The sequence below is a fragment of the Nocardia sp. CA-136227 genome (assembly GCF_050955695.1).
Classification (GTDB): Bacteria; Actinomycetota; Actinomycetes; order Mycobacteriales; family Mycobacteriaceae; genus Nocardia.
Genome location: NZ_CP192081.1, coordinates 4,157,912 through 4,215,428 on the forward strand (window position 1 = coordinate 4,157,912; position 57,517 = coordinate 4,215,428).

Sequence of the window (57,517 nt, forward strand, 5' to 3'; positions counted from 1 at the left end):
CACCAGACCCACGGCCGATCCGGCCAGCAGCAGCAGAATCGTGGGGAAGACGCCGATGAGGTGGCCGACCCCGATCAGGGTGGCGATCTCGGCGGCGAACCAGGCGAGGAACAACAGGGCGGGCATCAGGCGATCCTTTCGATCGGTCTACCCGTGACAACGCGCGAGGTCCCGATTTTTCTCCCGGGTGCGGTCCCGGTCACAGCGGTCAGGCGCCGCCGGGCCGGACCAGGCCGGTCTCGTAGGCCAGGACGACGGCCTGGACCCGGTCGCGGAGGCCGAGTTTGGTGAGGACGCGGCCGACGTGGGTTTTGACGGTGGCCTCGGAGAGGTAGAGGGCGCCCGCGATCTCGGCGTTGGAGCGGCCCGCGGCGATGTGTTCGAGGACCTCGCGTTCGCGGGCGGTGAGGACGTCGAGGACGCCGGGGTCGCGCCCGGCGGCCGGGTCCTCGGCGATGAGGCGGTCGAGCAGGCGTTTGGTGACCTTCGGGGAGACGACGGCGTCGCCGGCGGCGACGCTGCGGATGGCGGAGATGAGGTCTTCGGGCGGGGTGTCCTTGAGCAGGAAGCCGCTGGCTCCCGCGCGCAGCGCGCCGAGGGCGTGTTCGTCGAGGTCGAAGGTGGTCATGACGAGAACACGGCTGCCGCAGCCGGATTCGATGATGCGGGCGGTGGCGGTGACGCCGTCGGTGACGGGCATGCGGACATCCATGAGCACCACGTCGGGCACGAGTTCGGTGGCGCGGGCGATGGCGGTGGCGCCGTTGTCGGCCTCCCCCACCACGTCGATGTCGGGGTGCGCGCCGAGCACCATTCGCAATCCGGCGCGCATGAGTTCCTGGTCATCGACGACGAGCACGGTGATCGGCACGCCCCCAACCTATCCGGCGCCGGGATGCGTGCGGATAGCCGGGCGTCGGCCCCTGGCGGTCGGTGCGGGTGGGCGGCTCAGTCCTGGATGTCGTCGCGATCGAGGGGGATGGTGGCGCGGACGGTCCAGCCGCCGTGTGGATTCCGGCCCGTGGTGAGGGTGCCGCCCAGCACGGCGATGCGTTCGCGCATGCCGACCAGGCCCAGGCCGCTGCCGGGGATGCGGCTGGCGAGCACGGGCGGGGCGGTGGTGGATCCGGTGGCGCAGCCGCTGTCGGGGGGCGCGGTGAGTGGGGTGCCGCCGGTGTCGGTGATCTCGAGCAGCACGTCGGTGTCGCGGCGGGTGACGCGGACTTCGGCGCGCGGGTCGGGTCCGGCGTGGCGCAGGGTGTTGGTGAGTGATTCCTGCACGATGCGGTGGATGCCGAGGCTGACCTCGGGGGTGACGGTGTCGAGTTCGCCGCGCAGTTCGAGGGAGACGTCGAGTCCGGCGCTGCGCATCATGTCGGCGACCTTGGCGATGCCCGCGGTGCCGTGTTGCGGAAGTTGTTCGGGCGCATGCTCGGTGCGCAGCAGCTCGACGGTGCGGCGCAGTTCGCGCAGGGCTTCGCGGCCGGTGCCGGCGATGGTGGTGAGCGCTTGCTCGGCGGTGTCGGGGTCGTGGCGCAGGGCGTAGCGGGCGCCGTCTGCCTGCACGATGATGACGCTGACCGCGTGCGCGACCACGTCGTGCAGTTCGCGGGCGATGCGGGTGCGTTCGACGGCGACGGCGTCGTGGGCGCGGCGTTCGCGGTCGTAGTCGGCGACGGCCAGGCGGGCGGCGACCTCCGCGTCGTAGGCGTGGCGGGCGCCGACGAATTCGGCCAGGGTCCAGCACAACGCGTAGTAGAGGGCGTTGAACAGGATGTCGGTGCCCTGGGGTTTGCCGATGGCGGCCGCGGCGACGACCCCGTCGATGAGCAGGATCACCAGGTAGACGAGTCCTTGGCGGCGGCCGACGTACGCGACGAGGGTGTAGAGCATGATGCCCAGGCCCAGCAGCGCCGGGTGCACGGCGTGGTCGCTGACGCTCCAGTGCACCAGCGACGCGGTCATGGACAGCACGACCATGGCGGCCGCGGCGGCGCGGGTGTGGGTGCGGCGGAACACGATCGGCAGCGGCAGCAGCACGCTGAGCACGAGATAGGTGGGTTTGTACTGGCTGTTGCTCAGGGCGAGCACATCGATGACGAACAACAGCAGCGCGACCGCCGAATCGGTGATCAGCGGTTTTCCGCGCAGCCAGAGACTGAATCGGCGCACCCGTCCACCCTACGGGCCGGTTCGCTGTCGACTCGCTGACAGACCCGACGGTTTGAACCGAGGTGGCGGCGTCTGGTTGGGTCGCGGAGTGAGCATTGCGGACTGGGCGATCCTGTTGACCGCGGCGACAGCGGCCGGCTGGGTCGACGCCGTGGTCGGCGGCGGCGGGCTGATCGTGCTGCCGACGCTGTTCGTGGTGCTGCCCGGGCTGGCCCCGCAGACGGCGCTGGGCACCAACAAGATCGCGGCGTTCTCGGGCACCAGTGCGGCGGTGTTCACCTTCGCCCGCAAGGTGCCGATGCGCTGGAAGGTGCTGATCCCGGGTGCGCTCATCGCCGCCGTGGCGGCCGCGTGCGGTTCGGCCGCGGTGGCCCTCATCGACCGCGAGTACTTCATCCCGATCGTCATGGTGGTGCTGATCGGGGTGGCGGTGTTCGTGACACTGCGCCCCTCGATCGGGGTGACCATGGCCACCCATCCCCCGACCCGCCGCAAGACCATCCTGGTGGTGGCGCTGGCCGCGGGCCTGATCGGCCTCTACGACGGCATTCTCGGGCCGGGCACGGGCACGTTCCTGATCATCACCTTCGCCACCCTGCTCGGCACCGAGTTCGTGCGGGCCGCGGCCATGGCGAAGGTCGTCAACTGCGGATCCAACCTGGGTTCGCTGCTGTTCCTGGCGAGCACGGGTCACGTGCTGTGGGCGCTGGGCCTGTCCATGGCGGTGGCGAACGTGGCCGGTTCGGTCGCCGGGTCCCGCATGGCCCTGGCCAAGGGCGCCGGTTTCGTCCGGGTCGTTCTGCTGGTGGTGGTCACCGCCATGGTGATCCGCCTGGGCTGGCAGCAGTTCGGCTGACCGGATTCAGACGCGAGCGAGCCGGTGCACCGAGCTCAGGGGGCGAAAGGCTTCGGGCTCCGGGCGTAGTGGAACGTCGGCGATCACCGGTAGGTGGTCGGCGGGCAGCTCCGGGGCGGGCTGGGACAGCCACGGCGCCAGCACCTTCGAGGTGGTCTCCTGGATCTTGCGTTGCAGCGCTTCGCCGTCCTCGAGGCCGGGCCGCTGGAACAGCACGGTCAACGCCCCCGACACCGCGCCGACGACCGCGCCGACCAGGGCGGCCGCGCCGACGTCGTCGAGTTCCTCGGGGAACGCGGCGCGCAGCTGACGCGCGATCTCCTGCTGGGACGCGAGCTGGGCGTAAGCGGCCCGGCCCGACACGGCGGGCACGGTGCGCGACACCTGGGCGCGGAGGACGGCGATGCGGGCGGCGAGGTCGTCGCCGAGGTGGTCGCCGGGATTGTCACCGGCGGCGCGCAGCGCGCGCAGCAGCACCTCGACGGGGCGTTCACCGGGGCGGCGGGTGGCGATGGCACGCACGGCGGCCTGCACACGTTCGTCCGGCTCGGGGAACAAGAGTTCCTCTTTGCTGGCGAAGTAGTTGAAGAACGTCCGGGTGCCGACTTCGGCGGCGGCCGCGATGTCGGCGACGGTGGCCGCCTCGTATCCTCGGCTCTCGAACTGTTCTACGGCGGCTTCGAGCAGGGCTCGGCGGGTGCGTTCCCGTTTGCGATCGCGGAGTGCGGATGGCGGCACGCGGGCAGACAGTACGGCATCCGATCGGCAATCCGCGGAATGTCAGGCCGTTGAGCGTGCCGTTTCCCGGTGTGCTCCTTCGCACTTCACGCATCGTTGCAGCGTATGCAGATTTGCGCGTCATGAATTTCGTTCGGGCTGCGTGGTTTCTTGAACCCCCGGCGTGTCGCCCTCTAGCGTGGTGCGGGTGAGCATCGCTACCAAGGTCATCGACGGCCAGTTCCGCGCGCTGCCGCTGTCCGCGCTCGCCGACGCCGCGTTGAGCGCGGCCCGCGCGGCCGGGGCGGAGTACGCGGACCTGCGGGTGCATCGACTCGTGCAGCAGTCCATCAGGTTGCGCGACGGCCGCGTCGAATCGGTGTCCGACAGTACCGATCTCGGGTTCGCGGTGCGCGTGATCGTCGACGGCACCTGGGGTTTCGCCTCGCACGCCGATCTCACCGCCGAGACCGCCGCCCAGGTGGCGCAGCGCGCGGTGACGGTGGCGCGGACCCTGCGCGCGCTCAATCGCGAACGCGTGGAACTGGCTCCGGAGCCGCGCTACGACGACGCCGAATACGTCTCCGCCTACGACGTCGACCCCTTCGAGGTGCCGACACCGGAGAAAGTGGCGCTGCTGCTGGACTATTCGGAGCGGCTCAGTTCCGCCGACGGCGTGGATCACGTGACGGCGGCGGTGCTGCAGGTCAAGGAGCAGACCTTCTACGCCGACACCCTCGGCTCGCGCATCACCCAGCAGCGGGTGCGGCTGCACCCGCAGTTCGAGGCCATCACCGTCGATCCGGCGGCGGGCGTGTTCGAGACCATGCGCACCCTGGCCGCCCCGGCCGGGCGCGGCTGGGAGTACGTGACCGGCGCGGACGGACGCTGGGACTGGGCGGGCGAACTCGCGCGGATGCCGGAGTGGCTGGCGGAGAAGGTGAAGGCCCCCACCGTCGAGGCGGGCCCCACCGATCTGGTCATCGACCCCAGCAATCTGTGGCTCACCATCCACGAGTCCATCGGCCACGCCACCGAGTACGACCGCGCCATCGGCTACGAATCGGCCTACGCGGGAACCTCGTTCGCCACCCCCGACCAGCTCGGCACGCTGCGCTACGGCACCCCGATCATGCACGTCACCGGTGACCGCACCCAGGAGCACGGCCTGGCCACGGTCGGCTGGGACGACGAGGGCGTGGCCGGGCAGCGCTGGGATCTGGTGCGCGACGGCGTGCTGGTCGGCTACCAGCTCGACCGGATGTTCGCGCCCAAGCTGGGCCTGGAACGCTCCAACGGCTGCTCCTACGCCGACTCCGCGCACCATGTGCCGATCCAGCGCATGGCCAATGTGTCGCTGCAGCCCGATCCCGAGCGCGACACCAGCACCGCCGAGCTCATCTCCCGGGTGGAGAACGGCCTCTACATCGTCGGCGACAAGTCGTGGTCGATCGATATGCAGCGCTACAACTTCCAGTTCACCGGTCAGCGCTTCTTCCGGATCCGCAACGGCGAGCTGGCCGGGCAGGTGCGCGATGTCGCCTACCAGGCCACCACCACCGACTTCTGGGGTTCGATGGAGGCCGTCGGCGGGCCCTCGACCTGGGTGCTGGGCGGGGCGTTCAACTGCGGCAAGGCGCAACCCGGTCAGGTGGCGGCGGTCTCGCACGGCTGCCCGTCGGTGCTGGTGCGCGGCATCACTGTTCTCAATACCCGCGCCGAAGCCGGGCAGTAGGAAAGGACCGACACGGTGAGTGTGCTCCCCGCCCCCGAGGTCGTCGAACGCGCGCTGCGGGCCTCACGCGCCGACGAGACCATGGTGATCGTCACCGACGCGCACGAGGCGTCGCTGCGCTGGGCCGGAAACTCCATGACCACCAACGGTTCCTCGGTGGCGCGCGAGTGGGCGGTGGTCTCGGTGTTCCGGGAGGGCCCGACCGTCGCGCGGGTCGGCAGCGTGAGTTCCACCAGCGTGGATCCCGCCGAGATCGAGGCCGTGGTGCGGGCCGCCGAACAGGCCGCCCGCGACGCCGAGTCGGCGCGCGACGCCATGCCGCTGCTGGATCCCGACGCCGTCGACGCCGACACCCTGGACCGGCTGCTGGACTGGGACGGTGACCCGGCGACCACCGACATCGGCGTGTTCACCACGCTGGCAAGCGATCTCGCCGCCGGTTTCGACGGCTCCGACCGCCTCTACGGTTTCGCCCACCACCAGATGCACTCCACCTGGCTGGGCACCTCCACGGGGTTGCGGCGGCGCTGGGTGCAGCCGACGGGTTCGGTGGAGATCAACGGCAAGCGCGGTGCGGGTGCGGAGCTGGCCAGCGCGTGGGTCGGCACCGGCACCACCGATTTCGCCGATGTCGACACCCCCGCTCTGCTGGCGGAGCTGTCGCGGCGACTGGACTGGTCCAAGCGCCGTGTCGAGCTGCCCGCGGGCCGCTACGAGACGCTGCTGCCGCCCTCGGCGGTCGCGGATCTGATGATCTACATGGCCTGGTCCATGGAGGGCCGCGGCGCGCACGAGGGCCACACCGCCTTCTCCCGCGCGGGCGGCACCCGAATCGGGGAGCGGCTCACCGGGATTCCGCTGACCCTGTCCTCGGATCCGAGCGCGGCGGGTCTGGAGTACCGGCCGTTCGTGGCGACGCCGTCGTCGTCGGAGTCGCTGTCGGTGTTCGACAACGGCCTGACCGCGCAGCGCACCGACTGGGTGCGCGAGGGCGTGATCGAGTCGCTGGTGTACCCGCGCGCCACCGCCGCCGAATTCGACGCCCCCGTCACGTTGCCCGGCGAGAACCTGCTCATGACCGGCGGCGGCGACGCCACCCTGACCGACATGATCGCGCGCACCGAGCGTGGTCTGCTGCTGACCTGCCTGTGGTACATCCGCGAGGTGGATCCGGCCACGCTGCTGCTCACCGGCCTCACCCGCGACGGCGTCTACCTGGTCGAGAACGGTGAGGTGACCGGGGCGGTCAACAACTTCCGCTTCAACGAGAGCCCCCTGGACCTGTTGCGGCGGGTGTCGGAGGCGGGCCGCACCGAGATCACGCTGCCGCGCGAGTGGAAGGACTGGTTCACCCGGACGGCCATGCCGCCGTTGCGGATTCCCGATTTCCACATGTCCTCGGTGAGCCAGGCGACCTGATCCGGTCGCACCGGTCCGTTTCCCGGAAGAATTCGTCGCGCGACAACGATGATTTCCGGGAGGCTGCGCCGACTTCCAGGCAGAGACGGCGAAGCACGCCGATTCGTTCCCCTGCTGAAGGAGTACGGCCATGAGCAAGGTAGTCACCGGCGCGAGCATGTCCCTCGACGGATTCATCGCGGGCCCCGGCGAAACCGGTTTCGAGCACCTGTTCGCCTGGTACCAGGCCGGCGATGTGCCGATCGCCAGTACCCACCCCGAGATCCCGTTCACGCTGACCGCCTCCGATGCCGAATACCTGCGGGCCTGGCTCGACGGGGTCGGGGTGTACGTGGTCGGCAAGCGGCTGTTCAGCCTCACCGACGGCTGGGGCGGGGTGCATCCGGCGGACAAGCCGATCGTGGTGGTCACCCACACCGTGCCCGAGCAGTGGATCGCCGAGCATCCCGACGCCCCGTTCACCTTCGTGACCGGCGGGGTGAAGGAGGCCATCGACGTGGCGCGCGGCATCGCCGGAGACCGGATGGTCGGTGTCAGCGGCGGCGATGTGGCCCGGCAGTGCCTCGACGAGGGCCTGCTCGACGAGGTCTGGGTCGATCTGGTGCCGGTGCTGCTGGGCAGCGGGGTGCCGCTGCTGGGTCAGCTGGCGAATGCGCCGGTGCTGCTGGAGGATCCGGAGATTCTGCCCGGTTCCCGCGTCACCCACCTGAAGTACCGCCTGCGCTGATCCGCGTTCCCGGTTTGCGCTGTCGGCGAACCGGTTGTCGCGGTGCCCCGTGCGCGCGCATCCTGGGGTTACGCACTGTAATCACGTAATCGGATGGTGGTCGTCGTGGACGACGAAGCTGCCCTCTCGCCTTGGGACGAGAATCCCGACCCTGTGCCGCCGCCGGGCTTCGGCGATCCGGACCCCGCGGCCATGGACGCCTACTCGCGCACCGTGATCGCGGTCGCCGCCTCGGTGACCCCGCACGTGGCCAGCGTGCAGACCCGGCGCGGCGGCGGATCGGCGGTGGTGTTCACCGCCGACGGATTCCTGCTCACCAACGCGCACGTGGTCGGCGAGGCGAGCCAGGGGACCGTGGTGTTCGCCGACGGCCTCGAATCGGCCTTCGACGTGGTGGGGGTGGATCCGCTCTCGGATCTGGCGGTGCTGCGCGCCCGCGGCGGCGCGCCCGACGCGGTGCGGCTCGGGGACGCCGACAGCCTGGTGGTCGGGCAGCTGGTGGTGGCGGTCGGTTCTCCGCTGGGGCTGGCCGGGTCGGTGACCGCGGGCGTGGTGAGCGCGCTGGGCCGGTCGGTCCCGGTCGGCAATCGGCGCACCGCACGGGTCATCGAGGACGTGATCCAGACCGACGCCGCCCTCAATCCCGGCAATTCCGGTGGCGCGCTGGCGGATTCGGCGGGCCGGGTGGTGGGGATCAATACCGCGGTCGCCGGGATCGGGCTGGGTCTGGCGATTCCGATCAATGTCACCACCCGCCGCATCATCAGCACGCTGCTCACCGAGGGCCGGGTCCGGCGCGCCTATCTGGGTGTGGTCGGGGTGCCCGCTCCCCTGCCGACCGCGGTCGCCGCCCGCACCGGGCAGGACGCGGGACTGCGGATCGTGGAGGTGGTGCGCGGCGGGCCCGCCGAACGGGCTGGTCTGCGGCGCGGGGATCTGGTGCTCAGCGTCGCGCGCGCCGAGATCCGCGACGCGCAGGGGATCCAGCGGCAGTTGTTCGCCGATGCCATCGGGCGCACGCTGCCGGTGACGGTGCTGCGCAATGGCGCGATGGTGGATGTGCTGGCGGTGCCGGTCGAGCTGACCGGCGACTGAACCGGCCGGTCACGGTCCCCGGCAAGCGGTTACGAGGCCGAGCGCTGCTCCGTGTCGCCGGGATGCCAGATCTCGGCCAGCTCGTCGAGGGGAATGTCGAGGGTGCGGCTCAAGGCCACCACGGTCCCGAACGCGGGGGTGGGCAGCCGCCCCGATTCGATCTTGCGCAGGGTCTCGGGCGAAATGCCGGCGCTCGCGGCCACGTCCACCGGGTCGCGGCCATCGCGGGCGGTGCGCAGGGCCGCGCCCAGGCGGCGTCCGGCTTCGAGCTGGGCGGGCGTGAGCGGCAGTCGGACCATACCGGTCACCCTACGTTTGGTATTTAAATACCGCAAGCCCTATGGTCGGTATTAAAATACCGATTGATGGAGGTAGTCATGGTGGAACTCAAGGGCCCCGCCGAGATCGACAGCATGCGCGTGACCGGGCAGTTCGTGGCCGGTGTGCTCGCCGAACTGCGGGAGCGGGCCCGGATCGGGGTCAACCTGCTGGAGCTGGAAGCCGTGGTCCGCGAACGCATCCGGGAGCGCGGTGCGGTCTCCTGCTACTGGGACTACTCCCCCAGTTTCGGGCGCGGCCCGTTCCGCAACACCGTCTGCCTGTCGGTGAACGACGCGGTGCTGCACGGACTTCCGTTCGACTACACGCTGCGCGACGGCGACGTGCTGAGCATGGATCTGGCGGTGAGCATCGACGGCTGGGTCGCCGACTCCGCGGTCACGGTCATCGTGGGCAGCCCCGATCCCGAGGACGAACGGCTGATCCGCGCTACCGAACAGGCCCTGGACGCGGCCATCGCGGTCGCCGAGCCGGGCAACAGCATCGGCGACCTGTCCGCGGCCATCGCCGCCGTGGCCCGCGACCACGGCTACCCGATCAACACCGAATACGGCGGGCACGGCCTGGGCCGCACCATGCACGAGGACCCGCACGTCCCCAATGCCGGGCGCGCCGGACGCGGTTTCCGGTTGCGCCCGGGCCTGACCCTCGCGATCGAGCCGTGGTTCGCGCGCGGCACCGACCGTATCGTCACCGACCCCGACGGCTGGACCCTGCGCTCGGCCGACGGTTCACGCACCGCGCACTCCGAGCACACCATCGCCATCACCGAGTCGGGCCCGCAGGTGCTGACCCGCGTCGGGTGACGGGTCAGGCGAGCGGTGGGCCGAAGGTCTGGCGGCCCATGAGGTAGGTGGCCTCGACCCGCAAGGCGCGCAACGACTCCGGCGGCACGGCGCGCGGATTGCCCGACAGCACCACCAGATCCGCGCACTTGCCCGGTTCCAGACTGCCGATCTCGGCGTCGAGGTGCAGCTGCCAGGCGGCGTCGAGGGTCTGCGCCTTGATCGCGGCGTCGACGCTCAGGCACTGTTCGGCAGCCAGGACGCGGCCGCTGCCGCGCGCGGTGCGGGTGACGGCGGTGGCGATATTGCCGATCGGGTCGGGCGGGGTGACGGTGCCGTCATTGTGGAACGAGATCCGCAGCCCCGCGTCCAGCGCCGATTTCGCCGACATCCAGTGCGCGCCGTGTTCGGGGCCGAACAGCTCGTCGATCAGCACGTCGCCCCAGTAGTAGACGTGCTCGATGAAGAAGCTCACCGTCACTCCGAGTTTGGCGGCGCGCGCGAACTGGTCGGGCCGCATCGCCCCGCAGTGCTCGAGCCGCGGCCTCAGGTCGCCGGTCTTCCCGGCGAGGGCCTTCTCGTAGGCGTCGAGCACCACGTCCACGGCCGCGTCGCCGTGCACGTGGCAGGCGGGCTGCCAGCCCTGCCCGACAAACGCGGCGGACAGGTCGGTGATCTGCTCGGGGGTGTAGTTCATGCCGCCGTGGTGGTGCGGTTCGAGACCCATGCGGGCGGTGGCCTCGTTGGTGAGATACGGGAACGTGGTGAAAATATTGCCCTGCCAGGGTGATCCGTCCGCCCACAGCTTCATGCCGATGACTCCGAACAGGGCGTCCCCGCCGACGGCCGGGCCCGGGACATTGGCGGCATCGGTGGCCAGTTCCGGGGTTCCCATGGTGTAGGAGCGAATCCGGATCGGGCAGGCCGGGTCCGCGGCCACCGCGGTGTACAGCTGCCCGGAGTCGGCGCTGCCGGTGTGCTCGCTGGCGGTGGCGTATCCGGCGGCCGCCAATTCCCTATAGGCCCAGCGCAATCGGTCGGGCATGCCGCCGCTGACCGACGCCTGCAACGGCTCGGTCAGGGTCAGGATCGCGGCCGCCTCCCGCACCTCGCCGGTCAGTTCGCCGTCGGGTCCGTGCACGTACTCCGCCCCCGGCGGGTTCCGGGTGTCACGAGTGATCCCGGCCTGTGTCAGCGCCGCGGTATTGCCGTAGGCGGCGTGCCCGCTGTTGGATACCACCACAACCGGATTCGCGGGCGCAGCGGCGTCGAGGCTCCGCACGGTCGGCAGCACCAGGCCGGTCTGCAACAGCACATCGATCCCGTACAACAGGATCGACTCCCCCGGCTGCGCGTTCCGCACCGCCTCGGCCAGCTTCGCGTTCACCCCGTCCCCGGTCGGCACGGTGAACGGCCGCACGTCGACCGCGGGCGGGGCGAGCGCTGCGGCGATCTGCGAGGGATGGCTGTGCGGTTCCACGAACGCCGGCAACAACGCCCGCCCCCGCAGATCCACGAGCTTCGTGGCGGGACCGCGGTGTGCCATCACCTCGGATTCGGTGCCCACCGCGCTGATCCGCCCGCCCGTCACGGCCAGCGCCTCGACCTCGGCCGCTCCGCCCGCGACGGTGACGATCGGCCCGCCGGAGAAGATGACATCCGCCGACGCACCCGATCCCGAGTCGCCGGTCCCGCACGCCGCAGCCGCCGCCGAGGCCGCCACGGCACTGCCCACCACGAAACTCCGCCTGCTCATCGCCATGCGTCCCTTCCCTGACCGTCCGCCCCACAAAGTGGGTCCGACCACCAAGTTACGGTCGCCGACCCCCGCGACGAGCCAAGCGCTGTGGCGTGTGTCGGCTCGAACAGAAGCCGCCGGGCGAAGGCCGCCAGCGACAACAGCTATCATTCAGCTATCTCAATGGGCGTGGATTCAACCGCCCGTCCTGCCGTCCCGAGCTCCCCGCTGATCGAGCGTCACACCCGGATCACACACTCGGACAGGAGATGTCATGAATCTCGCCGACCTACGCTCGGACGCCGATCGCGCCTTCGGCGTCGGCACGCCCAGGGTTCTGGCGCGCGAAGCCCTCGGCACGATCCGCGATATGGGTATCGCGGCCCGCCCGGCGCGCGGCGGCAGCCGGGTTCGCGCCCCGTTCTGGATGGCTCGCCGTTTCCTCGGCATGGCGGGCACACCACTCGCCGGCGACGAGCTGATCGGCCTGCGGTTCGCCACCCCGCGCGGCGACGCGCCGATCACGGTGCGCCGCAATCAGAGTGACCTGCTCATCCTCTGGCAGATCTTCCTGCACCGCTACTACGAGCTCGACCAGGTCTACGCCCTCGACTCGGAGATCGACGTCCTCGACACCGTCGTCGACCTCGGCGGCAACACCGGGCAGGCCGCCGCCTACTTCACCGCCCGCTACCGGCCGCGGCGGCTGCTCACGGTGGAGCCGATCACCGAGAGCCGCCAGGTACTGCACCGCAATCGGTCGCTGTCGGGCCTGGACTGGATCGTCGAGGATTGCGCGGTGGCCGGCGCGGCGGGTGAGCTGGAGTTCGCCGTCAGCGCGTTCTGGGACACCTGCACCGCCGTTCCCGAGGTGTACGAACTGCGCCGCTCCCGGCCGTGGCGACTGGAGAACAGCCTCGCCCGCCCGCCGCGCATCCTGCCCGCACGCACGGTCGATGAGCTGCTGGACCGTCACGGTCTCGACCACGTCGACCTGTTGAAGGTCGACGTCGAGGGCAGCGAGGCCGACATCTTCGCCGCCCCAAGGCCGTGGATGGATGCCGTCGACCGCATCGTGCTCGAGATCCACGATAAGTACATCGACGGCGACATCGTTCGAAGCACCATGAAACAAGCCGGGTTCCACCGCATCGCTCCCCGCCGGCCCGACCCGGCCGGGTTCAACCCCGTGGAGCTGTACTGGCGCGACGGACTTCCCGAATGATCGGCATCGCGCCCTCGCGATCGAGCCGGCAGCGCCGGCGCCGGGAGATCACACGGTTGTCCCCCGGCCGGTGAGCGGTCGAAACACGCTCTGGGCGATACTCGTTCGATGGGTATCGACGACCGAGCGGCAGGTGATGCGCGCGGCACCGCCGCGGTCGCGCATCAGGAGCTCACCCAGCGCCGCTTCCCCGAGGGCCAGCGCCGCATCTTCCTGGCCGCCATCGACGCCTTCGCCGAACGCGGGTTCCACGCCACCACCACCCGCGACATCGCCGCCCGCGCGGGTCTGAGCCCGGCCGGGCTGTACGTGCACTTCGGTTCCAAAGAGGAAGTCCTCTACCGCATCTCGCTGTCGTCGATGCGGCTGACCGAACAGGTCGCCACCACCGCGGCCGCCGGAGCGGGCACCGTGGCCGACCGGCTCGCCGCCGTGGTGCGCGACCTGACGGTCTGGCATGCCGAGCACGCCGCCTCGGTCCGGGTGGTCCTGCACCACCTCACCGACCTCACCCCCGAGCACCGCGCCGAGGTCACCGACCTCCAGCTCGCCATCCACCGCCTGGTCCGCGACCTGGTGGCCCGCGGGGTCGGCGAGAGCGTGTTCGATGTCGCCGACACCCACGCCGCGACCCTGGCGCTCATGTCGCTGTGCGTGGACACCTCCCGCTGGTACCACGGCGACTACCGCCGCACCCCCGACGAGATCGGCGCCGACTACGCGGCCGTGGCCCTGCGGATAGTCGGCGCCCGCCCCGCCTGATCACTCCCCGGCGGCGGTGATCGCGTCCAGGTCTCCCGCCACCGCCGCACGATCGGGGTCGGACAGTCCCAATCCCTCGATCTCAGCCAGTAATTCGGCCACCCGCTCGGCTTCGCCTGCGACAGTGGCGATTTCGGCGAGCATCGCCAGGGCCCGGGCTCGGTCGACCAGTGGTGCGGTGTCGGCGTGGCGGCGCAGGCCGGTTTCGAGGACGCGGACCGCGGTGGCGTCGTCGTTCTTCGAATCCCGGAAGATGCGTGCGTTGTCGAGCACCCGGGCCAGGCCGTCGAGCTGTGTCGAGCCGCCGTATTCGGGGTCGGGTTCGTCGCGCTGGATGTAGATGACGGTATTGCCGACCGGGTCCACGACCGTGAAACGGGTCTGCCCGGTGCGGAATCGGGTGATGCGCGGGGCGCCGCGCGCGGGCACCTTGCCGTAGCGGGCACGCAGCGCGGCCTTGAATTCCGCGTGCCACGGCTCGACCTCGTCCACGAGCACCAGACAGCCCACATGGGCTCCTTCCGCGGACAGATCCTTCGGTGTGGGCCCGAAATGCAGCTGGAAGCCATCGCGTTCGACGATTCCGTAGGTGTAGGGCCGGGTCATCTCGTAGGTGACGGTGTATCCCAGTGTCCGGTAGAAATCCAGCGTCTCGGGTAGCTCGCCACCCCAGAGCATGGGAACCGAAACTGCCGCCATCGTGCGCCTCCTCGTGCTGTTCGGGTCGTCGGAACCCAACGTACGGATCGGGGCGAGCACGCGCCTATGGCCCGGCGCCGCGCCCGGTCAGCCCGCCCCGGGCAGCCCGTCCACCACGAGATCGACCGCGCCGGACAGATATTCGGGTGTCAGCGGCTGTCCGCGCAGCAGCAGCCGGAACCAGATGGCCCCGGCCAGCAGATCCATGATGGCCGCGGGATCGCAGCCGGGGTCGAGTTCGCCGCGCGCCACCGCCCGCTCGAACACCGGCTGCTCGCGGCCGAGCCGTTCGGCGAAGAACGCGGATCCGACCGCCGCGAGCTGCGGCCGCCGGGGCGCGGCGGCCAGTACCGCTGTCGCCACGGGCGCGGTCGAGGGGTCGGTGAGCAGTCCGGCGATGGCCCGGGCCAGGTCCAGCAGATCGCCGCGCAGGCTGCCGGTGTCCGGCATCGGGAAGCTCAGCAGGTCGGAGTCGGTGAGCGCCGCGGCCAGCAGCGCGTCCTTGGCGGGCCACCACCGGTAGAGCGTGGTCTTGTTCACCCCGGATCGCGCGGCCACCGCCTCCATGGTGAGGCCGTCATATCCCTTGTCCGCCAGCAGTTCCAGGGTCGCGGCGAAGATCGCGGCCGCCTGCCGCGGCGCGCCCGCGCTTCGCCGTTCCGGTGTCGTCACCCCACCAAAATACAACACAACGTTGCGTTGCGAACCGAACCGTGGTGCGATTGCAACGCAACGTAGCGTTGCATTCGAGTTGGGAGGACGCCATGACGACGACACCGATCCTGCTGGTGCACGGCATTCGATTGAGTTCCGCCTGCTGGGGGCAGGTCAGCGAACACCTCGCCCCGCGGCACCCGGTGCTGGCCATCGACCTGCCCGGACACGGCAGCCGCCGCGGCGAACGATTCACCCTGCCGGGCGCGATCGACGCCGTGCGCGCGGGGATCGATCACCTCGGCGGCGAGGCGGTGGTCGTGGGCCATTCACTGGGCGGCCAGGTCTCGATCGCGGCCACCGCGGCGCACCCGGAGCGAGTGGCAGGACTGGTCGTCGCGGGCGCGAGCGTGACTCCCAACCGGGCCCTCGCGACCCCGTTCCTGCTCATGCACCGCGCCCTGACCACCCGCGCCGACGGCGGAAAGGCCTTCAGCGAGCGGGTCTTCGACCAGGTCCTGCCACCCCGGGTCGCCGCCGACATCGCGCGCGGCGGCATCGCGACCGAGGCCATTCCCGATGTGATGGCCGCCCTCATCGCCTTCGATCCCCTCGCCGCGCTGGCCGCGTATCCCGGTCCGGTGCGCCTGATCAACGGCGGCCACGACCACTTCCGGATCGGCGAACAGCGCTTCCTGCACACCGCCCCCGACGCCCGGCTGCTGGTTGTGCCGCGATCCGGGCACTATCTCCCGCTCACCCACGGTGCGGCCTTCGCCGACCTGGTCGCCGATTTCTCCGCGTCCCGCGACCTCGTGCGCCTGGGAGCGTCCGGCGGCCAGACCGGATAGGCTGCGGGCGTGGACAACCCGTTCGGGCCTGTGGGCACCGCGAGCTACGTCAACCTGACCACCTACAAGAAGGACGGCACCGCGGTGGCGACACCGCTGTGGGCCGCGCTCGACGGCGGCCGCCTCTACGTGTGGACGGTCACCGACAGCTGGAAGGTCAAGCGCATCCGGCGCAATCCCGACGTGACGCTGCAACCCTGCGATGTGCGCGGCAAGACGCACGGCGAGATCGTGAAGGGGCGCGCGACCGTGCTCGACGACGCGGGCAGCGACCGCGTGCGCGATCTCATCAAGCGCAAGTACGGGATCCTGGGCTGGCTGACCATCACCGGAAGCAAGCTGCGCCGCGGCAATGCGGGCACCATCGGCATCGAGATCCTTCCGGCATAAGCGCATTCACGCCACGTCGCCGAACCGACCGGTCCGGCGACGTGGTTTCGCGCTACTTGCTTCGGGATCAGGCGATCAGGGCTGGTCGTTCGCGATGATCGCGCCGATCAAACCGCCGACACCGCAACCGATCACGGCGCCGACCACGAAGAAGAAGACGCCGATCACGGCCCCGACCACACAGCCGATGAGCGCCCCGGCGACGACCGATCCGGCATTGGCCACGTTCTGCAACGCCACGACATCACCGTTGGGTGCGGCGACATCGGCCGGATTCGCCGGGCGCACCGTCAATTCGGTGGCGTCGGCGTTCACCTCGGGGACGACGGTGACAGTGCGGTCGGCGGCCTGGTAGACCAGCGGCAGCGCCGCGAGGGTCTCCCCCGAGGGCGCGATGATGTTCACCGCGCCGCCGGCGAGCTCGAAATGACCCGAGGCCAGCGTGGTGGTGACCGCGCTGCGGTCCTGGGCCAGGGAGACGGAGTAGTCGACACCCCGGTCCGCCCCGCTGATTCCCGTTGCCGCGACAGCGGGTTCGCCGTGGGCGGTCACCGTGGCAACACACAGCGCGGCGACGGACAGCAGAGCGGTAGCGGCGATCTTGGCGATTCTCATGATGGTTCCCTACGTCGAGGGACCGATTCACCGCATCACCGAGTGAACGTCCGTACCATCATGGGACGTCGTGATCTACGACTCGGACGCACGCACGCGGACCGCAGTGAATCGGGGATTCCCCACTTCGAATTATTCGGTCCGGCAGTATGACTCGCATATCACCGGAGGCCCCGCCGCTTCCCCGAGCCCGACGCCGGGTCCGGTTCTCATACTCCTCTTACGAACCGGCGGTGGGAACCCCCCTGTACCGGGGTTGTCCGCTGCTGTCCTGCGGGCCACCCCGGTCCGGGTACGCGAAATCGCCTACTCCAGTTCGCCTTCGGTCTCCAGGTAGACCTGCCGCAGCCGGTCCAGGGTGGCGGTGTCGGGCTGCTCCCACAGCTTCCGCTCCGCCGCCTCCAGCAAACGTTCCGCGATACCGTGCAGCGCCCACGGATTCGACTGCTCCATGAACTTGCGGTTGGTCTCGTCGAAAACGTAGGACTCGGCCAGCTTTTCGTACATCCAGTCGGCGACCACATTGGTGGTGGCGTCGTAGCCGAACAGGTAGTCGACGGTGGCGGCCATCTCGAACGCGCCCTTGTAGCCGTGCCGGCGCATGGCCTCGATCCAGCGCGGGTTCACCACGCGCGCCCGGAACACCCGGGTGGTCTCCTCCGACAGGGTGCGGGTGCGCACCGCGTCCGGGCGGGTGCTGTCGCCGATGTAGGCCTCGGGGTTCGAGCCGGTGAACGCGCGCACCGCGGCCACCATGCCGCCGTGGTACTGGAAGTAGTCGTCGGAGTCGGCGATGTCGTGTTCGCGGGTGTCGGTGTTCTTGGCCGCCACCGCGATTCGCTTGTAGGCGGTCCGCATGTCGTCGGCGGCGGGCGCGCCGTCGAGGTCGCGGCCGTAGGCGAAGCCGCCCCACGCGGTGTACACGCGGGCCAGATCGTCGTCGGTGCGCCAGCTCTTGGAGTCGATGAGCTGCAGCAGGCCCGCCCCGTAGGTGCCGGGCTTGGAGCCGAAAATGCGTGTGGTGGCGCGACGTTCGTCGCCGTGCTCGGCCAGGTCGGCCTGAGCGTGGGCGCGCACGTAGTTCCGGTCGGCGGGCTCGTCGAGCCCGGCGGCCAGGCGCACCGCGTCGTCGAGCAGCGCCAGTACGTGCGGGAACGCGTCACGGAAGAAGCCGCTGATCCGCACGGTCACGTCGATGCGCGGACGGCCCAGCTCCTCGAGCTCGATGGCCTCCAGGCGGGTGACGCGGCGGCTGGCCTCGTCCCACACCGGCCGCACGCCCAGCAGCGCGAACACCTCGGCGATGTCATCGCCGGAGGTGCGCATGGCCGAGGTGCCCCACACCGACAGGCCCACCGACCGCGGGTACTCGCCGTGGTCGGCCAGGTAGCGGGCCAGCAGCGAATCCGCCATGGCCTGACCGGTTTCCCAGGCCAGCCGCGACGGCACCGCCTTCGGGTCGACGGAGTAGAAGTTGCGGCCCGTGGGCAGCACGTTGATCAGACCGCGCAGCGGCGAACCGCTCGGTCCGGCCGGAATGAAACCGCCATTCAGCGCGTGCAGGATGCGGGCGACCTCGACACCGGTCTGCCGCAGTCGCGGCACCACCTCGGCGGCGGCGAAACCCAGCACCCGGCGCGTCTCGTCCAGGCGCGCGGCGACGTCGGTGAGGCCCGCGGCCGCGGCGAGCTCCCCGCCGAACACGCCCTCGGTCACCGCATCGATGGAGTCGACGTCCCAGTCGACTTCCTGCATGCCCGAGACCAGTTCGCGCGCCAGCTGCTCGAAGGCGTCCACCCGGTCGCGCTTCTCGTCACCGGACTCGCTGAGCCCCAGCGCCTCTCGCAGACCCGGCACATTGACCTCGCCGCCCCACAGCTGGCGGGCGCGCAGCATGGCCAGCACCAGGTCCACCTCGGCCTCCCCCGCCGGGGCCTGGCCGAGCACATGCAGGCCGTCGCGGATCTGCACGTCCTTGATCTCGCACAGCCAGCCGTCGACATGCAGCAGCATGTCGTCGAAGACCTCTTCGTCCGGGCGTTCGGTGAGCCCGAGGTCGTGGTCCATCTTGGCCGCGCGCATGAGCGTCCAGATCTGCTGGCGGATGGCCGGCAGCTTGGCCGGGTCCAGCGCGGAGATATTGGCGTGCTCGTCGAGCAGCTGCTCGAGCCGCGAGATGTCGCCGTAGGTCTCGGCGCGCGCCATGGGCGGAATCAGGTGGTCGACCAGGGTGGCGTGGGCGCGGCGCTTGGCCTGCGTGCCCTCGCCCGGGTCGTTGACCAGGAACGGGTAGATCAGCGGCAGATCGCCGAGCGCGGCATCGGTGCCGCAGGAGGCGGACATGCCGAGGGTCTTGCCGGGCAGCCACTCCAGATTGCCGTGCTTGCCCAGGTGCACCACGGCGTCGGCGGCGAAGCCCTCCGCGGCGGCCAGCCAGCGGTAGGCGGCCAGATAGTGGTGGCTCGGCGGCAGATCCGGGTCGTGGTAGATGGCGACCGGGTTCTCGCCGAAACCGCGCGGCGGCTGCACGATCAACACCACATTGCCGAAACGCAAGGCGGCGATGACGATCTCGCCCTTCGGGTCGGCGGAGCGGTCCACGTACAGTTCGCCCGGCGGCGGGCCCCACGCCTCGACGACCGCCTCGCGCAGGTCCTCGGGCAGGGTCTCGAACCAGCTGGTGTAGAGGTCGGCGCCGATGCGAATCGGGTTGCCCTCCAACTGTTCTTGACTCAGCCAGTCCGGGTCCTGCCCGCCCGCGGCGATAAGCGCGTGGATCAGGGCGTCACCGTCGGCGGCCTCCAGGCCCGGGATCTCGCCGGGCGCGCCGAGGTCGTAACCGGCCTCGCGCATCTCGCTGAGCAGCCGGATGGCGCTGGCCGGGGTGTCCAGGCCGACGGCATTGCCGATACGGGCGTGCTTGGTCGGGTACGCCGACAGCACGATCGCGACCTTCTTGCGCTCGGACGGAATGTGACGCAGCCGCGCGTAGCGCACCGCGATACCCGCCACCCGAGCCGAACGCTCGGCGTCGGGCACGTACGACGACAGCCCGTCCGCGTCGAACTCCTTGAACGAGAACGGGACCGTGATGATGCGGCCGTCGAACTCCGGCACCGCCACCTGGGTGGCCACGTCCAGCGGCGACAGGCCGTCGTCATTGGCCTCCCACTGCTCGCGGCCGCTGGTCAGGCACAGGCCCTGCAGGATCGGCACATCCAGGTCCGCGAGCGCGCCCACGTCCCACGCCTCGTCGTCGCCGCCGGCCGAGGCGGTCGCGGGCTTGGTGCCGCCCGCCGCGAGCACGGTCACCACCAGCGCGTCGACGGTGCCGAGCGTGGCGAGCAGCTCCGGCTCCGCGGTGCGCAGCGAGGCGCAGTAGATGGGCAGCGCGCGAGCGCCCTTGGCCTCGATGGCGGTGCACAGCGCGTCGATATAGGCGGTGTTCCCGGCCAGGTGCTGGGCGCGGTAGTAGACCACGGCCACGGTCGGCGCGTCGTCCGGGACGGGGCAGGCGTGGCGTTCCAGCTCGCCCCAGCTCGGCATCTCCACCGGCGGCTCGAACCCCTCGCCGGTGAGCAGCACCGTGTCGGACAGGAAGTTGTGCAGCTGCAGCAGGTTTCGCGGGCCGCCCGCGGCCAGGTAGTTGTGGGCGTCGGCGGCGACACCGCCGGGCACGGTCGAGCACTCCATCAGCTCGGCGTCGGGCGCGATCTCACCACCGAGGGCGACCACCGGAATTCCGCTGGCGCGCACCGTCTCGAGGCCCTCCTCCCAGGCCCGCTTACCGCCCAGTACGCGCACGATCACCAGCGACACACCGTTCAGCAGGACCGGCAGATCCTCCGGCAGCAGCCGGGCCGGATTGGCCAGCCGGTAGGCGGCGCCGCTGGCGCGCGCGCTCAGCAGATCGGTATCGGAGGTGGACAGCAACAGGATCAAGGGTCTCGGCCTTCCTAGGGTGACGCGCCCAGCACGGTTCGGCGCTCGCCGGGAAGGTCTGACTGTCACAGTGGCGCGACCGCACCGGAATTGCACCGGCTTTCTTCCGTTCGACGAGCTCGCCGATGCTATCGCGCCGCCGTCGCGGGCCCGATATCGCGCCCGCGTCGCCGCGTGCGGGCGCCGATCACAGTGCGGCCAAGGCTGGCTCACATCCCTGGGGAACCGACTGGTCGGCGCGTACGCTGCCGGTATGCCACTCACTCCAGGATGGGTCAGGCGGAACCGCTTTGCTGCCTGGTCGGGATACTTTTGCGTACTGGTTGCCTTCGCAACGCTGGCCATGGCTCTCACGGCCGCCGGCTCCGGTCATTCGCAGTGGGCGCTCGTCGCCGGGATCATCTGCGCGTCGACCATCCTGTTCGGTCTCACGGTCATGAGCACCACCGTGCACCGCGACCACGCCGACCACCACAACGTTCCCAGCCTGCTCAACGACACCTGGGAAACCACACCCGCCTTCGCCCGCCGCCGCGGGGCGCCGGCGGCCATCGAACCGCACCGCGCGGGCTGAACCGCCCGGCGAATCGACCGATTCGGCAACCGGACTCCGGGACTCCCCCGTCCCGGAGTCTTTTCTTTGCTTTCGGCCTCGCCATACTCGGGGACACATAGTTAGATTGCAATATCTCCAAATGTAGATAGAAGCGGAGGCGAACCCGACCCCGGGCGGCCGTGCCCGGTCTCGGCATCCTCCGTACGCTGGGTGGCGTCATGACGCGAACCGATCCCGACTCCTGCCCGGGCGTGCTGCGCCTGCACGAAGCAGCCGACGGTCCCCTCGCCCGTATCCGGGTGCCCGGCGGACTCCTCTCCCCCACCCAGCTCCAGGCCCTCGCGACCGCGGCCGCCGACCTCGGGGACGGGAACATCGAGCTCACCTCGCGCGGGAACATCCAGTTCCGGCAGGTCCGCGACGCGGCCGCGCTCACCGAACGGCTCACCGAGGCGGGACTGCTGCCCAGCGCCACCCACGAGCGGGTGCGCAACATCATCGCCTCGCCGCTGTCGGGACGCGTCGGCGGCTGGACCGATGTGCATCCCCTGGTCCCCGCTCTCGACGAAGGGCTGCGCGGACAGCCGCGCTACGCGGACCTGCCCGGCCGGGTCCTGTTCACCCTCGACGACGGCCGCGGCGATGTCAGCGGCCTGGGCGGCGACATCGGCGTGCACGCGCTCAACGAGCACACCTACGCACTCCTGTTGGCGGGCAAGGACTCCGGCCTCCGTCTCCCCGCCGACGCGGCGGTCGACATGATGCTCGCCGCCGCCGACGGCTTCCTCGACCTGCGCGATGGCCACTGGCGTCTGCACGAGATCCCCGACGGCGCGGCCCGCCTGACCGACCGCCTCCGCACCGCTCACCCGGACCTCGACGTCTCCGACGACCTCCTGGAAACGCCCGGCCCCCAAGACATTCCGATCGGCTGGATGACCCAGTCCGACGGCCGGGTGGCCCTCGGCGCGGGCGTGCGCCTCGGCTCCCTCCCCGCCCGCACCGCCGAATTCCTCGCCGCCGTCGAATGCCCGATCATCGTCACCCCGTGGCGCAGCCTGATCCTCGCCGACCTCGACGAATGGCCCGCCGAACAGGTGGTCCGAGTCCTGGCCCCCATGGGCCTGATCTTCGACACCGCCTCCCCGTGGCTCCAGGTCAGCGCCTGTGCCGGCATGCCTGGCTGCGCCAAGTCCCTCACCGACGTCCGCGCCGACGTCGCCGAGGCCGTCGACTCCGGCCGCGTCCTCCCCACGGACGCACCGGAATTCGCCCGCGAGGGTCTCGACGCCGCCGACGTCGTGGTCGCCGGCCGCCAGCACTGGTCCGGCTGCGACCGCCGCTGTGGCCGCCCGAAGGGCGCGGTCACCGACGTCATCGCCACCACCGACGGCTACCGCGTCATCCCCGCCGGCTAGCCGATCCCGCCGAATCGGCGGGATCGGCGCTCGGCGCGCCCTTCAGACAGTGACCTCGACGATGTCGCGGATCCGGAAGCGACCACCGGTGATCTCGATCGTCTGGCGGGCGACCAGAGCCGCGTCGTCACGGTCGTAGCGGTAGCCGATCTCGCGGGAGTCGGGGACGACGGCGAGACGGGCACGGCCGCCGAGGCATTCGGCGCGGGCGGCGGTCGCCTCGGTCAGCGCCGTGCAGGCATCGGGGTCGTCCGTGGTGGGCGGGTGGCCCTGCTCGGCTCCCAGGATCGGGACGGTGGTGTCGGAGATCGAGCAGAGCCGGCCGGTCGGGTCGAGGGTCAGGGTGAGCTGACCGTCGCCGCCCGCGACGGCCGGGACGCCGTCGTAGAGCTGGCGGTAATGCAGGGTGTAGTCGGCCACCGCGGCCGCGACGCTATCGCCGTCGCGGCTCGCGCCCGCGTGGAAGGTGGCCGACATTCCGGCCAGGGCGAGGTCATGGCCGAGGTCCAGGTCTCGCAGCGCCCGGTCGGCGAGGTCGCGAATCTCCTCCGGCGTGCGGCCGTTGGCGCTGCGGTCCGGCTCGGCGTAGAACGCCTGGTAGCTGCCGTCGGGATGCATGACCAGCCGGGGTTCGAATTCGGCTCGCGCACAAGACTCCTCGGTGACCGGGGACGCGGGCTCGGCGAGTACGCCCCGCAACCCGTGCCGTTCACCCAGCGCGGACACCGTGTCGGCGTCAGCGTTTCGGCGGGCCAGGCGCAGTGACATCGGTTGGCGCGGAAGGGGAATGCTCAGGTCGACTTCGAGGGGGAACTGACCCGCCCAGCGCCACCAGTACCAATCGTCGGACACCGCGCCGCCGTAGAACAACCGCTCGTTCCAGAGCCGGTCCTGCGCCTCACGGTCGGTGGCGCCGCAGGCCGCCGACGACACCCGGTGGTTGTTGTGGAAGATCGACAGCGCCGCGTCCTGCCACGCCTGGCTGAACGATTTGCCGGCGTTCCATTCCTTGAAGAACCGTGTCCCCTGCTGATCGGTGTCGAAGGTGAGGCTGTCGAATCCGAACAGCATCCGCGCGCCCCGGTTCGGCGTGTGCCAGGTGCGGTAGGGGCTGTGTCCGAAGTTGGTGCGCAGCGATTCGCAGCCGTGCAGGAACAGGTAGCGCAGGCGCTGATCGCCGAATCCCATCCGGTCGGATTCGGCGTAGATGGTGTTGTCCCAGGTGCGGCCCATCGAGGTCAGATACACGCCATTGCTCGTGGTGGTGCTGTGGGCGTAGTGGTAGAACACCCGCACCGAGTCCATGCCGAGGCTGTCCTGCCAGTTGTCGTACTCCTGGTCGTACCGCCATTCCCGGACATCGTCGTCCTTGGCGTGGAAGTTGATGCCGTTGAACTTCGCGACGTAGTCGAGGAAGCCGCTCACGCACGCGTGCGGGTAGGTCAACGTGGCATCTTTCGGGTACACCTGCACCGACGCGCCGCCGTACATGTTGTCGGACATTGTCGAATGGTCACCGATGCCGGACGCCCGGGCACGGGTACCGGACTACTCGATTCCCCCGCCGGCCGGCACGCGACCGGCCCGACCGGTCGGTGACAGGTGCGGGGTGCACGCGGCGTGGTTGCTGGTGCACAGTGGGTTATCCGCGCTGCGACGACCATCGGATGCTGGAGGCGGCCATGACCATCGCGAAGCTCAGCGATCAGGAGATCCTGGCGATGTCCGATGAGGAGCGTCGCGAACTGATCCGGCGGTTGCAGCCGCCGCCGGAGCGGGTGCTGCCGCGTCCGGAGGTGGTGCGGCTGCATCGGCGGGTGCGGCTGGCGCTCATGGTGGGCGGCTGTCTGGGGCTGATTCCGTGGATCGTGTACCTGGGGTTCTCGCTGCCGGCGGAGTATCACGCCCGCAACTGGCCACTGGCCTGGATCGGGTTCGACATCGTGCTGGTATTGATGATGGCGACCACCGCCTACCTGGGCTGGAAACGGCGCGTGGTGTTGCTGCTCCCGGCGTTCGGCACCGGCATCCTGCTGATGGTGGACGCCTGGTTCGACATCGTCACCGCGGACGCCCGCGATTTCTGGCTGTCACTGGGCACGGCGATCATCGGCGAGATCCCGTTGGCGGCGTTGCAGATCAGCGGCGCGATCATGCTGCTGCGCTTCCTGATCCTGGCCCATCCGCTGCACGATCCGCAGGTCAGTCCGTTCCGGACGCGACTGCCGTTCTGACCGAGTGCCATTCCATGGTGCAGCACTTGACGCTGCCGCCGGATTTGAGCAGCTCCGACAGGTCGATCCCGACCGGTTCGTAGCCGCGCGCCCGCAATTGCGCGGCCAGGTCGACGGCCTCGTCGCTGAGGAACACGTGGTAGCCGTCGCAGACGCCGTTGAGGCCCAGCACATTCGCGTCGGCCTCGGTGGCGATGATCGCGTCGGGGTACAGGCTCGCGAGCAGTCGCGCGCTGGGTCCGCTGAAGGCGGCCGGGTAGTAGGCGATGGTGTCGTCGAGGACCATGAGCGCGGTGTCGAGGTGGTAGAAGCGCGGATCCACCAGATCCAGTGAGACGACCGGCAATCCGAAGTACTCCGCCACCTCCTGGTGCGCGCCGCGGGCGCTGCGGAACCCGGTCCCGGCGAGGATGCGGTCCGGCGCGATGGCGAAATCGCCTTCGCCCTCGTTGGTTTCGCGGGCGCGGGCCACGCTCGTGAAGCATTGGGCGGCCATCCAGCCGTGGTAGGCCGGACCTTCCTGTGCGCGTTCGGGATTGGCGAAGCGAGCCGAGAGCGCCCGCTCCCCGATGGCCAGTCCCCCGTTGGCGGCGAACACCATGTCCGGCAGCCCCGCGACCGGTTCGATGACGTCGACCCGGTGTCCGCGCCCCTCGTAGGCGACGCGCAGCGCCTCCCACTGGGCCAGGGCGCGGGTCCGGTTCACCGGGTCGGCGGTGTCCATCCACGGATTGATGGCATAGGTGACGTCGAAGTGGTCGGGGCGGCACATGAGGTAGCGGCGGGGCACGGGCCGGCGGGCGGCGGGATCGCGGGCCGGCAGCGTGGCTACGGACGTCAACGGGACTCCCTCGGAAGCGGCGCGGACGGGTCTGACACGAAGGTAAGTGGCGTACCGTTGTGTCAGGAATAGCGAATCGTTGCGTTGATCACCCCTCGAGCAGCGATTCATTGCGTCTGAACGATGCGTGTGCATCATTGCGCCGGACGTGCGCGCATCCCGCGAAGGGAGTGACCGTGGACGATCTCGATCGCCGGATCCTGGCCCACCTGCTGAAGAACGCGCGCGCCTCGTTCCAGGACATCGGCGCGGTCATCGGCCTGTCCGCCCCCGCGGTCAAACGCCGCGTCGACAAGCTGGTCGCCGCGGGCCAGATCACCGGCTTCACCGCCGTGGTGAACCCGGCCGCCCTGGGCTGGCGCACCGAGGCGTACGTCGAGGTCTTCTACCGCGACAACATCTCCCCCGCCGAGCTGCGCCGCGGGCTCGAACCGATTCCCCAGGTCGTCGGCGTGTGGACGATCGCGGGCGAGGCCGACGCGCTGGTCCACGTGATGGCCACCGACATGGCCGAGATCGAGGCCACCGTCGAACGCATCCGCGAGAACGCCCGCGTCGGGCGCACCCGCAGCAATATCGTCATGTCCCGCCTGCTCGAACGCCCCCGCACCTGACCCGGCCAGCCGGAAAGCACCGGCCGCGCGCACGATAGACCGTCCACTGTGGCCGGGCGCACTACCCGCTCAGCGCCGCTCCGGCGGCGAAATCTATGGTGGAGCGCATGTCCGACGTGCGTGCCAGCTACCTCAAAGACGGGGCCGAGATCTATCGGCGCTCGTTCGCGACCATCCGGGCCGAGGCCGATCTGGCCCGGTTCCCGGCGGACGTGTCACAGGTGGTGGTGCGCATGATCCACGCCTGCGGGCAGGTGGATCTGGCGGGCGACGTGGAATTCAGCACCGATGTGGTGGCCAAGGCCCGGGCCGCCCTGCGGTCGGGCGCGCCGATCCTGTGCGACGCCAAGATGGTCGCCTCCGGTGTCACCCGCAAGCGGCTGCCCGCCGACAACGACGTGCTGTGCCTGCTCGACGACCCGCGCGTCCCGGACCTGGCCGCGCGCATGGACAACACCAGATCGGCTGCGGCCCTGGAACTCTGGAGCGACCGCCTCGACGGTGCGGTGGTGGCCATCGGCAATGCGCCGACCGCGCTGTTCCACCTGATGGACATGATCGACGCGGGCGCGCCCCGCCCCGCCGCGGTGCTCGGCATCCCGGTCGGGTTCATCGGGGCCGCGGAATCCAAGGAGGCGCTGGCCGAATACGGCGGCGTCGAATTCCTGACCGTGCGGGGCCGGCGCGGCGGCAGCGCCATCACCGCCGCCGCCCTCAATGCGATTGCGAGCGAACAAGAATGAGCAAGCTCTGGGGTGTCGGGCTCGGACCCGGCGATCCGGAACTGGTGACGGTCAAGGCCGCCCGGGTGATCGGCGAGGCCGACGTCATCGCCTTCCACAGCGCCCGGCACGGGCGCAGCATCTCGCGCGCCATCGCCGCCCCCTACATGCGCGAAGGCCAGCTCGAGGAGCACCTGATCTACCCGGTGACCACCGAGACCACCGACCACCCCGGCGGCTATCAGGGCGCGATCGACGAGTTCTACGAGTCCGCCGCCGCCCGTCTGGCCGAGCACCTCGCGGCGGGCCGCACCGTCGCGCTGCTCGCCGCCGGTGACCCGCTGTTCTACAGCTCGTTCCAGCACATGCACCGCCGCCTGGCCGACCGGTTCGACACCGAGATCATCCCCGGAGTCACCTCGGTGAGCGCCGCCTCCGCGGCCCTGGGCACCCCGCTGGTGGAGGAGAAGCAGGTCCTCACCGTGCTGCCGGGCACGCTGCCGCCCGAGGAGCTGACCCGCCGCCTGCGCGAGACCGACGCCGCCGCGATCATGAAGCTCGGCCGCACCTACCCCGGTGTGCGCCGCGCCCTCGCCGACTCCGGCCGCCTCGACGACGCCTACTACGTCGAGCGCGCCAGCTCCGACCGGCAGCGCGTGCTGCGCGCCGCCGACGTCGACGAGTCGAGCGTCCCGTACTTCGCGATCACGGTGGTTCCGGGCCCCACCCCGCAGACGCGCATCACCCTGACCGAATCCGCCGTGCGGGACGGCTCGGAATCGGTTGTGGCGGAGGCGACTTCCACCGGCGCGTCGAGCACGGTTCCCGCCGAAGCAGTTCCCGCGTCGATCGGCGAAGTGGTCGTCATCGGGCTGGGGCCGGGCGACGAGGCCTGGACCACGCCGGAGGTGTCGCGCGCGCTGGCCGAGGCGACCGACATCGTCGGCTACACGACCTACGTGAACCGCGTGCCCGTCCGACCGGGTCAGCGACGCCACGCCAGTGACAATCGCGTCGAATCCGAGCGCGCCGGAATGGCTTTGGACATGGCCAAGCAGGGCGCGAAGGTCGTGGTGGTGTCGTCCGGGGATCCCGGCGTGTTCGCCATGGCGGCCGCGGTGATCGAGGAGTCGGCGGATCCGCAGTGGCGCGAGGTGCCGGTGCGGGTGCTGCCCGGGGTGACCGCCGCGAGTGCGGTGGCGAGCCGGCTGGGCGCGCCGCTGGGCCACGATTTCGCCATGATCTCGCTCTCGGATCGCCTCAAGCCGTGGGAGACGGTGGCGCAACGGATTTCGGCGGTGGCTTCCGCGGATATGGCGTTCGCCGTCTACAACCCGGCGTCGTCGCAGCGCACCTGGCAGGTGGCGGCCATGCGGGATCTGGTGCTCGAGCACCGCAAACCCGAGACGCCGGTGGTGATCGGCCGCGATGTGGGCGGCCCGACCGAGTCGGTGCGGGTGGTGACGCTGGGCGAGCTGGATCCCGCCGTGGTGGACATGCGCACGCTGCTGATCGTGGGCGCGTCCACGACCACGGTGTTCGAGGCGGCCGGCGGTCCGCGCGTGTTCACGTCGCGTCGCTACGAGGCCTGAACGCCCGGCCCCGTAATATTCCTATGTAGAACGTAGGCTGTGGAAGGAGTGCCGGTGCCAGAAGATCACGCTCGACGCCCGCTCAACTCGACGGCCGCGTCCCTACTCGGATTCCTGCACCAGGGCGAGATGTCCGGGTGGGATCTGGTGGCGTTGGCCCAGGACCGCATCGGCGACTTCTGGACCATCACTCAGAGCCAGGTGTACCGCGAGCTGGCCACCATGCACGGCCTCGGCCTGGTCGAGAAGGGCGCGTCGGGCGCCCGCGACCGCACGCCGTACCGGATCACCGAGGCCGGCCGGGAGGCCTTCGCCGAATGGATCGCCCGCGATCCGGGCGCGGAGACCATCCGGGTGCCGCTGCTGCTGACCCTGTCGTTCGGGGAGTTCGTGGACGCCGCCCGCCTGGAACGCATCGTGGCCGCCGGCCGCACCGTCCACGAACAGCGGCTCTCGGGCTACCTGTCCGGCCAGGACGAGCAGCGGATGTCGCCCTACGAGCGGGCCACACTGGATTTCGGCATCCGCTACGAACGGGCCGTCCTGGAATGGTTCGACCGCCTGCCGGAGCTGTTGGACCGCACCAGCCGCCTGTCCTGACCGGATCCGCGCCCGGCCGATACCGCTACGCTTCGTCGCGCCGGGCGCGCAGCCAATCCCACGCGGCCGCAACGGTTTCCACCTGTCGCGCGCCTTCGGGCAGCGGCGGCCGGTCGATCATCACGACCGCCAGGCCCAGTTCCCGGGCGGCGGTCAGCTTGGCCTCGGTGAGCGCGCCCCCGCTGTCCTTGGTCACCAGGACGTCGATGCGCCGTTCGACGAGCAGTGCGATCTCGTCCTCGACGCTGAAAGGCCCACGGGCGAGCAATAGTTCGTGCCGCGCGGGCACCGCACCCTCGGGCGGGTCGATCGCCCGGATCAGGAACCACTCGTCGGAGTGCTCGAAGGCGGCCACCCCCTGGCGGCCGATGGTCAGAAACACCCGTTTACCCAGCGCCGCGGCGGCTTCCGCCGCCAACTCCAGATCCGGCACCCGCACCCACCGGTCCCCGCACCGCTCGATCCAGCCCGGCCGCCGCACATGCAGCACCGGCAGTCCGAGCGCCGCCGCCGCGACCGCCGCATTGGCGGTGATCCCGCCCGCGAACGGATGGGTGGCGTCCACCACGGCCTCGATGCCGTTGCCGGACAGCCACTCCCGCAGCCCCTCGACACCCCCGAATCCGCCCACCCGCACCTCGCCGACCGGCAGGACGGGCGCGCGCACCCGCCCGGCGAGCGAGGACACGATCTCGAATCCCCGCTCGCCGGACGCGATGTCGGCGAGTTCCCGGGCTTCCCGGGTGCCGCCGAGGATCAGCGTTTTCAGGGCTGCCCGCTGAAGTAGGCCGACCCGGAATCGATCAGCGGCTGCCCGCCGACGACCAGCAGCCCGATGATCGCGCCCGGGATCGCGCCGATCCCGAACAGGAACGCGCCCAGGATGCCGCCGATGATCCCGCCCAGCGCCGCGTGCTGCAGCTGCCCGAAGAAGTCACCCTGCGAGTCGATGTCCTTGGCGGTGGCCAGCGGCGCCGACACCGAGGTCAGCGTCAGCTCGGTGCCGGTGGTGTCGATGGCCGCGGTCAGCCCGTACTGCTTGCCCGCCAGCGTGCCGGTCAGCGGCACCTGGGTGACGACGTCCCCGGCCTGGTTCTTCAGGAACACCGTCTGCCCGGTGGCGTCCAGGCTGAACTGCCCGCCGGTCACCTTGGTGACGATGTCGTTGGCATCGCTCACCACGACGTCATAGCCGACACCCTGCTGGGTGCCGTGCAGCGGCGACGCGGCCTGCTCCACCACCGGAGCCTGGTCGAGCGGAACGGCGTATCCGGTGCCCGCGGCAATGCCGGTCGCGGCCGCGGCGACGAATGCGGTAGCCACGAACTTTGTGTACTTCATCGATCTCCTAATAGAGCAACATCCGAATCCGATAACCCTCGGATTCCAGCTCGTAACCCTACCGTTGACGTACTGATGTTTCAGTTTGGATGGCTCAGGCAGGACACGGATTCCACTGTCATGCACCTTTGTCCACCGACGCAGGAACCGATCAAGCCTGGTCATTGAAGTGCCCGGATCTAAACCTCGCACCACTCGGATGTCCCAATTGCGCACTCGCCCAGACCTTGTCCCCCGTCTTCCCTGCGACGTGGGTAGCAACCGTGTCCCGGAGGTTGGCCCACGCCGTCCCAGCACCCGGTGAGTGAGATCTGCTCTTGTACGCTGTCCATCGGCCCCGATTCTCGATGCCTCCCCATGCCGACAGAAGAACTTGTCGTACTGCATTTTCGGTTTCTGATTGCCTATTGCCTATTGCCTGTTGGACCGCGACAGGCTACTTGCGGATTCCGAAGCATGCGAGAATCTTTCGGGCATCGGTCGATGGCGTTGACAACACGCGGTGCACGCGATCATGGAGCACCCGAAACCGCCTGCGCCGCTGGCTATCCGGATTTTCACAGGAGCCGCGCCCCGGGGCGCGACCGGATCGGTCGCTCCCCGGGAAATGGCGTCAGGCTCCGCCGTACTCGGCTGCGACGTCGAGGATCCAGGTGATGCCGAAGCGATCGCGCAGCATCCCGAACCCGGGTGCCCACGGCGCCGGGCCGAATTCCTCGATGACGCTTGCCCCGTCCGCGAGACGTTCCCACAGCGCGCCGACCTCCTCGACCGTGTCGCCGCGGACGGAGAGGAAGAACGGTTCCGCGGTGAGGGTGGTGCCGTTCTCGCGGCGGGTGGTGGGCGCGCCCTGGGCGACCGGTGCGTCCGTCCCGGGCACGTCGTAGGCCATGACCCGGAACCCGTTGTCCGCGATGACCTGGCCGAACACCACCTTGGCGGCGTCGGGCAACTCGGCGGGCATCCCGAAGTCGCCGTAGGTGGCGATGGTGGTCTGCCCGCCGAACACCGACTGGTAGAACACCAGGGCCGCACGGGCCTGACCGTGGAAGTTCAAATGGGCGACAGCGTGTACCGACATCGTGATCGCGTCCCTTCGGAGGTGGTCTCGCCGCCGGACGGTTCCGGCGACAACGCCACCCTGACAGCAGTACCGGACAGGGAACGTCCGCTATTTCTGGCAGCCTGGTGAGCATGCCAACCGCGTCTTCGAAGGTCACCTCTCACCGCCTGCTCTCGCTGCTGTCGTTGCTGCAGGTCCGCCGTGACTGGCCGGGACCGCTGCTCGCGGAGCGGCTGGCTGTCAGCGAACGCACGGTTCGCCGCGACATCGATCGGCTGCGCGAGCTCGGTTACCCGGTCCGGGCGGTCAAGGGACCCGAGGGCGGTTATCGGCTCGAGGCGGGCAGCGAGCTGCCCCCGCTGCTGTTCGACGATGAACAGGCGGTCGCACTCGCGGTGGCGTTGCGGATCGCGATCGGGACGGGTGCGGGTATCGAGGAGGCCGCCGCGCGCGCTTTGGCGACTGTGCGGCAGGTGCTGCCGGCCCGCCTGCGGCAGCGTGTCGACGCCCTCGACGTGACCGCGGTCGAATCGGCCGGTCGCGGTGCCGATCCCCAGGTCGACACCGCCATTCTGCTCGCGCTCAGCGGCGCTGTCCGATCCGCGGAGGAGGTGCGGTTCGACTACCGGTCGACGGCCGAGCCGGATGGCCTCGGGTTGCGGCCGGCGCGGCGGGTGCAGCCTCATCACCTCGTGGTCCGGGGTGGACGCTGGTATTTGATCGGATGGGATCCCGAGCGCGAGGATTGGCGGATCTATCGTGCCGATCGGATGGTGCTGCGCGTCCCCAACGGGCCGCGCTTCAGCCCCCGGCAAGTGCCGGGTGGCGATGTCGCCGCGTTCTTGTCCGCTCGGTTCAGAGGCTCCGGCAGTACGAACGTCTGGCCTTGTCGCGGTGAGGTGGTCCTCGACCTCCCCGCCGCACAGGTGGCCGCGTTCGCCGGCGACGGAATCGTCGAGGAACTCGGTCCCGCCAGGACCAGACTGCTGACCGGTTCCTGGTCCTGGGCCGCACTCGCCGCGACGCTGGCGCGTTTCGACACCGAGATCGAGGTCATCGGCCCGGACTTACTGCGTGACGCCTTCGCCGCTCTGTCTCGGCGCGCCGCACGCGCAGCAGGGTGATTGCGGGACCGGCTCAGAAGGACGGCATGATCCCCGAACCAGTGCGAGATCGCACAGTGGAGGGGACCGCAGTAGCGGGCGGGCTCAGTGGGTCAAACGGAGTACGCCGCTCCACGGGATAACGGTGCCCGGCTTGCGTGGATTCGGTTGCGGCAGACGGGAAAAGAATCGATACATCGGAGACACCCGCCGAAATCGGCTCGCCGCCTGCAGTATCGACTCTATTTCGAGCACTTCCCATCCTTCGTCCTCGAAGAACGCGACGCCGTTCGCCGGCGTGAAGGTGAAGGGCGCGTTCTTCAACAGGCCGTTCCCACTACGCTCCAACCGCTCGGCGATCACGACTGACACGATGTCGACCACCCACCAGGCGATCTCCTCGCGCCGGAGGTCGACTGCCAGCTGTCGGACCTCGTCGGGCTGCAGATACATGACCAACCCTTCGGTGATCACGAATGCGCGCGAGGCCCCGGCCAGGGCGTCGTTCAAGAACGCCCGCCGCGATACCGAATCAGAGAGGTCGACGGCGCGCCTGATGAGTCGACATCTCGGCCGGTACCAGTCGAGCGCCCGCTTCTTCTCCTCCAACAGCGCAGGCAGATCAGCCTCGATCCAGGTCAGGTCTGCCGGCAGATCGAGTCGGTAGGGTCTGGTGTCCAAGCCTGCCGCCAGGTTGATCACCCGGTCGCAACCGCCGTCGATCGCCGATCCGATCATGTCGTCGATCAACTTGGTACGGGCGACGATCGGCCAGCCGTGATCGCCCATCACGCGGGTCGTCTCCGCCGCGATCACGGGCCCGACCCTACCTGCGAGCATGCCTGCCAGTGGATCGTGGAACAGTGCGTCCGGGCGCTCCGACTCGATCGCTCGATATACTGCGACCCACCGTGCGGTGTCGGACACGGTGGAGATGATCGGTTTCATTTCCGTCATGGGAAGCCTTCCTCCTTCTGGCTCGAAGTTCGCGCGCTCCCGACGCTCACGCTTGCCACGCGGTGGCGACGGCGTCGGCGATGCGGGCGCGGAGTTCAGTGGCAGTGATGACCGCGTCGACCGAGCCGACCTCGACCGCCCGCTGGATGCTGTGCACTCCGTCGAATTCGGCCCCGAGGGCCGACAAGTGATCGGCCCGTACCAGTTTCCGTTCGGCCGCGAGGTCGGTGACCAGCTCGGCCCGCTTGCCGGCGTCTTCGGTCGTCGCTATTTCCTCTTGGAGAGCACGGATCCGTGGATCGGCCGAGGTACGGGCGTCGACGGTGCGGGCGAACACCACCGCCGCGGCGGGCGCACCGCCGATCACCGACGCGAACGAGCCCTCGACAGCCAGCACCGTCATATTCGGGTTGAGCGCCTTGGAGAACACCACGAAGGCTCCGCCGTGATAGCGCGAGATCACACAGAAGACGATCCGTCCCTCGAAATTGACTATGGCGCGGCCGATTTCGGCGCCGTACTCCAACTGGAGCCGCCGCATGGACTCCGGCGACCCATCGAAACCCGACAGGTTCGCCAGCACTACGACCGGGCGGTTTCCACTGGCGGCGTTGATCGCCCGCGCGACCTTCTTCGACGACAGCGGAAAGAGGGTTCCGGCGGTGAAGGACTCGGGACCGTCGGCGGGCGGGAACCCGTGCCGCGCGACCGGCGCCGATTCGATTCCGATCAGGCAAGCCGACCATCCGTCGATCCGAGCATCCGTGACGACGGCGTTCTCCGCCTCGGCCATGTCCGCCCAGCGCTCCGAGAGCGGATAGTCCTGATCGGATATCGCCCGGAGCACGCTTCGGATCGAGAACGGCTTCTTGCGGTCGGGATTGGTGTCGGACCCGAATATCTGCCCGACCGTGGTGAATTCGCTGTCGGGGTGGTGGTGCGGGAATGCCGTGATATCCCGATCCACGGGGTCTGCGGTCACTACCCGCCGCGGACCGGAATCGCCGGCAGCGACATAGGTGTGCTCGTAATGGTTCATCAGAATCTCGCGCGCCGCGCCGAGATCCGGAGCGAAGTACTGCGCCTGGCCGTTGGCACCCATGACTCGGGCGTATCCGCCGATGCCGAAGTTGTCCTCCGCCGAGACCCCGCCGGAGAAGTCCAGGGACTGCTTGCCGGTGAGCACCATGGCGCCGGCCGGTGTCATCACCAGGATGCCGCGGGTGTGCATCAGCATGGTGGCCTCGGCGTTCCAGTACGGCTGGGCACCCACATTGATCCCCGCGACCACGATGTTGATCTCGCCGCCAGTCTGAGTGAACCGCACGATGCGGCGCAGCACCCGAGCCACCCAGTCCATGTTCTCGGTGCCGGAGTCCATCGAGATTCGCGCACCCGAAGACAGCGAATACCATTCGAGCGGAATCCGTTCGCGCTCTGCCAGCACGAGCGCGGCATCGATGCGGGCGCATTCCGGCTCCCCGAGCGCGCCCAGCTCCCGATAGGGATCGCCGAAGAGGACGATTCGACGAATGCCTTCCGGATGCAAGCGGGTCGGCGTGCTGACCGTACCGACGACAATGCCGACCTCGTTGAGACCGCGTGGACGGTCGACCTCGATCAGCTCGTCCCGCTCGGGATGAAGATCCAGCTCGGTGAAGCTTCCGTTCGGGCCACGCACCAGGTCGATCAGCTCGTAAGGATAGACAGCACCGCGACGCCGGACGCGCAGCACCTTCTGGTCGTAGTCCCGTAGCGGTACGAGGGGTTCCGCGGGTGGCGCGTCGACGGTGACTTCGGTGCCGCCGGTCACGTCGTACCGGAAGCGCGTCACCTGGAAGTCGTAACTGCCGTCGGGTTGACGAACTCGTCCGTGCACCACCACCTCCTGGATACCGGCTCGCACGATCTGCGGGGCGGTGTCGTGAAGCCAGTCGGCCAAGGCGGCGGTATCGACATCGATCACCGGGCGGATATCGAGCCACACGTGGTTGAGCGCCAGTCGCGTCCCCACCGGATCCAGGTCTCTGCGGGCCCGCGCCACCACTTCGGCACACGCGTTGAGGACCGTTTCCGCACCACGCGCCGTGACGATGGCGCCGGAGCCGTCGCGAATCGGCTCGAACCGGCGAACCTGCGCGAGGGCGACGAGACGCTCGTCGGAGGCATTGTCCTTGGCGACCGCGTGGTACACGATCATGTCGGGCGGCGCCGGCAGTCGGTCGAGGTGGAAGTTGCGCAGCCGCCACAGGTGCAGGCGACGGCCCACCAGCGGGTGCACCCCGCGAATCACAGTGTCTTCCACCAGTTCACCGGCTCGGGCACGGAAGGTGAAGTGCTCCAGGGGACCGTCGTGCGGCGGTGCCAGCGCCACGGTGATGCGGCGCGTGGCCGGCGCCAGTCCGGCGCGCTGCAACGCGTCCAGCAATCCACGCGCCCGTTCCTCGATGGAATCGGGCGCGTCCTGCCAGGACAGCAGTAGATCGACGACCCTGACGTGGACGGCGGGCGCTCCCTCCAGCAAGCCGAGCAGTGCGGACGTGAGGGCACCTGATGGCCCGTCCCGCAGTTCGCTCATCCGTCCCATCGTGGCTACACACGTCGTGGGCACAGTGTTGCCAGGCCGGAGCTCGAGCTCGTAATCGCAGATCGCGAAGGCCCGGCCCGCGGTGATGACCGTGCGAACCTCACCCAGGTTCTGCTCGCCGTAACGGCGGCGGCACAACACCTCCAGCAGCGGATCCACCGGGAAATGGACATTGCGCTGGAGTCGGGCCACCACGAGGTGATCCAGCGACTCGGCGATGTCCGCGATTGCCACGATTCGCCGCGTCCGTTCGGGGGCGTGCGGCAGTCCGGCAAGGATGCGCAGTTCGTCGGGCACCCCGGCCAGCGCCCCGGCTTTCGCCGCCTCGGCCTCAGGGTGCAGGTACCACCGGAATTCGACACTGCGAGCCAGGTCGGCCAGAACTGGCGTGCGCGCGGCTCCGACACGGATCATCCGTTCGAGCGCGGCCCGAGGCCGGTCGTCATGTGGACGAGGCTCGCTGAGCCACACCTTCAACAGATCCTGGATCGCGTGGGTGGATTCATCGAAATGCTTGGTAGCCAGCACGATTCGGTAGACCGCCGCTTCCAGCGCCGGGGTGCGCTCCAAATCATCCACCCGGTAGCGGTGCAGCGTATCGGTCAGCACCTGCTGGAAACTGGCAGTCAGTGGACCCCGGTTCGCGTCCAGGCTCTGCAGATAGACGTGCAGCTGCTCACGCCGGGACCGGTGAGTGTCGTGTTCCGGGCGCGGGTCGCACAGTTCCGATATGTCGCAGAATGATTCGATCAGCTCGGCCTCGGTCGGCAGAGGCGCTCCCGCCTCGAAGACGAGGCTGCTTCGGTCCCGCAGATAGCGCGTCACCGCCGATTCGGTGTCGGGGGCGCGATCGAACCCAAGTATGCCACTGGATATCTCGCGCAGGGCCGCCGCCGCACGCGCCGGGGCGGAGGGCTCGTCGAGCACGGGCAGCAGCAGATCGATGGGATCCTGCGGTGCCTCGGTGGCGTTCTCGTCGAGAACCTCCAGTTGTGCCAGCAGGGTTCCGGTCGACACCTGGCTGCCCACCGCCACCAGGAGCCGGCGAACTCGTCCGTCGAACGGCGCGGGAAGCACCGTCTCCATCTTCATGCTCTCGAGCACGAGAACCGGTGTGCCCGCGGTGACTTCGACGCCCTCGGCGACAGGCGTCGCGACCACCAGTGCGGGTGCCGGCGCGCGGACGGCACCCCCTTCATCACGACTCACACGGTGCGTGATGCCATCGATCTCGACCAACTGCACAGTGCCGTGGGTCGCCGACACGACGCGATAGGTCTGATCGCCGACACCGAGCCGGCTGGTGTACGAATCGATCCGCACGATGTCGACATCGAAGTTGGTGTCGTCGCCGATGCCGATGCGGAAGCTGTTCGCACCGGTCCGGGCCGCACTGACCCGATAGCCCCGGCCTGCCAGCTTCACCTCGACAGCGCGCAGCGGTTCCTCCAGGATCTGCGGACGACCCCCACGCCCGGTCTCCCACAACCAGATCCGACGCGCTTCCTCGTCCGCTTCGTACCCGGCGATGGCGGCGGCCGCGAGAACGACGCCGGTTCGCTGGGATGTGAACAGGCCACCTTCTGCGCGAGCCCGGTCAACCCAGCGGGTGTCGGCGGTGGCGTTCACCACCTCACTGGACTCCAGCAGCGACATCAGCAGGCCCTTGTTGGTGGCGCCGCCTTCGATGATGACTGTCGTCTCCGAGACTGCCCGGCGCAAGCGGGCGATTGCCTCGCCGCGAGTCCGGCCATAGGCGATGATCTTCGCGATCATCGAATCGAAGTCCGGGGGGATCTCGTCACCTTCGACGACGCCGGTGTCGATGCGGATGCCGGGCCCCGCGGGCCAGCGCAGCAACTCGATCCGGCCCGGGGCGGGGGCGAAATCGCGGTCGGCGTCTTCCGCGTTCAGCCGGGCCTCGATCGCGTGGCCACGCTCGACGGGCTTCCGACCGCGCAGCGGCAATCCGGCCGCCACCTCCAATTGCGCCTTCACCAGGTCGATTCCGGTCGTGACCTCGGTGACCGGGTGCTCCACTTGCAGCCGTGTGTTGACCTCGAGGAAGGCGAACAGCTCTTCCTGCGGCTGGTAGAGGAATTCCACCGTGGCGGCCCCGCGGTACTCGACCGCCAGGGCGAGACGCTCGGCCGAATCCTTCACCGTTGCTATCTGATCCGCGTTCAGCAACGGTGACGCGGACTCCTCGATGATCTTCTGATTGCGCCGCTGCACGGTGCAATCGCGCACACCCAGAGCCCAGGCCGTCCCGTGGGAGTCGGCGATCACCTGTACTTCGATGTGCCGCGCGCCCGAAACCAGGCGCTCCAGAAACACAGTCCCGTTGCCGAACGACCGCGCTGCCTCCGCGCTGGTTCGCGAATAGGCCTCGCGCAGCTCCTGTGGAGTCGTGACGATCCGGATGCCACGACCACCACCGCCCGCGGTCGCCTTGAGCATCAGCGGGTATCCGATGGTTTCGGCAGCGGCCAACGCGTCGTCGAGTGATCGAACCGGGCCGCGGCTCCAGGCAGCCACCGGCACACCGACTTGTTCGGCCAGCAGCTTTGCCCCGATCTTGTCCCCCAAAGCTCGCATCGCCGTGGCGCTCGGGCCGATGAACGTGATCCCCAGGCGATCGCACAACTCGACGAAGGCCGGATCCTCGGCCACGAAACCCCAGCCGACCCAGGCCGCCTCGGCTCCGGATTCGGTCAGCGCCCGCTCGAGCACTGCCATGTCCAGGTACGGTCGGGCTGAAGCCGGCCCCAGGCAGTACGTCTCATCCGCGGCGAGAACGAACCCGGCCTGCCGCTCACCATCGGTGTAGAGCGCGATCGTGCGCAGTGGCTCCCGATCGCGATGCTGGGCATTGAATTCCCGAACTGCGTGGATCAGACGGCGGGCCGCCTCTCCACGGTTGACGATGGCGATGCGCGTGAACATTGAACTACTCCAAGCAGGAACGTCGAAGAAGTGATCGGGAGTGTCAGCGACGCAGCAAAGCCACGCCGAGACTTATCAATCCGGTGGTCAAGGCGGCGACTCCCAGCCACAACACAATGACCAGCGAGTTCGGCTGGGTGCGGCCGCTCCCGAGAGCCGAGAGGAAGAATCCGGCCGAAATCAGCACTGCGGCAGCCGGAATCGCCAGCCGCGACACCCAACCGAACCATCCGGTCAGCCGCAGCGCGTCGGCCAGCAGCAAGGAAACGAGCGACAGCATCAACAACACGGCCGCATGCGCGTGACCGGCACGGTCGAAGCTCTGCTGGAATGCGGTCTGCGGCACCTTTCCGGTGTCGACCAAAGTGAGGAAGTAGCCACCGAATTCCACCGACGGCATGACCAGCAGGAGAATTCCCGCTATCCGGCATGTCGTCCGCGACAGCGTCGGCGCGAGAGCGTCATTCGAATGTGTTCGAGTTTCGATCGACATCGGAGTGGTTCCTTTCAGCAACAGTATGTCCGGATCGAGATCGATCAAGCCACCCAGCTGTCCGCATCCGGCGGGAGCAGGGCACGCAGCCGATTCAAGGCGCGTCCACGCAAGGGCCCGATCGATCCACGCGGAACCCCCAATTGGGCACTGACACAGTCGTAGCTCGGTTCCGTGTTCGCCATCAATGTCCGGAGTAGACGCTGGTCCCGGACCGGAAGCCGACGCAGCGCGACGCGGACCTCGCGCACCGCGACACCGCGCATGACATGCTCGACCATCGAATCGTGCTGGACGGCAATATCGGGTACAGCATCCAGATCGGCTGTGATCCTGCTGATGTCCCTCGCGGTGTGCTTCAAGCATTCTCGGCGCGTGGTTGTCGTCAGCCAGGCGGCCAAATGTTCGGTTGATCGCAGATCACCCAGGTGACGCACAACGTTCACCCATGTCGACTGGTAAATATCTTCAGAATCGTGCTTCGACAATCGAAATGATGCGATAACGGTCCGCATCAGCGGCGAATACTCGTCGACCAGTTTTCGCCACGCTTCCGGACAGCCGTGCACACACGACGAGACGAGTTCGGCAACCCGCTCGTACCCATTGTCCTCGGCCATGTCCAACCTTTGTCGTTCGCAACAAGACTTATTCAGGCTATGGGCGCGGACGCTAGGACTGGAGTCCACTTTGGAGGTAGTCGCAATACCTCCAAAGAGGTACGCACGAAGAAAGTCATGACACGCGAGTCGGCACATGGATGGTCCGGACCAACATCTCGCCCAACAGCGCGTTCACGCTGGACACATCGCCGCCGAGCAGGTCGAGCAGCAGGACGGACACCCGGGAGAATCCTTCGCTCGCCACCGAGTGGATCTCCTCGTCGACGCAGGCCAGGCCGTAGAGCTGCACGAGGAAGCGTGCCGTGGTCTCGTCTTTCAGAAGTCCCCGACAGTTCTCGAGCGGCGCCGAGGCACCCGCCACGCTGGATTGGCCCAGCAGATCGAGCAGCCGCTGTTCGATCTGGTCGAACACATACTCCGCGGCCGCCACGAAGATTGCCGTCTTCGTGGAGAACAGGCGGACGACATACGGCTGCGAAACACCCACGGCGCGAGCGATCGCGTCCGTTGTGGTCGTGCCATACCCGTAAGCGCCGAACACCTCGACCGCCGCGACGGTGATCTGCTGCCGACGTTCATCGGCCGTGAGTCGGGGAAGGCTCACCGCGTCACCTCCTGGTCTCGGTCCTGCCTCTCACGAATACAGAGCCCCGACCGCCCAACTCAGATACAGCTGTTGATCACATGGGCGATCTCCGCAGGTCGAGCATCGAGATAGAAGTGCGAACCGGGGAAGATGTGTAACTCGAAGGCCCCGGTGGTGTGTGCGCGCCATCGTTCGAGTTGGACCGGTGAGACCACAGGATCGTCAGCGCCGGTCAGCCCGACGATGGGACAGTTCAGCGGTTCGCCGGGGATGTGTACATAACTCTCGATCGCGTGATAGTCGTTCCGGACCGACGGCAGCACGGCGGCCGCCAGCGCGGCGTCGGTTCTCAGCACGGCTACCGACCGGGGGTCGTTGGCCAAACGCTCCATTTCGGTGATCAGAGTGGCGTCGTCGGTCTCGATCGTCTTGTCCGGTGGCGGCTCGGAGGGAGCAGTCCGGCCGGAGACGAAGAAGGGACTCAACCGCCGGCCGCGCGCCTCGAGCCGCAGGGCGGTCTCGAAAGCCACTGTGGCACCCATGCTGTGACCGAAGAAGGCCAGCTCAGCGCCGAGCAGTGGTTCCAGTGCCTCGGCCACCTGGTCAGCCAGTTCGGTCAATGATCCGATCGGCGCTTCGCCGATACGATCGCGGCGGCCCGGATACTGAATGGCGTAGACCGCGACACCGTCGACAATGTGGTTCGCGAGGGCCCGCCAGCCACCGGCTGCCCCGCCGGCGGGCGGAAAGCACACCAGGGTGGGCTGTCCCGGCTTGCCGGCGCGCATCCTCCGCGTCCAGGTGGCGAACATGTCACGCGCCACCGGGAGCCTCCTGCACGCGTGACTTCAGCCAGCGCTCGGTGAACGCGTCCACCGCGCCCGAATCCTCGATGACCCCCTTGGCGATCTCGGCGGCAATCAGCCTCCCCGCCATCGGGATTCCGGATTCGACCGTCACCACGTACTCACAGATGCTGCCATCCGCACTGTCACGCAGTTCGAAGACACCCGACATCGAGCCGATCGCGGAAATGGCACCCCGCACCTCGGCCTGTGCCAACCCGTCGGAGAACGGCGACCAGCGTTCGGAGTAATTCAGACGCAAGCCGGCCGGCCACGCCTTCGACAGCCGAGGTGGGATACGGTCGGGAGCAAGGGGTTTGGACACCGCGGCGATGAGGTCGCCCTCATCGTGTCGAACAGACAGCTCGGCGAACGGTCCGTCCAACTCCGCCACCCTCGCTCGCCAGTATTCAGGACTGACCATCGCCTCGTGGAGGAGTCCGGCCGAGAAGGGAAATTCAGTGATCAAACGAATCTTTTGAGTCACAACTACTCCTGGATCTACCGGGCTCGGGGCAGCTATTTCTGGATTCGCGCCCGAGCGTCGACCCAGGACAGCGGGATGTCCTGAGTGTTCGCCGCCGAATCCACGAAGCTCGGGTCGCCGATCCGGCCCTTCATGTCGGCGAGCATCTTCGCGTGCGTACCGCTGTGCGCGAAGCTGTCCATGGCCGCCTTGTCCGACCAGGCGGACAGGGTCCAGAAGGTCTTGGTGAGCAGCTTCGCGTCCAGCGCGAAGCCGACGCAGCCGGGCGCCGACTGCAATTGGGTGCGGATCCGCATGGTCCAGTACAGAAATCGGGGCACGTCGGCGTAGCTGCGGAGCGGCAGCCGCGAGGTGAGAACGTGGAGTTGATCGCCGGCCGCGGGGGTGTGGGTTCCGGTCGTCCAGGGCAGAGCGGGCATGACAGGCCTCTCCTTCTTGTTGGTGTTCTGTGATTACGACGGGGTGCCGGAGGCTGCGCGTTCCGGTTCGGTGACGGGCTGCTCGACCTCGATGTCGCCGTCCGACTCGCGGATTCCGAAACGGTCGTAGATGCGTCGCAGCGGGCCCGGGGCCCACCAGCCGAGGTGGCCCAGCAGCCGCATGATGGCCGGGACCAGCAGGATGCGAACCACCGTGGCGTCCAACACGATCGCGACGACCATGCCGACACCGAACAGGATCATGGTGAGGACCTTGCTGGAGGCCATGGCTGCCAGCGGAACGCACATCAGCAGCGCGGCGCTGGTGATGAGCCGGCCCGTACGCTGCACGCCGGTGGCCACCGCCGCGGTTGGATCGCCGAGCGCGTCGTACTGTTCACGAACCCGCGACAGGAGGAAGACCTCGTAGTCCATGGACAGTCCGAAGATCAAGGCGAACAACATGATCGGCATGTTCGGTTCGATATTGCCCGTCGGCTGGAAGCCGAGCAGATCGGAGAAATGGCCGTCCTGGAAGATCCAGACCAGCGCTCCGAACGTCGCCGAGAGCGACAACAGGTTCATCACGATCGCCTTCAGCGGCAACAGCACCGAGCCGAACGCCAGAAACAGCAGCAGGTAAGTGGATATGGCGATGTAGATCAGCATGGCGGGCAGCGCATCACCGAGCCGATCGAGGGTGTCGTCGTAGGTCGCGGTCTCGCCGCCGAAGTACACCGATGCGCCAGCGGGTTTCGGCTGATCACGCAGCCGGTGCAGCAGCTCGCGGCTCGGCTTGGACACCGCCGCTCCCTCATAGGCCACCGATACGCGCGCGACCGTCCCCTGGGCGCCGGTGATCTCCGCGCGACTCGCGCCGGGAACGCCGGCCAGTCGGTGGGTGTAATCCGTCAGCGCCGCTTGCTGATTCGGCGTGTCCGCACCCGCGGGCAGCACCACGACCGCGTCGATGGTCTTCGCCGCGCCGCTGGGAAAGTCCTTCTCGAGCATGTTGAAGACCTGGCGGCCCTGCGCGGAGTCCGGCAGCTGCCGCGCGTCGTTCACACCGAACTCGATGCGCAGCAAGGGCGATGCGAGCACCAACAGCAGGGCGATGGCGGCCGTCGCCACGATCACGGGTCTGCGCATGACGCCCTGAGCCAGGCGGTACCAGAATCCGGTGGCACTCGGGATCACCGAACGCTGCTTCCACAACGACAGCGCATTGATGCGCCGGCCCAGCAGTGACAAGGCCGCGGGCAGCGCGACGAGTGAGAAGAACATCGACAGCAGCACCGCAGCGACACCGCCGTAGGCCATCGACTCGAGGAACACGAACGGGAAGAAGCTCATCGAGGCGAGTGCGACCGCGACCGTGATGCCCGAGATGGCGACGGTGCGTCCGGCGGTCGCGAGGGTGCGAGCCAGCGCGTCGCCGCCCGTATGGCCCTGTTCCATCTCTTCGCGGTAGCGGCTCACGATGAACAGGCCGTAGTCGATGGCGACGGCCAGGCCGAGGATGGTCACCAGACTCATGGCGAACACAGAGATGTCGGTGAAGTGGGCGAACACCCGCAGTACAGCCATCGAGCCGAGAATCGAGAGACCACCGACCGCGAGCGGCAGGCTGGCCGCGACGAATCCACCGAACACGATCACCAGGCAGATGAACAGAACCGGGAACGACAGCCCCTCGGCCATGCCGAGATCCTTGCCGACCTGATCGCCGGCCTCGTAGCCGGCGGGTGTGTTTCCGCCTCGGAAAGTTTGCAGGCCCGCCGCCGACAGCTGGTCCTTGATCTTCAGGTAACTGTCCTGTTTGGCATTGTCGTCGCCCCCGACGAAGTTCAGCAGCGCGTAGGTCGCGTGCCGGTCATGACTGACCAGCTCCTCGAGGCCGGTACGCCAGTAGTCGACCGAGCCGGTGACCGCCACGCCAGGCAGGCCGTCGAGCACATCCTCGACGGACTTCCGAAACGCAGGGTCGTCGACGGTGCGATCCGCGCTGCGGTAGATGACGACCGCGTCGGGACTGCGCTGCGCGAACGACTTGTCAGCCAGTTCGGCGGCTTTGCGACTGTCGGATCCGCGCGCCTCGAACCCGTTCGGCACCATGTCGCCGAACACCCCGAGCCCGTAGACGCCGGACAGTACGGCGATTGCCGCCGATACCGCCAGCACGACCAATCGCCGACGATTGATGAAGTAGCCCAGTTTTTCGAACACTGTTACGCCCCTTTCGCACAGTAGAGATCAACGAGCCGTTGCTGATTCGGGCACATCCGAGGGTTCGGCGACCACGCTGGCCGTGGACACCCCGCTCTCGGCCCGCTCGGGTCGGCGCGGAAGCAAGATCGCGACGATCGCGCTCAGGGTCAGGAAGCCGCAAGCCCACCAGAGGGCGGGCACATAGCCGTCGGTGAAGGACTGCCGGTCGGCGTAGCTGCCATGGGCGGCGAACACCGCTCCCAGGACGGCGATTCCGAGCACCGTGCCGAAGTAGCGGATGGCGCTGGAAACGCCGGAGGCGACGCCCTCGAATTGCGGCGCGACGTATTCGAGTGCGAGCCGCGCGATCGGGGGGAAGAACAGGCCCATCCCGGCGCCGCTGATCACGAAGGAGGGTACGAGTACCGCGAAGGCGACATCGGGGGTCGTGACCGCCGCCAGCCATCCCAAGCCGATCGCCTGCAGCACGAGACCAACGACCAGCACAGGCTTTCCGCCGACCTTGTCGATCAGGATGCCGGCGATCGGAGCCGTGAACGTCGGCATGGCCGTCCACGCCAGGGTGTGCACACCGGCCGACAGCGCGGAGTAGTGCTGGACCGACTGCAGGAACTGCACCAGGAAGAACACCGCGCCGAACATGCCGACCGACATGCCGAGTGCCGCCAGTGCGGTCAATGTGAATCCGCGGCTGGTGAAGATCACCGGCGGCACCATCGGCTCGGCGACGCGATTGATCCACACGACGAACGCGATCAGCAGCAGCCCGCCGCCGATCAAGGAGCCGAGCACCCCGGTGCTGCTCCATCCGTGATCGTTGCCCCGGATCAGGCCGAAGACAATGCCGAGCAGACCCACAGCGATCAGTGCGTTGCCCACCAGGTCCAGTCGGGAACTCGTGCCGAAGCTCTCCCCCACCAAGGCGATGGCGAGCGGAATGAGCACCGCGCCGATCGGCACATTGATCCAGAAGATCCATTGCCACGACGCGTAATTCGTGATCGCGCCGCCGACCACCGGTCCGAGGCCGACCGCCAGACCGCTCATGGCGCTCCACATTCCGATGGCCGCGCCACGCTTGGCGGGGGGAACCGCCTGGGCGAGCAGCGTCAGAGTCAGCGGAATGACGATGGCCGCACCCACCCCTTGCACCGCACGGGCAGCGATCAGCGCGCCGATCGACGAGGACAGGGCGCAGGCCGCGGACGCTCCGGTGAAGATGACCATGCCGACCGCGAAGGTGCGCTTGCGACCGAACCGATCACCCAGCGACGCGCCCGCCAGCAGCAGCACGGCTTCGGTCAGAGTGTAGGAATTGATGATCCACTGCAGGCCGTCGAGGCCGGTGTGCAGTTCCAAACGAATTGTAGGAAGCGCGTTGAAGACGACCAGATTGTCCAGCGAGACCATGAAGATCGCAATTCCGCTGACAATAAAGGTCCACAACACACGTCGAGAGTCGATTTTCGACATGGTGGTTCCTCATGGGAAATTGTGGCGTAGTACGTAATTCGACTGCGCTGAGAAACCGCCAGAAACCCGGAAGCTACTCGTCAGCTTCCGGGTTCAACAGTTCCAGTTCCAGCACACTTGTGACATTCAGCAGCATGCCCTGAGCCATGAAATCGAACGCCCCTCCGGCATCACTGCCGGACAGCTCCCGCACGGTCTGATAGAGCCGATGGAATCGTTCACGCGCCAGGGCGCGGATCTCGTCATCGAGAGCCGACGCAGCGTACACCTGTAATTGGAAGGTCAGCGACTGACGGTCGCCCAGCAGATCGATGTAGGCCTCGGCCATCGCGTCCATGCGATCGGCTTCCACGCTCCTCGCTGCCGCGGCGCGAAAAGCTTCCTCCACCGCGTCGAATCCTTGATTCGTCGCGGCGAGGAAGACCGCTTTCTTGGTCGGGAACAATCGGAAGAGATAGGTCTGCGAGATACCGGCCCGCAGGGCGATCGACTCCGTTGACGTCGCCGCATAGCCACCGGCAGCGAATTCGGCTATGGCGGCGGCCAATACCTGTTCGCGTCGCGCGCTCTTCGACATGCGCGTCCTTACCGGTGAGCTCATGTCGCTAAGTTTAGTGAGCACTCACCCAACTAAGCAAGGTGCTGGGCAGACAGTTCAGCTTCCGTTAACAATCCCGACAGCAGCCTCGCGACGATCTGACTTCCGTTGCGAGACATCACAGATGCCGGATGAAACTGCAATGAGGCGAACCCGTCCCCGCGCAGCCCATGGACCTCTCCGGTGTACCGGTCGCGCGCCACCATCACGCGCCTGCCGTATCGAGCCTCGAACACGTCACTTTCGCTGTGCGCCTCGAAGGCGTTGTAGAAGTACACGGGCTCGGCGGCGCCGAACAGGTCGACCACTCTCAGGACGCCCTGATTCGACAGCGCCCTGCGACGAATCGGCAGACCCAGCACAGTACTCAGCACCTGATGGCCCAGACACACCGAGAAGAACGGCCTCCGGGCCGCGAGCAGTTCCTCGGTGACCTCGCGCAGCTTCGCGATCTTCGGATCGCGCAAGTCACGTGGATCTCCGGGCCCCGGCCCGACGACAGCGAGGTCGAATCGCGAAACATCGAGCGGCACATCGAATCTGCGGACGGTGATGTCGAATCCGAGCCCGCGCAGCATCCGCGCACCCATCGCGGTGAAGGCGTCCTCACCATCGATGATCACGGCGGTGCGACCGGCATAGTCGGGTGCGGCCGGACCCGGTTCCAGCCAGAGCGGCGCCAGCGGGGTGTTCCGCGCACGCAATGCCTCACGCACGGCAACGTGGTCACCGATGCCCGCGTACCCCGGAGGCGCTGCATTGCGGCGCAGCGCATTCAGCAGGCCCGCGGCCTTGGCTCGCGTCTCCAGCGCCTCGGCGGCGGGATCCGAATCGCGAACGATCGTGGCGCCCACGCCGATTCGCATCGCGCCTGTCGAGTCGATATCGGCGGTCCGGATCAGAATGGCAGAATCCATTCGCCGCGTGCCGCTGTCGTCGCGGCCGACCAGTGCCACCACGCCGGCGTAATAGCCACGGCTGTCCGGCTCGAAGCGAGCGATCACCCGGCACGCGTTCTCCAACGGACTCCCGGTGACCGTGGGAGCAAGCAGCGTCTCCCGCAGCACCTCTCGATAGTCTCGGTCGCTTCGGCCGGTGATCAGATAGCGAGTGTGGGCGAGGTGCGCCATCTCCTGCAGTTCCGGGCCCTCGACGTAGGGCTCGTCGCAGATTTGGCACATCATCTTCAGCTCTTCGTCGAGCACCATGTACAGCTCATTGGCTTCCTTGCCGTCGGCAAGGAAGTCCAGAACGCCCGCGGGGGTCGGCCCACCCTCCGGATAGCGGTACGTGCCGCTGATGGGAGTCATGGCGACGGTGCCGCGGTCCACGCTGACGTGGCGTTCCGGGCTCGCGCCGATGAGCATCCGGTCGCCGGTGTAGACAAGGAACGTCCAGTATGCGCTGCGCTCGGTGGCGAGCAAGCGTGCGAACAATGCCAAACCCGACGCGATGTCCCAGTCGTCGATCTTGGCCCGCCAGGTCCGCCGCAGCACGAAATTGGCTCCCGCGCCGTGGCCGATCTCCTCGGCGACCACGCGCGCGACCAGGGCGGCATAGTCCTCGTCACTGATGTCGAACTCCCCCTCGCCCAAGTCGATTCGATGATCGGCGACGGCCTTCCGGAACGCGTCGGGCTGCAGCTCGAAGCTCTCCGCGACCTTCAGATACGACACCTGCTCCGCGTCGGGCCGGTGAGCGAACCCGCGTTCGCCCACCACTCGATAGGGCAACAGCGCGAGCAGTTGATGACAGTCCACGCCGCCGACGTCGGCGTCGGGCAGATCCGCGGTACTCCCCACCTGACGCATGTCGCCCAGCAGGACCTCGATACGCGTCTCGGGGCCGCTTTCCGGGCGATACAGCAGCGCGAACGGTCGCCCGCCGAGGCCCAGTTCAGCGATCCGCTGCTGGTTCGTCGCGGTCAAGGCACTCTCGTCTCGGAAAATGCGATGTCGGCCGCCACCTGTGACGTCAGCACCACGCGGCCACAGCGGGTCGCCACGTATTCGGTCGCCATCTTGTGGTGTTCGGGGGTGAAGTCGGCGACCGCGTCGGCGATCATGAAAGCCTGAATATTGTTCGCGAAGGCATCAGCGGCAGTCAGCAGCACGCCGACGTGGGCGTACACACCGCAGATGATCAGCTGGTCGCGCTCCAGGTAGTGCATCCGCTCGAGCAGATTGGTGTCATGGAACGCGCTGGCTCGCCACTTCGTGAGGACGGGGTCGCCGAGCGCCGGGGCGATCTCCGCGGGTATGCCTCGATCCTCGAGCCGCGCTGACATGCCCGGACCCCAGAAGTCCAGGAGCAGGCCCCGCTCCTGCGGGGTCATGCTGCCGGGCTGAGCCGTGTAGATGACCGGAACATCCAGCCGCTCACAGCGTTCCCGTAGCCAGCGCACGTTTCGCATCAGCGCACTGCGCGGCTCGCAGCCCTCCGCGAACGGCTGCAGGAAGTAATGCTGCATGTCATGGACGAGCAGCACGGCTCGTTGGGGCTCCATCGCCCAGTCGACGAGATTGTCCGGCAGATCCGACTCGGCCGGCATGGGGTAGGGGGCAATAGGCGAAATCGCCACGGAGACACTCCTGCTCGGTCAGACACCCAGGGTCGCGCCGCCGTCGACGACGAGCTCCTGCATCGTGATGTGGGCTGCGGCATCGGACAGCAAGAAGCGGACGGCCGCGGCGATGTCGTCGGGCTGCGCGACCCGGCCCAGAGGAATACCGACTCGGAATGCCTCCGGAACCCCGTCCACCGCGATGCGTGAAGCCTGCTCGTGATTCCACAACGCGGTCAGCATCGGTGTGTCGGTGGAACCGGGAGCCACTACGTTGCAGCGGATCCCGTACCTGGCCAGCTCCAGCCCGAGACAGCGGGTGAACATGGTCGCGGCGGCTTTCGACGCCGCGTACCCGGCCATGCCGACCCGTGGGGTCGACCCGGCATTCGAGGACACGGTGACAATCGCTCCGCTCGACCGGCGCACCATGTGCCTGGCGGCTGCGCGGCTCATGTGAAATACGCCGCCGACGTTGACCGCCATGGTGTGATGCCAGTCGTTGTCGGACATTTCGGTAATCCAGCCGGACTGCAGGACACCAGCGGCATTGACGAGATAGTCGATCCCGCCGAGGACATCGACGGCCTGAACCACGGCCTGCTCGGCCTGTTCGGCGTTGCTGACGTCCGCGACCAAGGGCAGCAACTCGCAGTTCTCGAGTCCGAGCCCGGATGCCACCCGTTCCAACGCGTCTCGATCTCGGTCGACCATCGCGACCGCGATTCCGGAGAAGGCCAGTTCGCGGACGATCTCCTCGCCTATGCCGCCGGCCGCTCCCGTCACCACCGCCACCTTCATCGCGCCACCCCATCGAGGATGCCGCCGACCACGTCGCCGGGGACGCGCAGGCAGCGCGTCGTGAAGGAACCCAGCGCATCGAGGTAGCCGTCGCGCAGCTCGGCATAGGAGACGCCGACCGGCTCTCCACCGGCGATCAACGTCCGTCCGGCAACCATCACGGTGTCCACATCGGCGGAGCCACCGAGCCAGAGGAAGCTCTCCAGCGGTCGAGGATTGAGCACATAGCGCCAGTCGTCCGCGCGCACGAGCACCAGGTCCGCCTGCTTGCCCGGCTCCAGACTGCCGAGCTCATCGGACCATTGCAGGCCCTTCGCGGCAAGGCGGGTCGCCATGGCCAGCGCGTCGGTGGGCAGTACCTCGATCTGGCTCGCGGCCATCTCGTTGTAGGCGAGCCATGCGGCGCGCATCGTCTCGACCATTCCGGCGTTCGGAAGGGAGGCTCCGTCGGTGGAGAGTGATACGTCCAAGCCCGCGCGCCGCAGCGCCGGCACGGCACCGGTCTCGGTGATCGCGGATTCTCCTGCGGGACCGTACTTGCCAGGTGAGTGGCTGATATGGACGCCCGCCTCGAGCAGCAGGCGCCGCTCCTCGTCGTCGACGAATGCGCAGTGCGCCGCCATCAGCTTGTCGTTCAGCAGTCCGAGGTCGTGCAACCGTCGAACGCCGGTCGTGCCGTAGTACGTGCGGAGCAACTCGGGTTCATTGCGTACCGCGCCGACGTGGGTTGCGAAGCCCACGTTGTGGCGCCGGGCGAGATCGGCGAAGCCGAGGCCGAGTTCGTCGGTCATATTGGTCACGTAGGCGATGCTCGGACGGCATCGGATCCGGCCCGTCGTGTCGGAGTCACACTGTCGCAGCAGGTCTTCGACCTCGGACAGCACTGAATCGGTGTCCCGCGTGCGCTCGTACCGATCGCCGCCGAGCGGGCAGACCGCGTCACCCGCCCACGTGGTCGTGCTGTATCGAATCCCGAGATCGAGTGCGGCCCTGACCATTTCATGCGGGCGATTGAGCGAGCCGACGTCGCCGATCGTGGTGACGCCACCACGCAGCTGCGTCCACATGGAGTACTGAGCGATGGCGTACGCCTCATCGGGTGTCATCGCCTCGATCAGTCCGCCGAAGGAGTCGAACGTCCGCGAGATGGTGTGCATATCGCCGCCACCACCGAAGAAGCCGATCTCATCGGCTCGATCAGCCGCGGGACGTAGCGCGCCACGCAGCGGGAAGCCCATGGCGAACATGTCGTGCCAGTGACCGTTGACCAAGCCGGGCAGCACCATCATCGCGCGGGCGTCGACAACCTCGAGATCGTCGCGAACAGCCACGTCGAGTCCGGCGACAGCGCTGCGGACCTCTTCGACGGATCCGACCGCGCTGATGTGCTCACCCACGACGAGTACCGAGCCACGGGAAATGACAGAGTCGCTCCGGTCGGCCGGGTACACACAGCCGCCTTCGATCAGAACCGCCCGCTCGGTCATCGGCTGGACTCCAGCTCGGTAAAGTACGTCACCCAGGCGCCCAGGGTGGGGACGTCGATCAGCACCTCGAAGTCCGCGGGAATGCCCGCCTTGTTCCAGTGCCCCACCATCCGCATGATCTCGAGTGAACTCAGGCCCAGCAGAACGAGATTCGCATCGGCGTCGAGTGCGGCGGGGTCGGGCATCTGCAATGCGATGGCCAGAATCATTCGAAGTTCGCGCTCACCGGGGACCGGTGAAACACTTTGAACAGCACCGTTCGTCACGACGGCACTCCTTTCCCTGTGTGTGCCAGCGCCTTTTTGTCGACCTTGCCCAGCGGAGTCAGCGGCAGCTCGTCGACGAACCGGACCTCATCGGGCAGCTTGTAATCCGCCACGCCGCGCGCATGCATCGCCTGTCTCAGCTCCGCGGGTGTGGGGGCGGCGCCCGCCGCCACGACGAACGCGCAGATACGTTCGCCGAAAAGCTCATCGGGCAGACCGACAACCGCGACCGCCGCGACCGCGTCGTGGGTGAGCAGATGTTCTTCGACCTCGGCAGCGTTGATCTTGTCGCCGCCTCGGATCACGACGTCCTTGATCCGGCCCTCGATCACCAGATCACCGCGTGGCGTCAGCCGAGCGAGATCACCGGTGCGATAGAAGCCCTCCGCGGTGAAAGCGCGCGAGTTGTGTTCGGGGGCGGCATAGTACCCACGAATCGTGTACGGGCCACGTGTGACCAACTCACCGATTCCGCCCAGCGGCACCAGCTCGACTCCGTCCACGATTCTGATCTCATCCGCGTACGACACCGGCCTGCCCTGCGTGGTCAGCTTCACCTCGACCGGATCCTCCGCGCGCGTGAAGCAGAGCAGGCCCTCCGCCATCCCGAACACCTGCTGAAGATCGCAATCCAGGGCGGGCATCACCTTCGCGGCCAGATCCTTGCCCAACTTCGCGCCACCAACTTGTACCAGGCGCAGGCTGCTCAGATTCGACGTAGTCCACTCCGCGACCTCGATCCACAGTGCCAGCACCGACGGCACCAACGAGGTGAAGGTCACCCCTTCGCGCTCGACAAGCGGCAGGCAGGCCATCGGACTCGGTGTATCCGACAGCACCACCGTGCCGCCCGCTGCCAGAGTGCCGACGACGCCAGGACATCCCCAGGCGAAATTGAACTCGATGGGCAGCGCTGCCAGATACGTATCGCTATTGGTGATTCCGCACAGCGACGTCGTCTGGGCGATCTGGTAGGCGTAATCGTCATGGGTCCGCGGCACGAGTTTCGGCAATGCTGTGGTGCCTCCGGAGAGCAGGAAGAAGGCGACGTCCGAGGGGTCGGCCGGCGGTGGCGTCCAGTTCTCGTCCACGTCGAGCGCATCCACCGCCACCAAGCCTTCGGCAGCCTCTCCGACCACGAAAAGCGTTTGCAGCGAGGAGTTCTCACGCTGAATACGGACCGCCAGTTCACGATGGTCGTAGTTGCGGTGTACATCCGGGAACACGTAGTGGGTCGCGCCGGACAGCTGCACGAGGTGGGTGATCTCCGCGTGCCGATGAGCGATCAACGAGAAGACCGGCTTGGCGCCCAGTTTCAACAGCGCGAAGACGACCGCAACGAATTCCGGGACATTCGGAAGTTGCACGAGTACGCGTTCACCGGGGGCCACACCCTGGCGCGCGAACCCGGACGCCAGGCGGAAGACCCACTCCTCCAGTTCGCCGTAGGTGTATCGGCGGTCGTCGTGAACGAGCGCGATGGCCTCGGAGTCGCGTCGGGCGGCGTGAGTCAGCAGAGCGTCGACGGGCTCCCCCCGCCAGATTCCCAGTCGCCGGTACCGATTGGCTGTTTCCGTGGGCCACGGGGTGCATCCGGTCAACATCGCAAGCTCCTAGGCGGCCGGTGCCGGAGTGAGGATCTCGACGACGGCCGCGCCGGCTTCCATGCCGACCGCTGTCGCGATCAGCAGCACATGATCGCCAGGCCCGACCTGGCCGGTAGCCCAGACGTGCTCGAGTCCGAGGAACAGGTCCGCCGTACCGGTGTGCCCGATCGTCCGGACGAAGTCCCAGACCTCCTGTTCCTGCTCGATGCCCAGCGGCAACAGGAACATGGCCTCCAAGGAGTCGCGGGCGAAACCGAGATGGCACACCTTCACGATCTTGTCCATGCCGACCCCGGCCTCGTCGAGCGTCCGCTGGGCGATTTCGGCCACCCGCAGACCGAAGTTGCGGATCGGCGGCGCCTGGCCCGCGGCCCACTGCTCGCGCACCTTCGCCGAACGGTCGTCGAAGTTCAACCCGACTCCGCGAGTGACGCCGGGCGGGAAGAGTTCCTCACCGGCGCGGTGCAGCACCTCCATCGAGGAATCGGACAGCGAGCCGACCGCCAGCACCTTCGCGAAGCCACCGCGGCGCGACACCACAGCGGCTGATCCGGCGTCCGCGAGCACGAAGAGCTTCGAGGCGCGCCAGCGGTCGACCAGTGGGGTCGAGAAGTTGTCTCCGGTCGTGATCAGGATGGCGTCGTGAGAGGGGTTGGCCGCCAATCGATTCGCCGCGGCCTCCAGGCCCGCGAGCATGCCGAGACAGCCCTGTTTGATCTCCAGGGCCGGGATCGGGCGATCGACCGTGTTGTTCAGGACGTAATGAGCCGCCGACCAGCCGTCGGGTCCCTGATGGTGGGTGTAGCTGTGCATCAGCGCACCGAGATCGTCGGCCTGGTGTCCACTGGCCGACAGTGCCTTCCGGGCAGCCGCGATCGCGAGTTCGGGTGCCGGAGTGTTCGCACTCACCGCGATCGACTCGAGGCCGGAGACCGCCAGTGCCGCCTCGTCATACCAGCCCGCCGCGACAGCCGACGACATCGGAATCAGTTCCGGCACTTCGCTTCCGATGCCCGCCAGATACAGGTCTTGGGTCCGCATGCCAACCATACGAACATTTCACCGGCCGGATCTCATGAGTAGTCGGTACTCAATTTTCTCGCTGTGGACAACTCCTCGCAAATTTGAGTAGCCCCGGTCCGACTTTGAGTAGCCTCGCCTCTGGTGAGGCCGTCCACCCAGAGCAATCATGAAATGCGTTCCGCTGAAGGAGTACTCATGACGCATGTGTCGGCCGTCCCCGCGCAGACTCGCCGCCCGGAGCTGGGTGACTGGTCGAGTTTCGAAGAGCTCGCGGAGCTCCAGCGAGCCAGATTGCCTCAACTGTTCGATCGCGCAGGTAAATCCCCGTTCTACGGCAACCGATACGCGAGCGGTGGCGCTCCGGTCGCGGCCGCTGACTTCGAGTCCCTGCCCCTGACCACCAAGCAGGATCTGCGGGACTGCTATCCGTTCGGACTCCTGGCCGTCGACCGCAGGGAACTGGCCACCTATCACGAATCCAGTGGGACCTCGGGCCACCCCACCGCGTCCTACTACACCAACGAGGACTGGGTCGATCTCGCCGAGCGATATGCCCGCAAATGGGTGGGAATCACACCGGACGACACCTTTTTGGTACGCACGCCGTATGCGCTCGTCATCACCGGGCATCTCGCACAGGCCGCTGGGCGGCTGCGTGGCGCGACGGTCGTCCCCGGGGACGCCCGCTCTTTGGCACTGCCACTATCCCGGATTGTGCGACTGCTCGTCGCTCTGGACGTCACTCTCACGTGGTGCAACCCCACCGAGGCCGTGATGATCGCCGCGGCGGCCAAGGCCGCCGGCCTGCGCCCCGATACCGACTTCCCGTCTCTGCGTGCCATGTTCGTCGCCGCCGAGCCGATGACCGCCGCCCGGAAGCGCCGATTGAGCGAGATCTGGGGCGGAGTGAAGATCGTCGAGGAGTACGGGTCGACCGAGACCGGCACGATCGCCGGTGAATGCCAGGACGGCCGGCTGCATCTCTGGGCGGACCGCGCGATCTTCGAGGTGTACTCCCCCGATACGGGGCAGATCTCCGCCGCGGGTCACGGACAACTGGTGGTAACGCCGCTGTATCGCGAGGCCATGCCGCTGCTCCGCTACAACCTCGCCGACGACGTCGAGGTCAGCTACGACCCCTGTACCTGCGGGTTGATACTGCCGACCGTGCGCGTTCTGGGGCGCGCGGGCTTCGGCTACCCGGTGACCGGCCGGACGGTGACGCAGAACCAACTCGAGGAGCTCGTCTACTCCCTGCCCCGGGAATTCCAGGTGATGTTCTGGCGCGCACAGGCGACTCCGGAAGCGCTGCTGGTGGAATTCGAAGCGCCGGACGATGTCCGCGACTGCGCCGCGGTCGAGTTGGGCGCCGCGATCGACTCCGCCCTCGCCATCCCGCACCGGATCACTCCACTGCGGCCGGGCACGCTCGTGCCGACCGACGCATTGGTCGCCGAGCGCGACATCCTCAAGGCCCGCTACCTGTTCGGCCCGGACGAATCCTGGGACAAAGCCCTGATGTACCAGTGACCAGCCGCGAGCCGGCTGGGCCACGGAAGAGAACGACGGAGAAAGCACGTGACCACAACAGAGTTCGCCACCACTGACACTGTCGCCGACCCGGTGGCCGCTGTCAGCCGCATGGCGCGATCGGGACTGTTCGGGGACTATGTCGTCTACGAGCGCCCCGGCGCTTGGGTTTTCGCGGCAGACCCCCTGGCAACGATCGAGCTGGATACCGACAAGGTACGGATCACCGCGAGTGGAACAACTCGGGAGGAGCCCTGGACGGGCCGCCCCGTGACGGCCCTCGAACGGGCTCTCGACCGAATCCGCCTGGAAGATCCCATCGCGGCGACAGCGTCGGCCTATGGCTGGATCGGATTCGAATTCTGCGCCCACGCCCTCGAGGCGAAGCATCATCTCGCTCCCGGGATCACTCTGGCGCACTTGATGATTCCGCGTATCGAGGTCACCATCACCGCGTCAGCGGTAACGGTCTGGGGAGCCAGCGCCGAGGAAGCCGCTCACATCGACGAGATCCTGTCCGCGGCAGCCGATCCCCTGCCGGTGGCCGAGGCCGTCGATGTTTCGGGCGACGCCACTGGCTATCGGCGGCGCGTGGCGACCGCGATCAAGGAGATCCGGTCGGGCCACTACGACAAGGTCATCCTCTCGCGCCGGGTCGACCTGCCTTTCGCGATCGACATCTCCGAGACCTATCGCCTCGGCCGGGCGCACAACACGCCGGCTCGATCGTTCCTCCTCCAGCTGGGCGGCCTCGAGGCGGCGGGCTTCAGCCCCGAGCTGGTCGTGGCCGTGGACGTCGACGGCACCGTGACCACCGAACCGCTCGCCGGAACCCGCGCCTTCGGCCGCGGACTCCCCGCCGACCGAGCCGCCCGCGACGACCTCGAGCGCAACCCGAAAGAGATTGTCGAACACGCGGTCTCGGTTCGCGCCTCCTGTGCCGAAGTCGCGACGATCGCCGACCCGGGCACGTTGTCCGTCACCGACTTCATGTCGGTCCGCGAACGAGGCAGCGTCCAGCACCTCGCCTCCACCGTCCAGGGCCGCCTCGCCCCCCACCGCACCCCTTGGGACGCCCTCGAGGTCCTCTTCCCCTCGGTCACCGCTTCCGGCATCCCGAAACGCCCCTGCGTCGACGCCATCTTCCGCATCGACGGCTCCGCCCGCGGACTCTATTCCGGGGCGGTGGTCA

53 protein-coding genes and 1 riboswitch (2 of these 54 cut by a window edge) are annotated in these 57,517 nt (G+C 68.2%); of the genes, 20 read left to right on the forward strand and 33 right to left on the reverse strand.

Annotated features, from left to right (window positions below):
• The 3 genes from ACQP06_RS19135 to ACQP06_RS19145 form a co-directional block, all read right to left on the reverse strand.
• On the reverse strand, positions 1–126 hold the beginning of the coding sequence (locus ACQP06_RS19135; RefSeq protein WP_433665895.1) for an FxsA family protein. It extends 369 nt beyond the left edge of the window; only the first 126 of its 495 coding nucleotides appear in the window; its start codon is at positions 124–126; its stop codon lies beyond the left edge, outside the window.
• A gap of 82 nt (positions 127–208) precedes the next feature.
• Complete coding sequence (locus ACQP06_RS19140; protein WP_357085755.1) at positions 209–871, reverse strand: response regulator transcription factor; 663 nt, start codon at positions 869–871, stop codon at positions 209–211.
• Positions 872–948: 77 nt separating this feature from the next.
• Positions 949–2,172 (reverse strand): sensor histidine kinase, encoded by a 1,224-nt coding sequence (locus tag ACQP06_RS19145; RefSeq protein ID WP_433665896.1) that lies wholly within the window; start codon positions 2,170–2,172, stop codon positions 949–951.
• A gap of 88 nt (positions 2,173–2,260) precedes the next feature.
• On the opposite strand from ACQP06_RS19145, the gene ACQP06_RS19150 reads away from it, so the two are divergent.
• Positions 2,261–3,028 (forward strand): TSUP family transporter, encoded by a 768-nt coding sequence (locus ACQP06_RS19150; protein ID WP_433665897.1) that lies wholly within the window; start codon positions 2,261–2,263, stop codon positions 3,026–3,028.
• 6 nt (positions 3,029–3,034) lie between these two features.
• On the opposite strand, the gene ACQP06_RS19155 is transcribed toward ACQP06_RS19150, so the two are convergent.
• Positions 3,035–3,766, reverse strand: a complete 732-nt coding sequence (locus tag ACQP06_RS19155; protein ID WP_357085752.1) for a TetR/AcrR family transcriptional regulator — start codon at positions 3,764–3,766, stop codon at positions 3,035–3,037.
• A 187-nt stretch (positions 3,767–3,953) separates the two neighbouring features.
• On the opposite strand from ACQP06_RS19155, the gene ACQP06_RS19160 reads away from it, so the two are divergent.
• The 4 genes from ACQP06_RS19160 to ACQP06_RS19175 all read left to right on the forward strand — a co-directional run bounded on the left by ACQP06_RS19160 (position 3,954) and on the right by ACQP06_RS19175 (position 8,721).
• The gene (locus ACQP06_RS19160; RefSeq protein ID WP_433665898.1) at positions 3,954–5,480 is read left to right on the forward strand and encodes a TldD/PmbA family protein; all 1,527 of its coding nucleotides are present in this window, start codon (positions 3,954–3,956) and stop codon (positions 5,478–5,480) included.
• A gap of 21 nt (positions 5,481–5,501) precedes the next feature.
• Positions 5,502–6,899, forward strand: coding sequence for a metallopeptidase TldD-related protein (locus ACQP06_RS19165; RefSeq protein ID WP_433673365.1), 1,398 nt, complete (start codon positions 5,502–5,504; stop codon positions 6,897–6,899).
• A 130-nt stretch (positions 6,900–7,029) separates the two neighbouring features.
• Positions 7,030–7,626, forward strand: a complete 597-nt coding sequence (locus ACQP06_RS19170; protein WP_433665899.1) for a dihydrofolate reductase family protein — start codon at positions 7,030–7,032, stop codon at positions 7,624–7,626.
• 192 nt (positions 7,627–7,818) lie between these two features.
• Positions 7,819–8,721 (forward strand): S1C family serine protease, encoded by a 903-nt coding sequence (locus ACQP06_RS19175; protein WP_433673366.1) that lies wholly within the window; start codon positions 7,819–7,821, stop codon positions 8,719–8,721.
• Between the two features lie 29 nt (positions 8,722–8,750).
• Here the strand turns inward: ACQP06_RS19175 and ACQP06_RS19180 are convergent, their stop codons facing one another.
• A complete protein-coding gene (locus ACQP06_RS19180; RefSeq protein ID WP_433673367.1) occupies positions 8,751–9,020 on the reverse strand; it encodes a helix-turn-helix domain-containing protein in 270 nt (89 codons plus the stop codon).
• Between the two features lie 78 nt (positions 9,021–9,098).
• Between ACQP06_RS19180 and map the strand changes: the two genes are divergently transcribed.
• Positions 9,099–9,866, forward strand: a complete 768-nt coding sequence (gene map, locus ACQP06_RS19185; protein ID WP_433665900.1) for a type I methionyl aminopeptidase — start codon at positions 9,099–9,101, stop codon at positions 9,864–9,866.
• Between the two features lie 4 nt (positions 9,867–9,870).
• Here map and ACQP06_RS19190 read toward each other — a convergent pair whose 3' ends face one another.
• Positions 9,871–11,607 (reverse strand): amidohydrolase, encoded by a 1,737-nt coding sequence (locus ACQP06_RS19190; RefSeq protein WP_433665901.1) that lies wholly within the window; start codon positions 11,605–11,607, stop codon positions 9,871–9,873.
• Between the two features lie 250 nt (positions 11,608–11,857).
• Here ACQP06_RS19190 and ACQP06_RS19195 point away from each other — a divergent pair, with 250 nt between their 5' ends.
• Positions 11,858–12,808 carry an FkbM family methyltransferase gene (locus tag ACQP06_RS19195; protein WP_433665902.1) on the forward strand — a complete coding sequence of 317 codons (951 nt, stop codon included), beginning with the start codon at positions 11,858–11,860 and terminating at the stop codon, positions 12,806–12,808.
• A 108-nt stretch (positions 12,809–12,916) separates the two neighbouring features.
• The gene (locus ACQP06_RS19200) at positions 12,917–13,570 is read left to right on the forward strand and encodes a TetR/AcrR family transcriptional regulator (protein WP_433665903.1); all 654 of its coding nucleotides are present in this window, start codon (positions 12,917–12,919) and stop codon (positions 13,568–13,570) included.
• Here the strand turns inward: ACQP06_RS19200 and ACQP06_RS19205 are convergent, their stop codons facing one another.
• Positions 13,571–14,269 carry a glyoxalase gene (locus ACQP06_RS19205; protein ID WP_433665904.1) on the reverse strand — a complete coding sequence of 233 codons (699 nt, stop codon included), beginning with the start codon at positions 14,267–14,269 and terminating at the stop codon, positions 13,571–13,573. It abuts the gene before it with no gap.
• An 87-nt stretch (positions 14,270–14,356) separates the two neighbouring features.
• Positions 14,357–14,941, reverse strand: a complete 585-nt coding sequence (locus ACQP06_RS19210) for a TetR/AcrR family transcriptional regulator (RefSeq protein WP_433665905.1) — start codon at positions 14,939–14,941, stop codon at positions 14,357–14,359.
• 92 nt (positions 14,942–15,033) lie between these two features.
• On the opposite strand from ACQP06_RS19210, the gene ACQP06_RS19215 reads away from it, so the two are divergent.
• Positions 15,034–15,774 (forward strand): alpha/beta fold hydrolase, encoded by a 741-nt coding sequence (locus ACQP06_RS19215; protein ID WP_433665906.1) that lies wholly within the window; start codon positions 15,034–15,036, stop codon positions 15,772–15,774.
• A gap of 9 nt (positions 15,775–15,783) precedes the next feature.
• The gene (locus ACQP06_RS19220) at positions 15,784–16,164 is read left to right on the forward strand and encodes a PPOX class F420-dependent oxidoreductase (RefSeq protein ID WP_357085732.1); all 381 of its coding nucleotides are present in this window, start codon (positions 15,784–15,786) and stop codon (positions 16,162–16,164) included.
• Positions 16,165–16,239: 75 nt separating this feature from the next.
• Here the strand turns inward: ACQP06_RS19220 and ACQP06_RS19225 are convergent, their stop codons facing one another.
• Both ACQP06_RS19225 and cobN read right to left on the reverse strand, forming a co-directional pair.
• On the reverse strand, positions 16,240–16,779 hold the full coding sequence (locus ACQP06_RS19225; protein ID WP_433665907.1) for a hypothetical protein: 540 nt from the start codon (positions 16,777–16,779) through the stop codon (positions 16,240–16,242).
• A 306-nt stretch (positions 16,780–17,085) separates the two neighbouring features.
• Positions 17,086–20,721: a cobaltochelatase subunit CobN gene (gene cobN / locus ACQP06_RS19230; protein ID WP_433665908.1), complete on the reverse strand. Its 3,636-nt coding sequence runs from the start codon at positions 20,719–20,721 to the stop codon at positions 17,086–17,088.
• Positions 20,722–20,766: 45 nt separating this feature from the next.
• A riboswitch (adenosylcobalamin-variant (AdoCbl-variant) riboswitch) is annotated at positions 20,767–20,838 on the reverse strand.
• 226 nt (positions 20,839–21,064) lie between these two features.
• Here cobN and ACQP06_RS19235 point away from each other — a divergent pair.
• A complete protein-coding gene (locus ACQP06_RS19235) occupies positions 21,065–21,295 on the forward strand; it encodes a hypothetical protein (protein WP_433665909.1) in 231 nt (76 codons plus the stop codon).
• 200 nt (positions 21,296–21,495) lie between these two features.
• Positions 21,496–22,695 carry a precorrin-3B synthase gene (gene cobG / locus ACQP06_RS19240; protein WP_433665910.1) on the forward strand — a complete coding sequence of 400 codons (1,200 nt, stop codon included), beginning with the start codon at positions 21,496–21,498 and terminating at the stop codon, positions 22,693–22,695.
• Between the two features lie 42 nt (positions 22,696–22,737).
• On the opposite strand, the gene ACQP06_RS19245 is transcribed toward cobG, so the two are convergent.
• Complete coding sequence (locus tag ACQP06_RS19245; protein WP_433665911.1) at positions 22,738–24,198, reverse strand: DUF6345 domain-containing protein; 1,461 nt, start codon at positions 24,196–24,198, stop codon at positions 22,738–22,740.
• Between the two features lie 179 nt (positions 24,199–24,377).
• Between ACQP06_RS19245 and ACQP06_RS19250 the strand changes: the two genes are divergently transcribed.
• Entirely contained in the window at positions 24,378–24,929 is a 552-nt protein-coding gene (locus ACQP06_RS19250; protein ID WP_433665912.1) for a hypothetical protein, read from the forward strand.
• On the opposite strand, the gene ddaH is transcribed toward ACQP06_RS19250, so the two are convergent.
• Complete coding sequence (gene ddaH / locus ACQP06_RS19255; RefSeq protein WP_433665913.1) at positions 24,898–25,770, reverse strand: dimethylargininase; 873 nt, start codon at positions 25,768–25,770, stop codon at positions 24,898–24,900. The two genes, ACQP06_RS19250 and ddaH, sit on opposite strands and share 32 nt — an antisense overlap.
• Before the next feature lie 176 nt (positions 25,771–25,946).
• Here ddaH and ACQP06_RS19260 point away from each other — a divergent pair, with 176 nt between their 5' ends.
• The 4 genes from ACQP06_RS19260 to ACQP06_RS19275 all read left to right on the forward strand — a co-directional run bounded on the left by ACQP06_RS19260 (position 25,947) and on the right by ACQP06_RS19275 (position 29,298).
• On the forward strand, positions 25,947–26,384 hold the full coding sequence (locus ACQP06_RS19260; protein ID WP_379274236.1) for an Lrp/AsnC family transcriptional regulator: 438 nt from the start codon (positions 25,947–25,949) through the stop codon (positions 26,382–26,384).
• 107 nt (positions 26,385–26,491) lie between these two features.
• Positions 26,492–27,127 (forward strand): precorrin-8X methylmutase, encoded by a 636-nt coding sequence (locus tag ACQP06_RS19265; protein WP_433665914.1) that lies wholly within the window; start codon positions 26,492–26,494, stop codon positions 27,125–27,127.
• The gene (gene cobJ / locus ACQP06_RS19270; RefSeq protein ID WP_433665915.1) at positions 27,124–28,698 is read left to right on the forward strand and encodes a precorrin-3B C(17)-methyltransferase; all 1,575 of its coding nucleotides are present in this window, start codon (positions 27,124–27,126) and stop codon (positions 28,696–28,698) included. The genes ACQP06_RS19265 and cobJ overlap by 4 nt, the downstream gene beginning before the upstream one ends.
• Positions 28,699–28,752: 54 nt before the next feature.
• Positions 28,753–29,298: a PadR family transcriptional regulator gene (locus tag ACQP06_RS19275; protein WP_357085706.1), complete on the forward strand. Its 546-nt coding sequence runs from the start codon at positions 28,753–28,755 to the stop codon at positions 29,296–29,298.
• A gap of 25 nt (positions 29,299–29,323) precedes the next feature.
• Here the strand turns inward: ACQP06_RS19275 and ACQP06_RS19280 are convergent, their stop codons facing one another.
• From ACQP06_RS19280 to ACQP06_RS19290, 3 genes are all read right to left on the reverse strand, one after another.
• On the reverse strand, positions 29,324–30,067 hold the full coding sequence (locus ACQP06_RS19280; RefSeq protein ID WP_433673368.1) for a cobalt-precorrin-6A reductase: 744 nt from the start codon (positions 30,065–30,067) through the stop codon (positions 29,324–29,326).
• Positions 30,064–30,621, reverse strand: coding sequence for a hypothetical protein (locus ACQP06_RS19285; RefSeq protein WP_433665916.1), 558 nt, complete (start codon positions 30,619–30,621; stop codon positions 30,064–30,066). The genes ACQP06_RS19280 and ACQP06_RS19285 overlap by 4 nt, the downstream gene beginning before the upstream one ends.
• A 631-nt stretch (positions 30,622–31,252) precedes the next feature.
• Positions 31,253–31,720, reverse strand: coding sequence for a VOC family protein (locus ACQP06_RS19290; protein ID WP_433665917.1), 468 nt, complete (start codon positions 31,718–31,720; stop codon positions 31,253–31,255).
• 113 nt (positions 31,721–31,833) lie between these two features.
• Here ACQP06_RS19290 and ACQP06_RS19295 point away from each other — a divergent pair, with 113 nt between their 5' ends.
• Positions 31,834–32,826, forward strand: a complete 993-nt coding sequence (locus ACQP06_RS19295) for a helix-turn-helix transcriptional regulator (protein ID WP_433665918.1) — start codon at positions 31,834–31,836, stop codon at positions 32,824–32,826.
• A gap of 84 nt (positions 32,827–32,910) precedes the next feature.
• Here ACQP06_RS19295 and ACQP06_RS19300 read toward each other — a convergent pair whose 3' ends face one another.
• From ACQP06_RS19300 to ACQP06_RS19385, 18 genes are all read right to left on the reverse strand, one after another.
• Positions 32,911–33,762, reverse strand: coding sequence for a class I SAM-dependent methyltransferase (locus tag ACQP06_RS19300; protein WP_433665919.1), 852 nt, complete (start codon positions 33,760–33,762; stop codon positions 32,911–32,913).
• Between the two features lie 46 nt (positions 33,763–33,808).
• Positions 33,809–39,295, reverse strand: coding sequence for a carboxyl transferase domain-containing protein (locus ACQP06_RS19305; protein WP_433665920.1), 5,487 nt, complete (start codon positions 39,293–39,295; stop codon positions 33,809–33,811).
• A 43-nt stretch (positions 39,296–39,338) separates the two neighbouring features.
• Positions 39,339–39,836 carry a hypothetical protein gene (locus tag ACQP06_RS19310; RefSeq protein WP_433665921.1) on the reverse strand — a complete coding sequence of 166 codons (498 nt, stop codon included), beginning with the start codon at positions 39,834–39,836 and terminating at the stop codon, positions 39,339–39,341.
• Complete coding sequence (locus tag ACQP06_RS19315; RefSeq protein WP_433665922.1) at positions 39,833–40,408, reverse strand: RNA polymerase sigma factor; 576 nt, start codon at positions 40,406–40,408, stop codon at positions 39,833–39,835. Before ACQP06_RS19315 ends, ACQP06_RS19310 begins: the two co-directional genes overlap by 4 nt.
• Positions 40,409–40,523: 115 nt before the next feature.
• Complete coding sequence (locus tag ACQP06_RS19320; RefSeq protein WP_433665923.1) at positions 40,524–41,015, reverse strand: TetR/AcrR family transcriptional regulator; 492 nt, start codon at positions 41,013–41,015, stop codon at positions 40,524–40,526.
• Positions 41,016–41,074: 59 nt separating this feature from the next.
• Positions 41,075–41,809, reverse strand: a complete 735-nt coding sequence (locus tag ACQP06_RS19325; RefSeq protein ID WP_433665924.1) for a thioesterase II family protein — start codon at positions 41,807–41,809, stop codon at positions 41,075–41,077.
• Between the two features lies 1 nt (position 41,810).
• On the reverse strand, positions 41,811–42,329 hold the full coding sequence (locus ACQP06_RS19330; protein ID WP_433665925.1) for a DUF2505 domain-containing protein: 519 nt from the start codon (positions 42,327–42,329) through the stop codon (positions 41,811–41,813).
• A gap of 32 nt (positions 42,330–42,361) precedes the next feature.
• Entirely contained in the window at positions 42,362–42,748 is a 387-nt protein-coding gene (locus ACQP06_RS19335; RefSeq protein ID WP_433665926.1) for a hypothetical protein, read from the reverse strand.
• A gap of 33 nt (positions 42,749–42,781) precedes the next feature.
• Positions 42,782–44,974, reverse strand: a complete 2,193-nt coding sequence (locus ACQP06_RS19340; RefSeq protein ID WP_433665927.1) for an MMPL family transporter — start codon at positions 44,972–44,974, stop codon at positions 42,782–42,784.
• Between the two features lie 27 nt (positions 44,975–45,001).
• Positions 45,002–46,450 carry an MFS transporter gene (locus ACQP06_RS19345; RefSeq protein WP_433665928.1) on the reverse strand — a complete coding sequence of 483 codons (1,449 nt, stop codon included), beginning with the start codon at positions 46,448–46,450 and terminating at the stop codon, positions 45,002–45,004.
• A gap of 73 nt (positions 46,451–46,523) precedes the next feature.
• Positions 46,524–47,051, reverse strand: coding sequence for a TetR/AcrR family transcriptional regulator (locus ACQP06_RS19350; RefSeq protein WP_433665929.1), 528 nt, complete (start codon positions 47,049–47,051; stop codon positions 46,524–46,526).
• A gap of 29 nt (positions 47,052–47,080) precedes the next feature.
• A complete protein-coding gene (locus tag ACQP06_RS19355; protein WP_433665930.1) occupies positions 47,081–48,976 on the reverse strand; it encodes an anthranilate synthase family protein in 1,896 nt (631 codons plus the stop codon).
• Entirely contained in the window at positions 48,973–49,599 is a 627-nt protein-coding gene (locus ACQP06_RS19360; protein ID WP_433673369.1) for an isochorismatase family protein, read from the reverse strand. Before ACQP06_RS19360 ends, ACQP06_RS19355 begins: the two co-directional genes overlap by 4 nt.
• 48 nt (positions 49,600–49,647) lie before the next feature.
• Complete coding sequence (locus ACQP06_RS19365) at positions 49,648–50,412, reverse strand: 2,3-dihydro-2,3-dihydroxybenzoate dehydrogenase (RefSeq protein ID WP_433665931.1); 765 nt, start codon at positions 50,410–50,412, stop codon at positions 49,648–49,650.
• Entirely contained in the window at positions 50,409–51,899 is a 1,491-nt protein-coding gene (locus tag ACQP06_RS19370) for an amidohydrolase family protein (protein WP_433665932.1), read from the reverse strand. The genes ACQP06_RS19365 and ACQP06_RS19370 overlap by 4 nt, the downstream gene beginning before the upstream one ends.
• Positions 51,896–52,165, reverse strand: coding sequence for a phosphopantetheine-binding protein (locus tag ACQP06_RS19375; protein ID WP_433665933.1), 270 nt, complete (start codon positions 52,163–52,165; stop codon positions 51,896–51,898). The genes ACQP06_RS19370 and ACQP06_RS19375 overlap by 4 nt, the downstream gene beginning before the upstream one ends.
• Positions 52,162–53,769 carry a (2,3-dihydroxybenzoyl)adenylate synthase gene (locus tag ACQP06_RS19380; RefSeq protein WP_433665934.1) on the reverse strand — a complete coding sequence of 536 codons (1,608 nt, stop codon included), beginning with the start codon at positions 53,767–53,769 and terminating at the stop codon, positions 52,162–52,164. The genes ACQP06_RS19375 and ACQP06_RS19380 overlap by 4 nt, the downstream gene beginning before the upstream one ends.
• 9 nt (positions 53,770–53,778) lie before the next feature.
• On the reverse strand, positions 53,779–54,813 hold the full coding sequence (locus ACQP06_RS19385; RefSeq protein ID WP_433665935.1) for a ketoacyl-ACP synthase III family protein: 1,035 nt from the start codon (positions 54,811–54,813) through the stop codon (positions 53,779–53,781).
• Positions 54,814–54,990: 177 nt separating this feature from the next.
• Here ACQP06_RS19385 and ACQP06_RS19390 point away from each other — a divergent pair, with 177 nt between their 5' ends.
• Both ACQP06_RS19390 and ACQP06_RS19395 read left to right on the forward strand, forming a co-directional pair.
• Entirely contained in the window at positions 54,991–56,325 is a 1,335-nt protein-coding gene (locus tag ACQP06_RS19390; RefSeq protein ID WP_433665936.1) for a phenylacetate--CoA ligase family protein, read from the forward strand.
• 48 nt (positions 56,326–56,373) lie between these two features.
• Positions 56,374–57,517: the 5' portion of a salicylate synthase gene (locus ACQP06_RS19395; protein ID WP_433665937.1), read on the forward strand. 182 nt of this gene lie beyond the right edge of the window; the window shows 1,144 of its 1,326 coding nt (coding positions 1–1,144); it begins with the start codon at positions 56,374–56,376; its stop codon lies beyond the right edge, outside the window.

What these genes read in the sequence shown, in the direction of transcription:
- ACQP06_RS19170 (WP_433665899.1), top strand. Translation starts at nt 7,030, where the DNA reads ATGAGCAAGGTAGTCACCGGCGCGAGCATGTCCCTCGACGGATTCATC.
- ACQP06_RS19175 (WP_433673366.1), top strand. Translation starts at nt 7,819, where the DNA reads ATGGACGCCTACTCGCGCACCGTGATCGCGGTCGCCGCCTCGGTGACC.
- ACQP06_RS19180 (WP_433673367.1), bottom strand. Translation starts at nt 9,020, where the DNA reads ATGGTCCGACTGCCGCTCACGCCCGCCCAGCTCGAAGCCGGACGCCGC.
- map (WP_433665900.1), top strand. Translation starts at nt 9,099, where the DNA reads ATGGTGGAACTCAAGGGCCCCGCCGAGATCGACAGCATGCGCGTGACC.
- ACQP06_RS19190 (WP_433665901.1), bottom strand. Translation starts at nt 11,607, where the DNA reads ATGGCGATGAGCAGGCGGAGTTTCGTGGTGGGCAGTGCCGTGGCGGCC.
- ACQP06_RS19195 (WP_433665902.1), top strand. Translation starts at nt 11,858, where the DNA reads ATGAATCTCGCCGACCTACGCTCGGACGCCGATCGCGCCTTCGGCGTC.
- ACQP06_RS19200 (WP_433665903.1), top strand. Translation starts at nt 12,917, where the DNA reads ATGGGTATCGACGACCGAGCGGCAGGTGATGCGCGCGGCACCGCCGCG.
- ACQP06_RS19205 (WP_433665904.1), bottom strand. Translation starts at nt 14,269, where the DNA reads ATGGCGGCAGTTTCGGTTCCCATGCTCTGGGGTGGCGAGCTACCCGAG.
- ACQP06_RS19215 (WP_433665906.1), top strand. Translation starts at nt 15,034, where the DNA reads ATGACGACGACACCGATCCTGCTGGTGCACGGCATTCGATTGAGTTCC.
- ACQP06_RS19225 (WP_433665907.1), bottom strand. Translation starts at nt 16,779, where the DNA reads ATGAGAATCGCCAAGATCGCCGCTACCGCTCTGCTGTCCGTCGCCGCG.
- ACQP06_RS19235 (WP_433665909.1), top strand. Translation starts at nt 21,065, where the DNA reads ATGGCTCTCACGGCCGCCGGCTCCGGTCATTCGCAGTGGGCGCTCGTC.
- cobG (WP_433665910.1), top strand. Translation starts at nt 21,496, where the DNA reads ATGACGCGAACCGATCCCGACTCCTGCCCGGGCGTGCTGCGCCTGCAC.
- ACQP06_RS19245 (WP_433665911.1), bottom strand. Translation starts at nt 24,198, where the DNA reads ATGTCCGACAACATGTACGGCGGCGCGTCGGTGCAGGTGTACCCGAAA.
- ACQP06_RS19250 (WP_433665912.1), top strand. Translation starts at nt 24,378, where the DNA reads ATGACCATCGCGAAGCTCAGCGATCAGGAGATCCTGGCGATGTCCGAT.
- ACQP06_RS19265 (WP_433665914.1), top strand. Translation starts at nt 26,492, where the DNA reads ATGTCCGACGTGCGTGCCAGCTACCTCAAAGACGGGGCCGAGATCTAT.
- cobJ (WP_433665915.1), top strand. Translation starts at nt 27,124, where the DNA reads ATGAGCAAGCTCTGGGGTGTCGGGCTCGGACCCGGCGATCCGGAACTG.
- ACQP06_RS19290 (WP_433665917.1), bottom strand. Translation starts at nt 31,720, where the DNA reads ATGTCGGTACACGCTGTCGCCCATTTGAACTTCCACGGTCAGGCCCGT.
- ACQP06_RS19295 (WP_433665918.1), top strand. Translation starts at nt 31,834, where the DNA reads ATGCCAACCGCGTCTTCGAAGGTCACCTCTCACCGCCTGCTCTCGCTG.
- ACQP06_RS19300 (WP_433665919.1), bottom strand. Translation starts at nt 33,762, where the DNA reads ATGACGGAAATGAAACCGATCATCTCCACCGTGTCCGACACCGCACGG.
- ACQP06_RS19305 (WP_433665920.1), bottom strand. Translation starts at nt 39,295, where the DNA reads ATGTTCACGCGCATCGCCATCGTCAACCGTGGAGAGGCGGCCCGCCGT.
- ACQP06_RS19315 (WP_433665922.1), bottom strand. Translation starts at nt 40,408, where the DNA reads ATGGCCGAGGACAATGGGTACGAGCGGGTTGCCGAACTCGTCTCGTCG.
- ACQP06_RS19325 (WP_433665924.1), bottom strand. Translation starts at nt 41,809, where the DNA reads ATGTTCGCCACCTGGACGCGGAGGATGCGCGCCGGCAAGCCGGGACAG.
- ACQP06_RS19335 (WP_433665926.1), bottom strand. Translation starts at nt 42,748, where the DNA reads ATGCCCGCTCTGCCCTGGACGACCGGAACCCACACCCCCGCGGCCGGC.
- ACQP06_RS19345 (WP_433665928.1), bottom strand. Translation starts at nt 46,450, where the DNA reads ATGTCGAAAATCGACTCTCGACGTGTGTTGTGGACCTTTATTGTCAGC.
- ACQP06_RS19350 (WP_433665929.1), bottom strand. Translation starts at nt 47,051, where the DNA reads ATGAGCTCACCGGTAAGGACGCGCATGTCGAAGAGCGCGCGACGCGAA.
- ACQP06_RS19360 (WP_433673369.1), bottom strand. Translation starts at nt 49,599, where the DNA reads ATGCCGGCCGAGTCGGATCTGCCGGACAATCTCGTCGACTGGGCGATG.
- ACQP06_RS19365 (WP_433665931.1), bottom strand. Translation starts at nt 50,412, where the DNA reads ATGAAGGTGGCGGTGGTGACGGGAGCGGCCGGCGGCATAGGCGAGGAG.
- ACQP06_RS19370 (WP_433665932.1), bottom strand. Translation starts at nt 51,899, where the DNA reads ATGACCGAGCGGGCGGTTCTGATCGAAGGCGGCTGTGTGTACCCGGCC.
- ACQP06_RS19380 (WP_433665934.1), bottom strand. Translation starts at nt 53,769, where the DNA reads ATGTTGACCGGATGCACCCCGTGGCCCACGGAAACAGCCAATCGGTAC.
- ACQP06_RS19385 (WP_433665935.1), bottom strand. Translation starts at nt 54,813, where the DNA reads ATGCGGACCCAAGACCTGTATCTGGCGGGCATCGGAAGCGAAGTGCCG.
- ACQP06_RS19390 (WP_433665936.1), top strand. Translation starts at nt 54,991, where the DNA reads ATGACGCATGTGTCGGCCGTCCCCGCGCAGACTCGCCGCCCGGAGCTG.